Genomic DNA, 55,062 nt, shown 5'->3' with positions numbered 1-55,062 from the left:
GACACCAACCGCTCCGCCTGCGCCCGCAACGCCTCCGACGAACGCGCCGACACCACCACCGGCACCACCGGCAACGAACCCGACCGCTCCTCCACCACGGGCTCTGCCGCCGGGGCCTGTTCGACGACCACGTGGGCGTTCGTGCCGCTGACGCCGAAGGAGGAGACGGCGGCGCGGCGCGGGCGGCCGGTCTTCGGCCAGGGGCGTTCCTCGGTGACCAGCTCGATGGAACCGGCCGTCCAGTCGACGGCCGGTGTGGGCTCGTCGACGTGGAGGGTGCGCGGGACGACGCCGTGGCGCATCGCCATGACCATCTTGATGACGCCCGCGACCCCCGCGGCGGCCTGCGTGTGACCGATGTTCGACTTCAACGAGCCAAGCAGCAGCGGCTGGTCGCCGGGCCGGGACTGGCCGTAGGTGGCGAGCAGCGCCTGCGCCTCGATCGGGTCGCCGAGCATCGTGCCGGTGCCGTGCGCGTCGACGACGTCGACCTCGGCGGGGGAGAGCCCGGCGGCGGCGAGGGCCGCGCGGATGACGCGCTGCTGGGACGGGCCGCTCGGCGCGGTCAGGCCGTTGGAGGCGCCGTCGGAGTTCACCGCGCTGCCCCGGATCACCGCGAGGACCGGAAGGCCCCGCCGCCGGGCCTCGGAGAGCCGCGCGAGGGCCAGGACGCCGACGCCCTCGGAGAAGCCGGTGCCGTCCGCCGCGGCCGCGAACGCCTTGCAGCGGCCGTCCGGCGAGAGGCCGCGCTGCCGCGAGAACTCCACGAAGGGGTCGGGGACCGGCAGGACCATCGCCCCGCCGGCGAGGGCGAGCGAGCACTCGCCGCCGCGCAGCGCCGTCACGGCCTGGTGGATCGACACCAGCGACGACGAGCAGGCCGTCTCCACGGTGACCGTCGGCCCTTCGAGGCCGAGGAGGTAGGAGATCCGGCCGGAGGCGACGCTGGTCAGCATCCCGGTCATCATGTAGCCCTCGGTGCCCGCCGCCGAGGCGTCGACCTCGGACGCGTAGCCCGTGTACATCACGCCGACGAACACGCCGGTGTCGCTGCCGCGCAGCGAGCGCGGGTCGATGCGGGCCCGCTCGACGGCCTCCCACGCGGTCTCCAGGAGCAGCCGCTGCTGCGGGTCCATCGCGAGGGCCTCGCGCGGGGAGATCCCGAAGAACGCCGCGTCGAAGCCCTTCACGTCGCTGAGGAAGCCGCCCTCGCGCGCGGAGACCTTGCCGGCCGCGTCGGGGTCCGGGTCGTACAGGTCGTCCACGTCCCAGCCGCGGTCGGTGGGGAAGCCGGATATCGCGTCGACGCCGTCGGCGGCCACCCGCCACAGCTCGTCGGGCGTCGTCACGCCGCCGGGGTAGCGGCAGCCCATGCCGACGACGGCGATGGGCTCGGAGCGGCCCGACTCCAGCTCCTCGACCCGGGCCCGGGCCTTGTGCAGGTCGGCGGTGACCCACTTGAGGTAGTCGAGGAGCTTCTCGTCCTTGTTCATCTGCTGACCGCTCATTTGGCTACCGCCCGAATCGAGTTCTCAAGGCCGGACGCGGGATCGTGGTCGGCGAGCACCGAGGTGCCGAGCCGTCCCGCCAGGTACAGCGCGAGGTGCAAGCGGAGGCGGTCCTCGCGCAGGGACCGCCCGAGGAGTTGCTCCGCCTTCTTCACCCGGTAGACCACGGTGTTCTTCGCGATGTGCAGGTGTTTGGCGGTGATGGCGACGCCGCGCTCGTTGTCCAGCAGACAGCGCACGGTCTCCCGCAGCGCGGCCATGGACCTGTTGTCGGCGGCCAGCGGACCGAGTTCGCGGCGTACGAAGTCGGCGGTGGCCTCGGCGTCGTTGCCGAGCAGGATCACCGGCTCCAGGTCGCCGTAGTCGCAGAGCCCGGACGGGCCCGGCTCGATGATGCCGCCGACCCGCTCCGCGGTGACGGCCTGCTCGTGGGAGCGCTGGAAGCCGGCCACGCCGTCGCCCGGGAGCCCGGAGGCGACGCGGATGTGCGGGGGCAGGTCCACGGGCGCCCCGGAGCGCCGCAGTTCGGCCGGGCGGTCGGTGGCGCGGCCGCCCCACGCCCACAGGCGCCCCGGTCCCGCGGGGAGCATCAGCATCGAGGAGCAGCCGACCTGGTCGAGCAGGCGCAGCGCGGTGGCCTCCAGCTCGCGGCTGCTGTCCGGGGTGATCTCGTCCTGCCACAGCACGAGCGCCACGTGGTGCAGCGTCAGGTCGTACCCCAGCTGGCGCAGCGCCCGCATGGTGTCGACCGGCTTGCCCTTCAGGATCGAGGACACCAGCTCAAGGCGCTCGCCCACGGACCCGGCGAACCAGCGGTCGCGTTCGGCGGCGAACTTCTCGGCGACCACGGCGGACAGCGTCTCCATGCCCTCGAAGAGGTCGGCGGAAATGGACCGCATCATCGCCGCCTGGTCCTCGGCGGGGATCACGGCGTCGCGGAACTCGAACAGCTCACGGGTGAAACTCGCGTGGGCGGCCCGGACGTAGCGGAGGACGTGGTCGACGGTCGTGTTGTCCGAGATGCGGTCCCGGATGGTGTGGGTGAGTTCCGCGGAAAGGACACCGGTGATGGACCTTATGCCGCTGAGCCGCAGGACCACCCAGAGCGCTATCGCTTCGACGAGTCTGGTTTCGCTGCGGGACTTCTGATCGAAACGGGCGAACGGCTCTCCGGAGAGTTCGGCAAGCAGCAGGCGGCTGTTCTCGATCGCCCAGCCGGTCGCACCCGAACCGACGCGGGCGACTACCTCCTCGACCAGCTGCGGATTCGTCGCCGGTAAATGGAGGACGGAGTCGTCAGCGGGGCGCAGCAGATGCAGCAGGGAACTGGTGGACGTGATCTGGGGACGCGCAGGAATAGTGACCTGCGGAGTCGGGCAGCCTGACAACGAGTAGCCTCCCTAACGGAAAGCGGACGCGACTGGGTGCGGGCAGCCTATACGCGCATTCGGGCACGGCGGGTAACCGCCTGGTAACCGCCTCTGACCGGCGGAATTACCGCGCGGTGGGCGGCAGTTCGGGGGGTGCGGGATATCTTGCGCTGCGCGGTCCACCGATTGGCAGCGACGAGGAGTGCTCGTGACCAAGCCCGCCCCGCAAGACCTTCGCATCGGCGCAGTGACCGGCACGGTGCCGTGGGTGCTGTCCGGACGCAGTGCGGCGGGCCTGCGCGCCCAGGCCACCCGTCTCCTGGCCCGGTTCGACTCGGGCGCCGCCGGGGCCGCCCACGTCATCGAGGTGGGCCGGTCGCTCGTGGCGGCCGGGGCCGCGGGCGAGCACCGGGCCGTGGTCATCGGGCGCGGCCGCGCCGAACTGCTCGACGGGGTGCGCGCGCTCGCCGAGGAGCGGCCCGCACCGCACGTGATCACCGGCCAGGCGCCCCGGCAGGCCGGAGGGGGCGCCCGGCCGGTGTTCGTGTTCCCCGGTCAGGGCACCCAGTGGGCCGGCATGGCGGTGGCGCTGCTCGACGCGTCGCCCGCGTTCGCCGACGCGATCCGGGACTGCGAGAAGGCGCTGTCGCCGTATCTGAACTGGTCGTTGGAGGACGTGCTGCGCGGCGTGCCCGGCACCCCGCCGCTCGACCAGGTGGACGTCGTGCAGCCCGTGCTGTTCTCGATGATGGTGTCGCTCGCCCGGCTGTGGCGCCGCTTCGGCGTCGAGCCGGGCGCGGCGGTCGGCCACTCGCAGGGCGAGATCGCGGCCGCGCACGTCGCGGGCGCCCTGTCCCTCGACGACGCCGCGCGGATCGTCGCGCTGCGCAGCCAGGCCCTGACGAAGATCCGCGGCCGGGGCGAGATGCTGACCGTGCTCGCCCCCGGCGACCAGGTGCGCGCGATGCTCGCCGACTGGGAGGGCGCCCTCTCGGTGGCCGCGGTGAACGGCCCGGCCACCCTCACGGTCTCCGGCGACGTGACCGCGATGGCCGACTTCGGCGCCGCGCTTCGGGCGGCCCGGATGATGCGCTGGCGGGTGCCGGGCGTGGACTTCGCCGCGCACTCGCCGCATGTGGAGGACCTGCGGGAGACCCTCCTCGGCCTGGCGGCGGACGTCCGGCCCGTGGCGAGCGAGGTGCCGTTCTACTCGACGGTGACCGGGCGGCGCGTGGACACCGAAGGCCTCGACGCGGAGTACTGGTACCGGAACCTGCGGCAGACGGTCAGGTTCGACGACGCCGTCCGCTCGCTGGTCGCCGACGACCACGCGGTCTTCGTCGAGTGCAGCGCCCAGCCGGTGCTGACGGTCGGCATGCAGGACATCGTGGAGGAACTCGGCCGCTCGGCGGTGCTCATGGCGACGCTGCGCAACGAGGACGGCGGCGCCGCCCGGTTCCTCGCCGCGCTCGCGGAGGCGTATGTGAACGGCGTCGCCGTGGACTGGACGGCGGCCTTCGCGTGACGGACCCCCCACGGGCCTGAAGGCCCTGACCGGCGCTCCGGTCAGGGCCTTCCCGCACGCGGTCTTCGCGTCCCTCAGTCGACGGCGATGCCGAGATTGCGGAGCTTCGGCTCGATGACCGCGCGGCAGTACGGCTGGTAGCGGTTCTTGTTGTAGAAATCCTGCTGATCGGAGTCGGCTTCGACGAATTGCTGATAGGGCCGGAGATCGGTCACGATGCTCTGGCCCAGTTCCTGCCGCACCCGGTTCATGACCTGTTCGGAACGTACGCGCTGGTCTTCGTCGGCGTAGAAGATCGTCGAATGGTAGACCGTGCCGTGGTCCGCTCCGCTCTGGTTCGGCGTGGTCGGGTCATGGCTCTGGAAGAAGAGGGTGAGTATGTCCTCGAAGGAGACCTTTTCCGGCTGGAACGTCAATCGCACCGCCTCGACGAACTTCTGCGGATTGAGTCCGTGGCGCTCGTAGGCCTCGTAGTCGGGCGGCGGTCCGTGATCTCCGGCGAAACCCGCCACACTTGACGTCACGCCGGGGGTTCGACGCATCACCGCGTCGAAGGACCAAAAGCAGCCGGGACCCAGTACCGCGGTCTCGGCATTTTCTGCTGCGGGTATTTCATCGGCCATCGGAGTCCTCCCCAGACTCTGGTCCGAATTTTCGCTGAATTGTAGCAGGAATAACATTTTCAGTGGGTGCGCAAAGGCCTTGCGGGGCGGGCGGCTTCGGGGGTTTCGCGGCCCGTGCGGGGCGGTCGTCCGCGGCCGCGTCCAGGCGCCGGGAACCCGGCGGGCCCCCGGCACGACTCCTGGGCCGCCGGTGCGAGAGGCCCGGCCTCGAAGTGGGTTCAGGAGAACAGCGATGCGTACTCGTACGGGGTGGGGTGCGGCGGCCGTGGTGTGCGGTCTCCTTGTGTCGGGCTGCGGCGGTGGCGGCGACGGCGCGGACGGCTCCGCGCGGGACGGCGCGGCCGCGGGGTTCCCGGTGCGGGTCACCGACTGCGAAGGGAACGCGACCAGCTTCTCCGCCGCCCCCGAGAAGATCGTGACCAGCAACGCGGCCGCCCTGGAGCTGCTGCTCAGGCTCGGCGCCGGGGACCGGGTGGCGGGCACCGGCTTCCCGCCCGGCAAGGGCACGCTGCCGGGGGCGCTCGGGAAGCAGGCGGACGACGTGCGGGTGCTCAGCCGGTCCGTGATCCCCAAGGAGAAGCTGCTCGGCTCCGGCGCCGAGCTGTACATCGACAGCTTCGCCTCCATGGGCGGCATGGGCGGCGGCATGGGCGACACCCCGACCCCCGAGGAGTACGAGGCGGTCGGCATGAAGCACATCTACCTGAAGTCCACCGCCTGCGCGCAGGACCGCAAGGGCCCCGTGACCGACCTGTCCGCCGTCGAACGGGACATCACCTCGCTCGGCGCCGTCACCGGCAACCGGAGCACCGCGGCGGAACTCGTCGACGGCATGCGGACGAAGCTGGCCGCCGTCCGCAAGGCGGTGGACGGCGTCCCCGAGCGGAAGCGGCCCACCTACTTCTTCTTCGACTACGACGCGGGGACCAAGCAGCCCACCGCCGTCTGCAACCGCCAGATCGCCCACGCGGTGATCACCCTCGCGGGCGCCCGGAACGTCTTCGCGTCCTGCGACGGCGCGTTCAAGCAGGTCGGCTGGGAGGACGTGGTCTCCAAGAACCCGGACTGGATCCAGCTCGGCGTCCGCAACCGGGGCAGCGCCGCGGCCAACCAGAAGGCCTTCGACGAGGCCCGGAAGTGGCTGGAGACCAACCCGGCCACCAAGGGCCTGCGCGCGGTGAAGAAGGGGCGGTTCCTGCGCATCGGGTCCGAGGCCACGACCATCGCCGGCGTCTCCAACGCCGACACCGTGGTGCGCATCGCCAAGACCCTCCACCCCGGCAAGGTCCGCTAGCCGTGGCGTGGCCGCGCACCGGGGCGAAGCGGGCGGGCCGCGCCGACGGCGACGCGCGGGTGCTGCCCGCCGGGCCCGTCGCCGCGGGCCTCGCCCTGCTGCTCCTCGCGGCGCTCACGGCGGCCGTGTCCTGGGGCTCGACGTCGCTGCCGCCCGGCGAGGTGTGGGGCGTCGTCGCGCGCAGGCTGACCGGCGCCGCGCCCCGGCCCGGGACCAGCGACCTCATCGTGTGGCAGCTGCGGGTGCCGCGCGCCCTGCTCGCCGCCCTCGTCGGTGCCGGGCTCGGCCTGGTCGGCACGGCCGTGCAGGCGCTCGTCCGCAACCCGCTGGCCGACCCGTATCTGCTGGGGGTCTCCAACGGCGCCTCCCTCGGGGCCGTCGCCGCGATCGTCCTAGGGGCGGGCGCGGGCAGCGCGCTCGGGCTCTCCGGCGCCGCGTTCGCCGGTGCCCTGGTGACCTTCGCCCTGGTGTGGGCCGTGGCCCGGCGCGGCGGCGGCTTCGCGCCGCTGCGGCTCGTGCTCGCCGGGGTCGCGATCGGCCAGTTCCTCTCCGGCTTCACCAGCTACCTGGTGCTCCAGGCCGGGGACGAACAGCAGACGCACAGCGTGCTCTTCTGGCTCATGGGCAGCCTCAGCGGAGCCACGTGGCAGCTGATCGCCGTGCCCGCGGTGACCGTTCCCGCCGCCCTGGTACTGCTCCAGGCGCGGGCCAGGAGCCTCAACGCACTCCTGATGGGCGACGAGACGGCCGCCGGGCTCGGCGTCGGCGTGGGACGCCTGCGCCGGGAGCTGTTCGTCGTGACGAGCGTCCTGACCGGCTCCCTGGTGGCGGTGTCCGGGGCGATCGCCTTCGTCGCCCTGATGGTGCCGCACACCTGTCGCCTCCTCGTGGGCGACGACCACCGCAGGCTGCTGCCGCTGTCCGCGCTCGGCGGGGCCGTCCTCATGGTCGTCGTCGACATCGTGTGCCGGACCGCCATGGACGCGCAGGAGCTGCCCGTCGGCGTCGTCACCTCGCTGATCGGCGCCCCGGCACTGCTGTTCCTGCTCGACCGGCGCCTCAAGGACGGGAGTTGACCGTGTGCCGTGGCGAAACCGCAGCAGACGTACGGGAGACGGACGCGAGGGGAGCGACCGGTGCGCGTTGACATCGAGGACCTGTCCGTCGCCTACGCCGGGCGCACCGTCGTCGCGGGCGCGCACCTCGTCGCCGCCGAGGGGCAGATCACCGGGCTCGTCGGCCCGAACGGCAGCGGCAAGTCGACGCTCCTGCGCACCGTCTACCGCCATCTGCGGCCCGTGGCGGGCCGGGTGCTCCTGTCCGGCACCGATCTGCGCGAGCTGACCCCCGCCCGATCGGCCCGGCACGTCGCCGCCCTCCCGCAGGAGCGGGGCGCGGACGTCGAGCTGACCGTGCGCGAGGTCGTCGCCATGGGACGCACCCCCTACAAGCGGGCCTTCGCCGGGGACGACGCCGCCGACCGGGACACCGTCGCGCACGCCCTCGCCGAGGTCGGCATGGCCGAAGCGGCCGGGCGCCGCTTCGCGGCCCTGTCCGGCGGCGAGCGCCAACGCGTCCTGCTGGCCCGCGCCTTCGCCCAGGCCCCCGACGTCCTCGTACTGGACGAGCCGACCAACCACCTCGACGTGCGCCACCAGGTGGAACTGCTCGCGCTGCTGCGCGGCAAGGGGCGCACCACGCTGGTGTCCCTGCACGACCTCAACGCGGCCGCGTCGGTCTGCGACCGCCTGCACGTGCTGCACGGCGGGCGCGTCGTCGCCTCCGGGCCGCCGCGCGAGGTGCTCACGCCCGCGCTGCTCGCCGAGGTGTTCGGCGTCCGCGCGGCCGTCGTCGACCATCCGCTGACCGGCGACCCGCTGATCGCCTTCGACCACCGGGAGCCGGCGGCGGAGCCGGGCTGAGGCGCCGCGCGCCGTCGCCGCCCCCGCCGTCCGCCGCCCCCGCGCGCCGCGGGGGCAGTGCGCGGACATCCCGTGAAGGCCCTGTGGCGTGCCGCGCGCACGCAGTAGGTTCGGTTGTCGCGTGGCCGACAGCGACGGGCGGCGGAGTCCGGACCACGGCTGAGGGGAGCAGGGGTGCGCCGGGGCACGACGGTCGGCGGGCGCTACCGACTGGTGCGCGGCCCCTTCCACGGGGGCATGGGCGAGGTGTGGATCGCCCGCGACCAGCGGCTGCCCCGCCAGGTCATCCTCAAGCGGCTGCGGCGGCGTGACCGGCGCGGCACCCGGTCCGACCGCCGGGAGTTCGACCGCATCGAAGCCGAGGCGCGCGCCCTCGCGCGCTTCAGCCACCCCCATGTCGTCACTCTGCACGACGTGCTCACGCTGCCCGAAGGCGGCTTCTCCCTGCCGCGCCGCAGGACCGCGTCCTGGCTGGTCATGGAGTACGTGTCCGGGGGCAGCCTCGCGGACCGGCCGCCGCTCGCGCCGCCGCGGGCCGCACGCGTCGGCGCCCAGGTCGCGGCCGCGCTCGCCGCGCTGCACGCCGAGGGCATCGTGCACGGCGACGTGAAGCCCGGCAACGTCGTCACCACGCCCGAAGGCCTCGCCAAACTCGCGGACTTCGGCGCCGCCTACCGGGTCGGCGGGCAGGAGACCATCACCCCGCCCGGCACGCTCAGCTACACCCCCGACTACGCCGCCCCCGAAGTCGTCCGGGGCCGCCCCGAACCGGCCTCGGACGTCTTCTCCCTCGCCGCCCTGCTGCACACCCTGGTCACCGGCCGCCCGCCGCGCCCGCACACCGGCGGCGACGTCGACCCGTTCGTCGCCGAGCGGCAGGCCGAACGCGGCGAGGTCGCCCTCGACCCCGGCCTCGGCCCGCTCGGTGACCTCCTTCCCGCGATGCTCGACCCCGCGCCGAAGAACCGGCCCGCCGCCGCCGAGGCGGGCCGGCTCCTCGCCCGGATCGCGGGCCCCCAGGAGCCGCTGCCGCGCGGGGACATGGGGGGCGACGGCGAGGGCGAAGGGGTCGGCCAGGACAGCGAGAGCTCCGGCCGGATCGTCCTGCCCGGCAGGTCACGGCAGTTCGTGATCGTGGCGGCCGTCGCCGTGGTGACGCTCGCCGCCGCCGTGTGGCTGCCGCCGCTGTGGCCGGACGGCGGTGACGGCGGCGACGGTGGCGACGGGCGGAGGACGGCCCCGGTCCTCGGCGACCACCGCACCCTCGACCCGTGCGCGCTCGCGGACCCGGCCGCCCTGAAGCGCTTCGGCGAGCCCGAACTCGACCGGCACTACGGCAACTTCGACCGCTGCGACATCCTCGTGGACACCGGCGGCGACGACCCCGTGGACGTCCAGTTCCACTTCGACACGGGCGGCGGCTCCGGGCTCCCGCAGCCCCACCGCACCGAGGGCCGCGTGGCCGTCGTCAAGGAGTCGGGCGACAGCGACGAGTGCGTCCGTACGATGCTCCCGGCCACCGACCGCGACGCGCACGTCACCATCGTCGTGGAGGACGGCGGGTCCGCCGCGCCGGACGCCCGCGGCGGCGCGGCGCGGCTGTGCGCCATGGCCGACGCCGCCACCCGCGTGGCCGTGCGGCGGCTCAACGACGGGCCGCTCGCCCGCCGCCCCGAGGCCGCGCCCGGCTCCCTCGTCCACGAGGACGCCTGCGCGCTCCTGGACGCCCGGGCCCTCGAAGCCATCCCCGGCGTCGACGCCCGCGACCCCGACGTCGGCTTCGGCAACTGGGACTGCGAGTGGGCGAGCACCACCAGCGACCTCTGGCTGGAACTCCGCTTCGACCAGGGCCCGTCGCCGGACGCGGGCGACGGGACGCTCACCCGTGTCGGCGGGCGGCGCGCCGTCGTCGAGCCGGGCGCGGAGGGGCCGCGGACGTGCCGCGTCCGCGTGGTGCACCGTGCCCATGGCGGCGGCGGTGACGGCGACGGCGGGCGGGCCGTCGAGACCCTCAATGTCACCGTCGGCGGCGACCCCTCCCAGGATCGGCTGCGCCGTCTTGCGCTGCGCTTGGCCGCGGCGGCGGTCGCCGAGGTTCGCTGAACGCTTCTTCTGCGGGCCGTCTGTGGCTGGTCGCGCAGTTCCCCGCGCCCCTTAGGGGCGCTCCCGGGACGGGTCCCGTATCCGGCGGAGCACACTGGCGGGCACCGCGGTCAAGGAGGAGGCGCTCATGAACGGTCCTGCGAGCCTTGCGCGCGGCGTCGCGCCCGCGCCGCCGGGCACCCTGCACGCGCGCACCGTCACCGGTGACCTCCAGGCCCCGCCGCGGCCCGGCCTGACCGTGCGGTTCGGGCGCGGCGACGAGCCCGACGTCGACCTCGGCGTCGGCGAGCACGACCTGATGGTGAGCCGCCGCCACGGCGAACTGACGTACCGCGACCGCAGCTGGTGGCTGCGCAACACCGGGCAGCAGCTGCTGCGCCTGCCGCGCGGCCGGATGATGCACACCAGCACCGAGCCGGTGCCGCTCGCGCCGGGCTACACCCCGCTGTTCGTGCGCGGCTCCGGCTACCGCGAGCACCTGGTCGAGCTGTACGTCACGGGCCACGACGACCTGGGCCCGGTCTGCCGCCGCCGCGACGGCACCGTGCCGCCCAAGCGGTGGCCGCTGTCCGACGAGGAGCGGCTGCTGCTCGTCGTCCTCGGCCAGGAGTACCTGCTGTACGAGGAGGGCCCGCGCCCGCTCACGTACCCCAGGGCGGCCAAGCAGCTCGCCTATCTGCGCCCCGACGAGCACTGGGGGGAGCGCAGGATCGAGTACCGGATCGAGGCCGTGCGGCGCAGGCTGCACGACAGCGGCTTTCCGTACCCGCTCCTGCACGACACGTCGGTGGGACGCCCGTCCGACAACAGTCTGCTGCACAACCTGCTCAAGGGTCTGGTGGAGTCCACGACGCTGGTGCCGCCCGACCTCGGCCTCATGGACGACGAGCAGGACCGGTAGCGTGCAGCGACTCCAGGAGGAACACGGCGGCGTCGCGCAGGGCCAGGGGCGCGGTGCCCGGCGCCCGCAGATGGCGCGCGATCCGCCCGAGGACCTCGGTGGTGCGCGCGGAGCCGATGCCGCGGGCGCGCGGCGCGAGGTCCGCGACGAGCCGCTCCGCGTCCCGCCAGGCCCCGGCCCGGACCAGGGCCGCGAGCAGCTGGGCGGTGAACAGGTGCCGGTAGGAGGGGCCGGGCGCGGTGGCGGCGCGGTGCAGCGCGGGCAGGGCCCGGTCGGTGTGGCCGAGCCGGGCGAGGACCCAGCCGCGGTGGCCGAGCAGCTCCCACTCGTCGAGCCACCACGTCCACGGCGGGTCGTGCCGCGAGACGCCGTCGAGGAACAGGCTCCGGGCCCCGGCGAGGAGCGCGCGCGGCTCGCTGCGGGCGCCGAGCAGCGCGGTCGCGTGCGCCTCGCGGATCAGGACGAGGCTCGCCACGCGCGGCGGCAGCGGCCGCGGCCCCCGCGCGCGGGCGGCGGCGGCGAGCGCGGCGCGGGGGCGCCCGGTGTGGGCCAGGAGCATGCTGTCGTTCAGGAGCGTGAGCCGGGCCGTCCAGCGGTCGCCGCACCGCTCCGCGAGGGCGAGCGCGCGGGCGTTGAGCCGGTGCGCCCGCCGGTAGTGGCCCGCGTCGAACAGGATCCACCCGGCGACCTCGTACAGCTCGGCGAGGGCGGCGACGCGGTCGCTGTCCGCGCGCCCCGCCGTGTCGGGCAGGCCCCTCAGGGCCGCGCGCACCAGCGGCACGGCGGCGCGGGCGCCGTGCGCCGCGTCCACGGCGACGAGCCGCCGCACGGCGTCCACGGCGTACGCGGTGACGTCGCCCTCCTCGTGCTCCACCACGCCCCCCCGGCCCGAAACGATCTCTACGTCCGCTGCAACGGCGCCCGCGCGGACTCTGTTCCCGGCAGGGCGGGGGCCGGGGCCGCCGCGCCGGACCACTCCATCCGTGCCCAGGGCAGCGCGAGTTCGTCCGGGGACGTGACGGTGCGCGGCGCGAGGGACGCCAGCGGGGCCGCCTGCGCGTGCCGGGCGAAGACCGTGTCCACGTAGCGGTGGCCGGTGTCGGCGGCGATGAACACGGTGGTGCGGCCGGGGTCCTGGGCGTGCTCCCAGCGCGCCGCCGCGTACGCGGCGCCGGTGGACAGGCCCGCGAAGAGCGCGTGCCGCCGCAGCAGGTCCACGCTCCCGGCGAGCGCGGTGTCGAAGGACAGCCAGTGCACGGTGTCGTACGCCGCGTGGGAGACGTTGGCGAACGGGATGGAGCTGCCGATCCCGGCGATGATGATCTCCGGGTCGGCGACGTGCTCGCTGCCGAAGGTGACGCTGCCGAAGGGCTGCACGCCCACGAGCCGCACGTCCGGGCGGCGGGCCCGGCAGTAGCGGGCCAGGGCACCGGTCGAGGCGCCGGAGCCGACGCCGCCGACGAGGTTCAGGCCGCCGTCGGCGCCGGTCTCCTCGCAGACGCGGTCCGCGATCGCCTCGTAGCCGAGGTAGTGGATGTCGTCGTGGTACTGCCGCATCCAGAAGTACTCGGGGTGTGCGCGCAGGATCTCCTGGACGCGGGCGACGCGCCGCTTCTGGTCCAGCTTGAGGTCGTCGCTCGGCGGCATCTGCTCCACGCGGGCGCCGAGCACGGCCAGTTGGGTGCGCAGGGTGCGGTCGACGGTGGTGGAGCCGACGATGTGGCAGCCCATGCCGTAGCGGTGGCAGGCGAGGGCGAGCGCGTAGGCGTAGATGCCGCTCGAACTGTCGAGCAGCGTGTCGCCGCGGCGCACCGCGCCGGTGTCCAGGAGGTGGCGCACGGCCGCGAGGGCCGACACCACCTTCATGGTCTCAAAGCGCAGGCAGATGAACCCGTCGGCTACACGTATCAGGTCGGGGCGGCCGATCGCTTCCGCGATGTGCTCGTCCATGCGGGGGCTCCTCGCTCGTGGTCGCACGCGTGGTGGCGGTGGTGTGGAAGGTGTGGGTGGTGGGGATGCCCGCGGCCGCCAGGGCCCGGCGGCAGCCGCGCACCCGGCCGCGCAGGTCCTGCGCCGCGGGGTCGAAGAGCAGGCCCGCCACGCTGCCGCTGTGGGCGATCTGCACGCCGACCGCGCCGACGCGGCCCGCGACTGCGGTGAGCTCGGTGAACTCCGCGTGCGGCAGGACGCGTTGGCGAAGCCGCGCGCTCTCGGTGGCGACGTGGCCGAGCAGCACGGGATCGGCGGCGGCGACGGCGCGGCGCAACAGGTCCCGAAGGTGCTCGTAGCCGGGCACGTCGGCGGCGTCCGCGTCGGCGGGGGCGGGCAGCGCGAGGGTGTCCACCGGCCTGCCGCCGCCGAGCGCGCAGCCGACGACGACCGCGGGCGGCAGCGCCGCGCCGAGGTCCTCCAGGACGCGGCCCTCGCGCTGGGCGAACAGCAGGGCGCGGCCGTCCAGCATCAGCGGGTCCGACGCGCGCTCGGCGCGCACCGCGAGCCGCGCGACCGCCTCCGGCGCGAGGCGCACCCCGAACGCGTCGGCGACCGCGCGCACGGCCGCGATCACGTCACTGCTGGACGAGCCCATGCCGAGACCGACGGGGATGTCCCCGTGGAGCCGCAATTCACCGCCGCACAGGGGTACTTGGCTGTGCGTCGCGCACTCGGCGAGGGCGTACGTGGCGGCGCGCAGCGCCTTGGTCCGGTCGGCCGGGACCACCGTCACGTCCTCGGTGTCGTGGCGGCGGGTGAACTCCGCGCGGGTGCCGAGCCCGGCGAGCGGCAGCGTGACCAGGCCCGCGACGCGCCGCCCGCGCTCGTCGAGGAACACGCCCTGGAGGATCTCGCCGTGGTGGCAGGCGGCACGGCCGGTCCCGGCCCTCACGCCCCACCCTCGGCGCCCGGCGCGGCCCGGTACCGGTACAGGACCGTCGGCTCGGCGCTGAACTGCGAGAACGGGAACGGCTCCGCGGACAGCGCGGCCACCCCCGCGCCCAGGAAGGCCCGCGCGACCGCGCTGCCGGACTGCGCGTAGACGACCAGTGGGACGCCCCGCTCGCGGCAGCGCGCGAGGATCGTGTCGAAGCTGCCGTTGGACAGCGTCATGCCGGTGGCGACGACGGCGTCGGCGGCGTCGAGCACCTCGTGCATGTCGCGGCTCACGGGGTCGCCCCACTGCGTCGTGCGCAGGTTGAAGTCGCAGGGCAGCGGGTCGCCGCCGCGCTCGCGGATGGCCGCGACGAGCGGGTTGACGACGCCGATCAGGGCCACCTTGGCGCCCCGCTCGATGTCGAGCAGGCCCGCGATGGCCGTGTCCCGGGCCACCGCGCGCACCTCGGGCGGCCCCGCGGGCAGCGTCACCGGCTCGGCACCGGGCGCCTCCCGGTGCGGTGCGACGGCGCCCAGGTAGGCGTCGAGGGCGGCCGTGCGCAGCGGCGTCGGCGCGTCCTTGAGGAGCGCGGCGAGCGAACTGCCCGACGCGTCGCGGCAGACCGCCGGGTCGATCTCGCCCGCCTCGAAGGCGCAGCCGCCGAAGGCCCCGCCGACGCGGACGAGCACGTACTGGTTGAGGTAGGTGACGTCGCCCCCGGCCAGGCGCGTGCCGTGGTGGACCCAGAACACGCTGGTGGCCGTGAGCTCCGCCGGGTCGGGCCCCAGCTCGCCCGCGAGGACGGCGTCGAGCAGTTCGGTGACGTTCTCGGGGCGCTTCATGCCCGGCCTCCATGGGTGAACGCGAACAGGAAGGTGAGGACGCCGTCGCGCCAGTCGCGCACGGAGTCGATCCGCGGTGTGAAGCCCCGGTCCTGGGCGTCCTGGACGATGCGGCGCAGATCGGCGGTGTTCGACGCGATCACGTACGCCACGCCGTCCGGCGCGAGCAGCTCCCGCTCGGCGAGCTGGGTGAAGAACCGCGCGAGCAGGGGCGAGCCGACGCACGTGTTGCGCACGACGTCGGGGTCCTCGCTCACCGGCCGGCTGACGGCGGGCGGGTTGAAGGTGACGACGTCGAGCCGCGTGCCGGGCGGAAGCCCGTCGAAGAGGTCGCCCGCGGCGGGCAGGAACGCGGTGCCGTCCCGGGGTCCGACCAGGCGGGCGTAGTGCCGGGCCGCGGTGGCGACGCTGGTGGCGTGCACGTCCATCGCGTAGATCTCACGCGCCCCGCGCACCCCGGCGGCGACGGCCTCGACGCCGAGCCCCGCCCCCTTCCCCAAGTTCTCGGCTTCGCTCGAACAGGGGATACCCCACTCGCCGTAGCGCAGGCCGCGGGTCTCTATGCGGCCGTCGAGGATCCGCTCGTGGATCGTCCGGCTGGTCGCGCCGGGCAGGAAGACGCCCGGCGGCACGTCGAAGGTCCAGCCGTTCCACTCGTACGCGCGCGTGGTGTGCAGGTTCCCCTTCGGCTGGTTGAGGGCGACGATCCGTTCGGCGGGCAGGGGCGGCGGCAGCTGCCGCAGCAGATCGGGTCCGGTGGCCTGGGTGTCCATCAACTGTCCTTTTCCTTAGGGGTGTCGAAGTCCGCGCGGGGGCGGGGGAGGGGTCCGCGGTAGCTGACCGCGAGGTGGCCGAGGGCGTCCGGGCCCGTCTCGGCGTCGACCTCGAAGACCTCCGCGAGCAGCTCGGGCGTCAGGACGTCCTTCGGCGGCCCGGCGGCGACGAGGCGCCCGCCGTGCAGCAGGAGCAGCCGGTCGCAGTGGCGGGCGGCGAGCGACAGGTCGTGCAGCGCGACCAGGACGGTCTGGTCGGTGCCCGCGAGCAGGGCGAGCAGCTCCAACTGGTGCTTCACGTCGAGGTGGTTGGTCGGCTCGTCGAGCAGGATCGCGTACGGCTGCTGCGCGAGCGCCCGGGCGATGTGGGCGCGCTGCCGCTCGCCGCCGGACAGGGCCTTCCAGGCGCGCTCGCGCAGGTCGGTCAGGCCGAGCCGGGCCAGGGCGGCGTCGACGACGGCCCGGTCGCGCGCGTCGAACCCGCGCCACCGGTCGCCGAACGGCGTCCGGCCCAGGCTCACCACGTCCACGACCCGCAGCTCGCTCTCTGTGTCGGCGGCCTGCTCCACGAAGGCGACGCGCCGGGCCACGCGCCGGGCGCTCCAGGCGTGGATCGGCTCCCGGTCGTAGCGGACGACGCCCGACGTGGGCGCCCGCAGCCCGGCCAGACACCGCAACAGGGAGGACTTGCCGGATCCGTTGGGCCCGATCAGGCCGACGGTCTCGCCGGGCGCGACCTCCAGGGACACGCCGTCGACGACGTTCCTGCCCCCGACCGCCCAGCTCACGTTCTCCGCGGTGATCCTCACAGCTCCCCCCGCCCGCGCAGGACGAGCAGGAACAGGGGTACGCCGAGCAGCGCGGTGAACACGCCGACGGGCACCTCCTGCGGCGTGAACGCGACCCGCGCGAGCGCGTCCGTCCACACCAGGAACACGGCGCCCACCAGGGCCGAGAGCGGAAGCAGCACCCGGTGCCCGGGCCCGACGAGGAACCGTACGCCGTGCGGCACGATCAGGCCGACGAAGCCGATCGCGCCCACGGACGCGACGGCCACCGACGTCATCAGGGACGTCACGACGAGCAGCAGCCAGCGCGTCGTGCGCACGTCGACACCGAGCGACGACGCGGTGTCCGCGCCGAACGAGAAGCCGTCGAGGGCGGCCGAGTTGAGCCACAGGACGAGCAGCCCCACCGCCGTCACGGCGGCCGTCACGGCCACCGCGTCCCAGCGCGCGGGCGCCATCGAGCCGAGCAGCCACTGCGTGATCGCCCGGATCATCTCCGCGTCGCCCGACGCCATCAGGACGAGCGAGGTGAGGGCCGTGAACAGCTGCGACACCACCACACCCGTCAGGACGATCCGCACCGAGTCGAGGCCGGTGCGCCGCAGCAGCAGCATCAGGAGCGCGAACGACACCATGGCGCCCACGAACGCGCCGCCCGTCACGCCGAGCGAGGCCGACCCGACGCCGAGCACCACGACGGTGACCGCGCCGGTCGAGGCGCCCGACGAGATGCCGAGCAGATAGGGGTCGGCGAGCGCGTTGCGCGTGACCGCCTGGAGCGCGGCGCCGCACACCGCGAGCGCGGCGCCGACCAGGGCCGCCATCAGGACGCGCGGCACCCGCAGCTCCCAGATCAGCGAGTCCACGAGCGGCGCCGCGGGGTCGGTGCCGAAGCCCAGATGGAACCCGGCGCTGCGGGCGATGTCCCCGTACGAGACGTCCGTGGTGCCGATGCGCACGGACACGGCGGCGGACCCGAGGAGGGCGAGCGCGGCCAGGAGGAAGAGCCCGGCGTGCGCGGCAGGCCCGCGCGGGGCGGCGCGGGCGGCCGCGGGGGCGGCGGGGGCCGGGGCCGCCGCCCCGCGCGCCGACGGATGCAGCAGGTCCGGCACGCCGCCGCCCGGCGGCGCCGGTATGCCGGCCGGGCCCGCCGGAGCCGGGCTAGCGGACATACCCGAGGTCCTCCATCCCCGTGACGAGGCGCGGCAGGGCGCTGATCGTGCGGACCGAGGGGTCCATCTCCGTACCGGGGATCTCGATGAAGCGCTTCTCCCGCACGGCGGGCAGCTTCGCCATCACCGGGTTGGCGCGGACCGCCTTCAGTTTGTCCTCGGCGCTGTCGCCCGGCTTGCCGCGCTCCGACAGATCGCCGAGCACGATGAAGTCGGGCTTGCGCTTGGCGACTTCCTCCCAGCTGACCTGCGGCCAGTCCTCGTCGACGTCGTCGAAGGCGTTCTTCGCGCCGACGACGCGGCTCATCTCGCTGGGCATCGCCGATCTGCCCGCCACGTACGGGGTGTCGCCGTACACCGAGTACAGCCACACCACGCTGGGCTCGCCATCGACCCGCTTCTTGGTCTTCGCCGCCTCGGTGAGCGTGGCCCGCTGCTCCTTGACGAGCTCGCGGGCGCGCTTCTCGACGCCGAAGACCTTCCCGAGGTCGGCGTAGTCCTTGAAGAGCAGCTCGAAGGGCGTGCGGGCCCTGCCGTCCACGGTGTTCTGCTTCGGGCAGTCCACGGCGCTCACGAACGACGGGAGCCCGAGCCCCGCCAGCTCCTCGCGGGTGCCGACGCGGTCCTTGGTGAAGTAGTCGGCGAAGCCGCCGACGGCGAGGTCGGGGGTCGCGGCGCGCAGCTGCTCGCTCGTGAGGATCTTCGGGCTGAGCACCTTCACGCCGTCGTACGCGGCCCTGTACTCCGGCGCGATCTTCGTCTTGAGGTTGGACGTACCGGCCATGCGGTCCTGGAGCCCGAGCGCGAGCAGCACCTCGGTGGAGGACTGGTCGAGGGCGACGGCGCGCTTCGGCGGACCGTCGAAGCCCAGCTTCTTCCCGCAGCTCGTGACGGTCGTCTTCCGGGCGGCGGCCGCCTTGCCGTCCGACGATTCGCTGCCGCCGGAGGCGCAGCCGACGGCCGTGAGGGACAGGGCGAGGACGGCCGTGCCGAGGCGGGCGGGGTGACGCGGACGCATGGGACCTCCGGTGTGGGTGGGGACGCGACAAGGGTACTGTAATGGTAATCATTTTCAGTAAAGGCTCTCGGGGTGGCATCCGCCGGAGGGCGGCCGTCCGTGAGCGGGTCGCAACGTCCTTGCACAGCGGGGGACTTGGGTGCTTCCGCGAGACCGCATAACGATTTCGAACCGCGCGGTCCGCGCGGACGACAGCAGAGGAGTACGTCACGTGGCGACCACGCCAACGCAAGCAGCCGGGCACCCCGAGGGCGCGGAAGGGAGCGCGGCCCCCACGCGGAGCGTCCTGCGGGACCCCGCCTTCCTGCGGCTCTGGTCGGGCACCACCGCGTCCGGGCTCGCCACCTGGGCGCTGCCCTTCGTCCTCGGGCTCGCCGTCCTCGACCGCACCATAGGCGCGGCGACGCTCGGCCTGCTGCTCGCCGCCCGCACCGCGGGCTTCCTCGTCGCCGTCGCCGTCGGCGGCGTCCTCGCCGACCGGTACTCGCGGCGCGGCGTCGTGCTCTGGGCGGGCCTCGCCGCCGCGGCCGCGACGCCCCTGCTCGCGCTCGGCCTCGGCCGCTCGCTCCCCCTGATGCTCGGCGCGGCCGTGGTCGCGGGCGCCGGGCAGGGCGCGTGCCGCCCCGCCTTCCAGGCGCTGACCGCCGAGGTCGTCGACGAGGACAGGCGCCAGGCCGCCAACGCCGCGATGACCCTGTCCGTACGGGCCACCACGCTCGCGGGACCCTCGCTCACCGCGCTGCTCGCCGTGCTCCTCGACACCTGGACGCTGCTGCTCGGCATCGGGCTGCTGTGGCTGGTGGCGGCCCTCGTGCCGGGACCGGGCCGGACGGACGGGGCGGCCCCCGTCGCGGCCGGTGAACGCCCCTCCTTCCTCGCGGAGTTCGGCGAAGGGCTGCGGGAGGCGCGGCGCCACCCCTGGTTCCTCGCCGGACTCGGGGCCCTGACCACCGTCATCGCCACCGGCTACTCGGCGACCGGGGTGGCGCTTCCGCTGGTCAGCCGCGACAAGTACGACACGGGGGTGGTGCTCGCCGCCGCCATGACCGCGTACACGCTCGGGGCGCTCGGCGGCGCCCTGGTCGTCGCCCGCTGGCGGCCGCGTGCCCAGGGCTGGACCGCCCTCGCGGGCCTCGCCCTCTACGGCTTCGCGCCGCTCAGCCTGCTCCTGCCGGTGCACTGGGCCCTCGTCGTCGCGGCGTACGCGGTGGCCGGGGTCGGCATCGAACTCTTCAACGTGCCGTGGTTCACGGCCACGCAGCGCGAGGTCGCGCCCGACAAGCTGGCGCGGGTGTCGTCCCTGGACTTCATGCTGTCCTACGGCCTCGCACCCGCGGGCCTGGCCCTGATCGCCCCGGCCATCGACGCGTTCGGCCCCCGCCCCGTCCTCGCGGCCTGCGCGATCCTGTGCTTCGCGGCCCCGGCGGCAGCGGCCCTGGTGCCGACGAGCCGCACCTTCAGTCGCGCCGGGAGCCGGGAGGAAACCAGCCCGTCCGGCGTGTGAGGACAAGGCGCGGAGCGCCGACGAGGCGGGGGCCCGAGGGGCGGCAGCCCCCGGGGGGTCCGGCTACAGCGGGGCCTGCCAGGTGACCGTCGTGCCCGTGTCGGAGGCGGCGTCCGTCTCGCCGTCGTCGTGGACGACGAGCCGCACACCGGCACGCCCGTCCGGCAGGCCCCCCGCCTCCACCGTCACCTCCACCCGGGACACGCCGGGGCGCCGCGACGCCGCGGCCAGGGCCCGGCGCAGCACGGCGAGGAGGCGGCCCGCCGCGGGCTCCGTGACCTGCGTGTCCACCGCGCCGGAGAAGTGCACCGACGGCTGCACCCCGAGCACGGCGCCCGCCCCCGCCGTCTCCTTGAGGACCTTGCCCCGGAACGTCGTCGGCGCGTCGGCGGGCGGCTGCTGGAGCGCGAAGATCGCCGTCCGCACCTCCTGGATGGTGGACTCCAGCTCGTCCACGGCCTGGTCGAGCGCCGACTGCTCGGGCGTGGAACCGGCCCTGCGGCGCGTCGACTCCAGCATCATGCCGGTCGCGAAGAGCCGCTGGACGACGAGGTCGTGCAGGTCGCGGGCGATGCGGTCGCGGTCCTCGAACACGGCGAGCCGCTGCCGGGACTGCTGCGCGTCGGCGAGCACGAGGGCGAGCGCGGCCTGCGAGGCGAACTGGGTGGCGAGCAGCCGCTCCACCGCCGAGTACGGGGGGTCGCCGCGGCGGCGCGGCAGCGCGAGCGTGCCGATGAGACGGCCGCCCGCCTGCAACGGCAGCATCATGCTCGGCCCGAACCTGGACCGCACCCGGGTGGTCATCCGCGGGTCGGTCGCGGAGTCCTCGATGAACACCGGCTGCCCGCCGAGGAGTTGTTCGAGGACGGCGCTGCCGGGCTCGATGGTGGTCCCCATGAGGTCGTTCTGCGCGGCCGCGGCGGGGTGGCGCCGGTAGCCCGGTCCCGGCACCGGCCCGGCGGGGCCCGGCTCGTGTCCGGCGGGGCCCGGCTCGTCGGGGACCGCCCGGCTCACGTCTCCGCCCCCGTCCGTCGCCGCCGCGACGATCCGCATGCCGCCCTCCTCCGTGGGCTGGAGGACGACGCCCGCCGCCGCGTCCGCGAGGAGCCGGGCCTGCTGGGCCACCGTCATCAGGGCGTCGGACGCGGCCTCGCCGGTGAGGAGGGCCGTGGTGACCGCCGCCGCGCCCTCGATCCAGCGCTCGCGCTGACGGGCCGTCTCGTACAGGCGGGCGTTGCCGATCGCGATGCCCGCCTGGCTCGCGAGGACCCGCAGCAGCCCCCGGTCCTCGTCCGTGAAGGCGCCGCCCGGCCCGTGCGTGAGGCGGAGCCGGCCGAACTCCTCGTCCTGGACGTGGATGGGGATGCTCAGGGCGGCGTCCCCGGCGGCCGCCGCCGCGGGCTCCGGTTCCGGCTCCGGTTCCGGCTCCGCGCCCGCCGTGAAGCACTCCGGCCGCCCCACCGCAGCCGCCGAGACCCGCAGGGCGGCGTGCCGGGCCCCGGTCAGCGCGGCGGCGCTGTCCACGATGTGCTGGAGCGTGGGGCGGAGCGAGAGCTCCGTGCCGACGCCGAGGACCGCGTCCAGGAGCAGCGGCAGGGGCAGCGGCGCTCCGCTGACGACGTCGTCGGTCATGTCGGCGGCGTACTCCCGTACGAGGTGTGCGGGCCCCGTCAGCCTGTCAGGGGGGCGAGGACCAGCGGCTGGATCTTGCCCTCAAGCATGGCACCGAGGCCGAGCACCGCGCACACGTCGGGTCGTTCCGCGATGTGCACGGGCATGCCCGTGGCGTTCCGCAGCATCTGGTCGAGGCCGGGGAGCAGGGCGCTGCCGCCGACCATCATGATGCCCCGGTCGGCGAGGTCGGCCACGAGGTCCGGCGGGCAGTCGCGCAGCACCTTGCCGATGCCGTCGAGCACGGCGGTGAGCGGGGTGTGGATGGCGTCGCGGACGGCGGCCGTGTCGACCTGGACGGAGCGGGCCAGGCCCGTCGCCACGTCGCGGCCGTGGATCTCGGTGGACTCGGGGCCGTGCGGGGTCAGGCCGTTGCCGCTGAGGGCGAGTTGCAGGGGGCGTACCGACTGGGACGGCAGCATCAGCTCGTGCTGGTGGCGCAGGTGCTGCACGATCGCGTGGTCGATGGCCTCGCCGCCCACCGGGATCCGCTCGGCCGTCACGATGGAGCCGAGGGAGAGGACCGCGACCTGCGTGGTCGCCGCGCCGCACACCATGATCATGGTCGCTTCCGCGCGCTCCACCGGCAGGCCGCAGCCCACCGCCGCCGCGATGAGCGTGTCCACCAACTCCACGCGCCGCGCGCCCAGGCCCACCAGGGTCTCGACGGTGGCGCGCTGCGCCAGCGGGTCCGCGTCGTGCGGGGTGCAGGCGGCCGCGCGAAGCCGGGGCTTGCGGCGCAGGGTGCGGCGCAGCTTCTCGCCGAGCAGGCTGCGCAGCATGCGCTGGGCCATCTGGATGTCGACGACCGTGCCGCCGGACACGGGGCGTACGACGCGGATGTAGGCGGGGGTGCGGCCCGTCATCTGCTCCGCGAACTGGCCGACCGCGATGAGCGCGCCCGTCCGCGTGTTCACGGCGGCCACGCTCGGCTCGTCCACGACGAGCCCGGCCCCCTTCACGAACACGCGCGTGCGGGCCGCCCCCAGGTCGACGCCGATATGACAGCGGCGCAGCTGTTCCAGACTGACGGTCACGGCGGTTCCTCCCGAGAGCACGCGTGGGCCCACCGGGCGGAGGGCCTTGCTCGCATCCTGCGGGGGCCGGGGAACGGGCGCGCGCTGGGCTCCGCCGCGCGGGGTGCGGCCGCACGGGTGGTTCCGGCCCGCACGAGGCGCCTCGTAGAACATTTCGCCGTACGAAAATCCGTTCCCGCCCCTGGAGGGGCGCTGGTTACCATCCCGTGTGACACGAGCATCGACAGAAGACGCGACTGACGACGAGAAGCCCGGCATACCCGATCGGGGCCCCGGCGCGGACCCCGATCCGGGTCCAGGCCCGGTCGCGCCCAAGCGCCGCATCCTCGCCGATCTGACCCCGCTGCGGACCTCCGCCGACTACCGGCGCCTGTGGTTCGGCAACACCGTCTCCTGGGTCGGTCAGGCGATGACCGCCCTCGCGGTGTCCCTCCAGGTGTACGACATCACCGGCTCCAGCTTCTCGGTCGGCCTCGTCGGTCTGTGCTCGCTCGTCCCGCTCGTCGTCTTCGGCCTGTACGGCGGCGCCATCGCGGACACCGTGGACCGGCGCAAGCTCGGCCTGTACTCGGCCGCGGGCCTGTGCGCGCTTTCGGTGGTCCTCGCGGCGGCGGCGTTCGCGGACTTCCACCGCGTGTGGTTCCTGTACGGCGTGGTCGCGCTCCAGGCGACGTGCGGCGCCCTGAACTCGCCCGCCCGCACCGCGATGATCCCCCGGCTCCTGCCGCCCGAGCAGCTGCCCGCCGCCAACGCCCTCAACTCCCTGACCACCACCTCCGGCACGACCGTCGGCCCCATGCTGGGCGGCCTCATCGTCGGCCTGTGGGGCTACCAGGCGGCGTACGCCATCGACGCCGTCACCTTCACGGCCGCGCTGTACGCGATGTGGCGGCTGCCGTCGATGCTGCCCGAGGACGACGGCGGCGCGGCGGCGGACGGCGGCAAGCGGCGCCGGGCCTCCGTCGCCGACGGGCTGCGGTTCCTGGCCACCCGGCCCAATCTGCGCATGACGTTCTTCACCGACCTGTGCGCCATGGTGCTCGCGCACCCGCGCGCGCTGTTTCCCGCCATCGCCGTCGTCTGGTACGGCGGCGACGCGAAGACGGCGGGCCTGCTGGCGGCGGCGCCCGCGGTGGGCGCGCTGCTCGGCGGCGTGTTCTCCGGCTGGTTCGGTCGGGTCCACCACCACGGGGTCGCGATCGTGCTCTCGGTGGCGGGCTGGGGCACGGCCGTCGCCGTCTTCGGCCTCACCCGCGACCTCTGGCTCGGCGTCGTCTTCCTCGCCCTCGCGGGCGCCGCCGACACCATCTCCATGGTGTTCCGCAACACCATGCTCCAGGCGGCGACGCCCGACGCGATGCGCGGGCGCCTGCAAGGCGTGTTCATCGTGGTGGTGGCGGGCGGCCCCCGCCTCGGCGACTTCCTCGCGGGCACGGTCGGCGACCTGGCGTCGCCCCGGGTGGCGATCGTCGGCGGCGGCGCGGCGTGCGTGCTCGCGGTGGGCCTCCTGGTGCTGCGCTGGCGCTCCTTCCTGCGCTACGACGCCCGCGACCCGCAGGCCTGACCGCTCAGCGGCCGCGCACGGCGTCCACGACCTCGGCGAGCGAACTCACGGTGTGGCGGGCCCCGGCGGCGAGGAGGCGGTCCCGGACGCGGTCGTCGGTGGCCAGTCCGACGAACGGGACGCCCAGGGCCCGGGCGGCGGTGGCCTCCGCCACCGTGGACCCGATCATGACGCAGCGCTCGGCGGGGGTGTCGAGCCGCTCGAGCGCCCGGCGCAGCCCGTCCGGGTCGGGCAGCAGCCGGGTCAGGTCGGGCGTGCGGCAGAGGATCGCGTCGGTCGGGACGTCGAGCGCGTGCGTCGCCACGTACGTCGCGACGGCGCGCGGCGCGGTGTCGGTGACGAGGGCCAGGCCGCGGTGGGCGGCCCCGAGCGCGCGCACCAGGGCGGCGGCGTGCGGGACGGGCCGCGCGCCGTACACCGCCTGGCGCTCGATGCGGTCCAGCTGGTCGTGCAGGTCGCCCGCGAGCGAGCCCTCGCGGGCGAACGCGCGCAGGACGTCCACCGGGTGCACGAACTCGTCCCCGCCCCGTGACACCGGCCGCCCGCCCAGGGCCTCTTCGGGGTCCCGCTCCCGCACGACGAGCGAGAGCAGCCGCAGCGCGGCGTCCCGGGCCTTGCCGGGCGCGTAGAGCCGGGTGAGGGTGCCGTCGAAGCCGAGGACGACGGCGGCGGCGCGGTCGAGGATCGCCGCCAACGGCAACGGGCTCAGGGCGGCCGGGATTTGGCAGTACCAGGAGTCCGCACCGGGCACGGCATCGAAGCGCGGGTCGTCCAGGGCTTCGCGCAGACCGGAGGGGACGACCACGGTCGCGTGGCCGGTGCTCAACGGGAGGTCCGGCCCCGGGGCGCCGCCGACCGTGACGACCAGACCGAGTCCGCTGAACCGACGTACGACATCGGGAAGTTCGCCCAGGATCTCCGTCAACAGCGCGGGCAGCGGGACGTCGGGGCCGAGGGCCACGTCCCAGCCGCTCGCACGGGGAAGCAGCTCGAACCCCTCGGGCGCCACACCGCCCCGGGCCAGCAGGCCCGTCACCGTCCGGCTCAGCTTCGTCAAGGCGTCCGCCTGCCAGCCGGGGCGGGCCGCGAAGGCGAAGGAGAGGGTCGTCCGGCCGGACGCGCGCTCCAGCAAGGTGCGGCGCATGCCGTGGAGCTGTGCGCGGAACGCCCGGGCCGCGGGGCCGGGGACGTCCTTCAGGGGGTCGTCCGACCACAGGGCGAGCGCGGCCGCGGCGCGTTCGGCGGCGCGCTCGCCGTCCCCCGCCGCATGCGCGCGCTCCGCCTCGGCGTGCAGGTCCCGGAAGCGGAAGACGTCGACGGCCGCGGTCCCGTCCACCGGGTCCACCGGCAGGAAGTAGCCGTCCTCGTCCTGCATCACGCCGAGGGCCTCGGACAGGCGGGCGGCGTACGAGTCGACGAGGCGCCACGCGTCGGGCGGCGGCGCGTCGTCCTCGTCCCAGAGGGCGGCCACCAGGTCTTCCGTGCTGACGGGCTCCCCCTCCTCCCGTACGAGGGCGAGGAGCAGGGCCTGTTCGGGGCCCGGTCCTGTGGGCAGGGAGCGCTCGTCCTGGAACACCCGGACGCGCCCGAAGAAGCAGTAGCGGCGGCCGGTGAACGCCAGGTCGCGAAGGCGGGTGAAGCCCTCCTCCTGCGTGTCCGAGTGGTGGGACAGGAGGTCGGTGATGGACGTCTCCAGGACCAGGCGCAGCCGCTCCGGCAGTCCCGTGAGGCGGAGGTGGAGTTCCCCGCGGGGCTCCCGGCCCAGGCACAGGGTGCGGACGAGTTCCCCCAGGTCGCGGAAGTCGTCCGTACGGCTCGCGGTGCCGAGCGGCACGAAGTCCAGGACCTTCAGGACGGGGCCCTCCGGCGTGACGAACACGGTCCGCAAGGAGAGGGCCCCGTGGGGCAAGTAGTGGTCGTGCAGCAGGGCCAGGGCCTCGGCGATGCCGGGGAGCAGCGAGATCAGCTGCGGGGCGGGCAGGCCGTGCGGGGAGTCGCGCAGCAGGACGCGCAGGTCGTTTCCGTGGACGTACTCCTGCACCACGTAGGGCGAGCCCTCCGCCACGCCGTAGTCCGTGACCGCGGCCACGCCGGGGTGGCGGAGCCTGACGAGCCGCATCGCGTTCCCGAGGACGTTCAGGCGTCCCCAGGTCTGGCGCGAGTAGGTCCGGATCAGCACCTGTTCGCCCTCGTTGCGGGTGTCCTCGGCCAGCCACTCGTCCGCCGCCGCCATGCGGTGCAACAACCGGTAGCGGCCCGCGAAGAGGCCCGCGGGCCCGGCGAGGCGCCGCGCGCTGTCCGCGCTCACCTCGGCGAAGGGCTCCGCCGCCACCTGCTCGGCGCCGCCGCGGGGCCCGGGGGCCACGGCCCGCAGCGCGCCCGGCGCCGCGCCCGCCCGCTCGTCGATCAACGCGCCGACGCGGGCCAGGAGTTGCCGGGTCCGGCCCTTCGCGGAGCGCGGCAGGGTGGTGAGGAGCACCTCCCGTACGCCCTCCCGGAAGGCGTACGCCCCGGGCTCCCCGCCCGGCAGCTCGCTCAGCATGCCGCTGAGGACGACCTCCGCCAGGTGCTGGGGGCGCGGGCTTCGGGACACCGCGGCGTGGACGAGCCGCATCACCGGCAGGTGCGGTTCGCCCACCGCCAGATGGCCGGCGAGGCGGAACGCCTCCGGGGACGCCGACGAGCGGAAGCGCAGGACCAGTTCCTCGGCGGACAGCAGCGCCACGTCCTCCCGCGGCTCGTCGTCGGGCCGCGCGGGCGCGGGGCCCAGCCACGCGGCCGCGCCCGGCAGCTGACGCCCTCCGGCGTCGGCCACCAGCGTCGCCCAGTGGGCCAGCCACGCCGGGGCGACCTCGAGGACGGGCACCGGCACCGCTCCGGCGGGCGGGGCGGAGCCGTCGTACGGGGCGAAGTCGAGGGCCGCGGCGGGAGCCGCGGCGTGCGGTGCGCAGAGGAGCCCGGGCGTGACGGGGAACGCGGTCGTGGGCCAGAGGCGCTCGGGCAGGGGCTGGACCACCGCGAGCGGCAGCCGGTCCGCCCAGTGGCGCAGCGTCCGGAACCAGCGGCGGCCCGCCGGGCCCTCGCGCCACTGCGGGCCCATGCAGTCGCTGACCACCAGCGTCACCGAGCGGCCCGTCGCGGGCACCTCGGCCGCGCGCGCCGGGACCGTACCGTCCGGCGCGGCGCGGTGCAGCTCCACCGTGCGGAACAGGCCCGACTGCACGAGCGCGGTGTGCAGTTCGCGCACCAGCGGCAGCCAGACGGGCATCGTGGGCCCGTCGTCGTACACCAGGCACAGGCGCAGCCAGCGCTCGTCGGCCGGGCGGAGCACCGGCAGCCAGGCGCGCGGGCCCGCCCCGAGCGCGGCGATGCGGTGCGCCGTGGCGGCCTCGTCCAGGACCCGCCGGTCGGGCGCGGGCACGCGGCGGCCGAGGGGGCGCAGGGCGCGCTGGAGGGCGAGGGGCCGGGTCACCATGGGCGGGACGGGAACGCGGAGCGTGGTGCCGCCGCCCGCCACGCCGGGGGCGCCCGACGGCGTGGCCGCCCCGGAACCGGGCGCCGGGTCCGCCGTGCGCGGCGTTCCCTGCGGGCCGGGGCGCGGGCGCGGCACCGGCCCCGCGGGCAGGTGCAGCGGGACCCGGGCGTCCGGGGGCGGTTCAAGCGGGTCGGGCCGCGGTCCGGCGGGCGGGGCGGGGGAGCGGCGGCCGTCGCCGGCCGGGGGCGTCGGCCGGGGCGGCGCGGCGGAGCCGTCACCGTCCTCCGGACCGCCAGGGGGCGGCGCCATGTGCCGGGCGAGCCACAGGAGTTCGGCCAGCTCGTCGGCCGAGGGGCCGGTGCCGCGCGCCGCCGCGAGCACGGCGGCGAGCCGGTCGACGGGGGACCGGTCGTCAGAGGATCGGCCGTCGGGGGACCGGCCTTCGGGGGGCCGCGCGGACCCGTCGGACCGGCCCGCGGCGGGCCCGGAGGCGTCAGAAGGCGGCATCGGACCCGTGGTCGGCCGCCGCGCGCCCGGCGTCCTCGCTCAGATACGGCATCAGCAGCCGCGCCAGCTCGTCCCGCGACGGGGTGTCGAGGCCCGCCGCGCCCGTGAGGTAGATCGCGTTGAGGAGCTGGTCGGTGGCCAGTTCGCCGCCGCTGCCGCGCTCCACGAAGCGGGTGATGAGCTCGCGGGCGTAGGCGTCGGGCGCGCCGAGGTGGGCGCGGACGATCTCCTCCAGGTGCTCGCCGTGCGGCTGCCGCAGGCGCAGCGTGACGCAGCGGCGCAGGAACGCGGGCGGGAACTCGCGCTCGCCGTTGCTGGTGAGCACCACGAACGGGAAGGCCCGGCAGCGCACCCGCCCGTGCCGGACCGGGACGGGCGGCCCGGAGTCGGCGGTGAGCAGGGCCGCCTCCGGGGTGTGCCGGGCCACGCGGACCAGCTCCGGGATCTCGTACTGGCCCTCCTCCAGGACGTTGAGGAGGTCGTTCGGCAGGTCCAGGTCGCTCTTGTCGACCTCGTCGACGAGCAGCGCGCGGGGGCGCGCGTAGGGCAGCAGGGCGGTGCCGAGCGGGCCGAGGCGCAGATGGTCCTCGACGCCCGCGCGGTCCTGGGGCGCCCCGTCCTCCTGGGCGCGCCCGGCCGCGTACAGGCGCGACAGCGGGTCGTACTGGTAGAGCCCGTCGTGCAAGGTGCTGCGGCTCGTGATGTTCCAGCGCAGCACCGGGCCGAGCCCCAGCTCGCGGGCCACGGCGTAGGCGAGGCTCGACTTGCCGCTGCCGGGCGGCCCGGTCACCAGCAGCGGACGGCGCAGGTACAGGGCGGCGTTGACGAGCTGGACGCACTCGTCCGTCGCCCGGTACGTACGGGCGCGGTGCGCGCGGTCCGGCGACGTCGCCCGGGCGCCCGCCTGCGGGACCGGCAGGACCGGGCCGCCGTCGAAGGCGCGCCACGGGGGCGGCGGCGGCAGCTTCGTGATGCCGTCGTGCGGCTCGCTGCCGCCGGTGTAGACGGGCCACAGGGACATGCGGACTCCGGGATCTCCGTAGGGGGGCGGGCGGGTCAGGCGACGGGGGAGCGCAGCGGGGCGGGCGCGGCGTCGGGGAAGCAGCGCGGATCGTCCCACAGCAGCTGTATGTCCCGCGCCCAGTGCCGGTCGGGTTCGTCGGCCGCGTCGGCGGCCTCCCGGAACTCCAGCACGTGACGCGGCAGTTCGGCGGGCGGGAGCCGGGACAGATGGGCGGCGAGCTGGTCGAGGAAGGCCGCGCCCGTGCAGTCGCCGCCGTCGTGCTCGCAGCCCGCGCGCGGCCACAGGAGCACCGGCGCGGGCGCGTTCAGGGACACCTCGAAGTGCGGCCCGAGCCGCGGCGACCGCGGCGGCGCGGCGAAGCCCGCCAGGTCGGCCTCGTCGTGGCGCAGCCGGAACCGCAGCTTGTTCGGCGCCTCCCCGGCCGCGCACTCCACCCGGTGCACGGCCGTGGTGGCCTTGCCGTCGAGCCGCTCCCACTTGCGGGCCAGCTGGTGGCGCAGACCGCCCGCGCGCCGGGCCCTGTCGGTGACCACCAGCGGGTACGAGCAGCCGAGCGGCGTCGGGTCGTCGGCGCTGCGCGCCCAGTGCGCCACGGGCTCGTTCAGCCACTCGCGGGGCAGCACGAACGCGATCAGCTCGGCCGCGTCGAGCGGGAGCCGGCCGAAGGCCTCCTCGATCAGCTCCTGCACGTACGCCCGCACCCGGCCGCGCGCCAGCGTCCGCGAGCCCACGGGGTGCCTGCGCCCGTCGCGGCACGCGGACACCTCGACCAGGACCTGGTCGTCCCCGGCCCCGCTGCGGGCCAGCTCCACGAGGATGGGGGACCAGGCGGGGCGGGGGCGCGCCGGGGCGGAGGCGGCGGACCCCACCGGCGCCGGGCCGGGGACGCGGGCCGCGTCCGCCGGGGTCGCCGCCGCCCGCACCGGCTCCGGCGTCTCCACCAGCTCCTGGAGGCGCTCCGTCAACCGCCGGGCCGCGCCCGGCACTTCCACCTCCGACAGCACGTACCACGCCGCCGACCACAGGGTGGCGAAGCCGCCGGGCGGCGCCGGCGGGCCCAGCGGTCCGACCGCGTCCAGATAGAGGCGCTCGGGCGCGCAGGCGAGGGCCGCGCCCGCCTTCTCCGCCCGGTCCACCAGGTCGCGCAGCCGCGCCGGGTCCGTCCCGTGCCGGGCCCGCGCCGGGATCAGCTCGGCGATGCGGGGCCAGTAGCGGGCCATGACCTGCGCGGGCAGCATCCGCCCGGTGCGCACGCCCGCCGCCCCGGCCGCCGCCGAGACCATGCCGACGACGAGGCCGCTGTCCGCGAGCGCCACGGCGGCCCCGCTGAAGCCGGGCGCGAGCGGCTGCCCGTGGGCGCTCCAGGCCTCCAGCTGGATCCACTCGTCGGCGATCAACTGGGCGGCGGTGGCACGGTACTCGGCGATGGTGCCCTCCTCGTACCCGCGCGGAAAGCCGTACGCCACCAGGCGCGGCCGGGGCTCCGCGTACGCGTCGTCGGGCGCGGCGAACCCCGCGGGCGCGATCGGCACCGGCCGGTCCAGCTCCAGGACGGCGAGGTCGCCCGGGTCGGTGTGCCCCTCCCAGCCGCCCCGCGCGGTGACCTCCGCGGCCACCGCGCCCAGGTCCCCGCGGTGCGGGAAGGCCACGGCGACCTGCGCCCCGACGCTGTCCCGTACGACGTGCGCGCAGGTCAGCACGTGCCGCTCGGACACCAGGAAGCCCGCGCCGGTCTCGCGGCCGCACTCCACCCGGGCGTGCCAGGACGCGCTGCTCATGAGGTGGCGGCGGACTCCGGGCGCGCGCCGTGGCCGGTCGCGGGGTCCGCAGGGCGCGGGTGGTCCTGCGGGCCGTCCTTCTCCGGTGACCAGGAGAGCCGCACCAGCAAGTGCCCCTCGGCGGAGCCCTTCACGAGCACCGCCCCGGCCTCGGCCGTCATCCGCACCCCGAACTCGATCTCCACCGTGTCCGGCTTGAGCGTGCCGTCGCGGAACACCTGGAGCGCCGACTCGGCGGCCGCACGCGCGCTGTCCAGGGTGGCCTCGAAGGTGCGGGCGGCCTGGGCGGGCCCGTCGCCGCGCGAGACGAGCCGGACGCCGTCCAGGTCGTCGGGGTCGAGCGCCACGACCACCCGCGCCCCGCTGTTCGTCGCGTACTCGACCAGACCGCCGTCCATGCCGCCCCCGTCGTCACGCGGGCCCGTCACGGCCCGCTCGCTGTGTCCTGGACCCCACATTCTGACCGACGTCCCCGCTGGCGGAAAGCCGCCCTGGCAGCTTCCCGCCAGGACCGCGCAACTCTCCCGCAACACAAGCGGACTGACACTTGCCGCAGCGTCCGCGGGCCACTCGCGCCCCGGGCGTCATCCGCATGTGGTGCCGACGAAGAGAGGCCGCCTTGACACCGAGACCCCGGCAAGCCCGTCGCCCCCGAGACGCCCGCCGCAGGCTCCTGCCCGCCGGACTCGCCCTGACCCTGCTGCCCGCCGGGCTGACCGCGACCGCCGCCACCGCGACGGCGGCCACGCCCGAGGCCCGCGCCCACCAACCCGCCGCGCACGCCCGGCAGTCCGCCACCACCGTCACCCTCGTCACCGGCGACGAGGTGACCGTCACCCGGCTCGGCGGCGGCAAGCAGACCGTCACCGTCGACCGCCCGCGCGGCGCGAGCGGCGCCGTGCGCACGCGCGTCGTCGACGGCCGCGTCACCGTCGTACCGGACGAGGCCCGCCCGTACCTGCGCGCGGGCGTCCTGGACGAGCGCCTCTTCGACGTGACGGAGCTGATCCGCCAAGGAGTCGGCGTACGGAAAGAAGCGCGCGGCAAGGGCGGCGCGGACGGCACGATCCCGCTCATCGTCACGTACAAGGACACCCCCACGGCCCGCCAGGCGCCCCGCGGCACCCGCGCGGTCCGCTCGCTGCCCAGCATCCGGGGCGCCGCCGTCGAGGCGGCCCCGGGCACGGCCTTCTGGCGGAGCGTCACCGGCGGCGCCGCGAAGGCCCCGCGCGGCCTCGGCGGCGGCCTCGCGAAGGTGTGGCTCGACGGCCGGGTCGAGGCGGACATGGCAGCCAGCAACGCCCAGATCGGCACGCCCGAGGCCTGGCAGGCCGGGCTCACCGGCAAGGGCGTGAAGGTCGCCGTCCTCGACACCGGCGTCGACGCCACGCACCCCGACCTCAAGGGCCGCGTGGGCGCCACCAAGAGCTTCATCCCCGGCGAGGAGGTCGCCGACCGCGACGGCCACGGCACCCACGTCACCTCCACGGTCGGCGGCAGCGGCGCCGCATCCGACGGCAAGGAGAAGGGCGTCGCGCCCGGCGCGGAGCTCGCCGTCGGCAAGGTGCTCAGCGACGAGGGCTTCGGCAGCGAGTCGCAGATCGTCGCCGGGATGGAGTGGGCCGCCAAGGACGTGGACGCCAAGATCGTGTCCATGAGCCTCGGTTCGAGCGAGCCGAGCGACGGCACCGACCCCATGGCCGCCGCCGTCAACGCCCTCACCGAGGAGACCGGCGCCCTCTTCGTGGTCGCCGCGGGCAACACCGGCGCGCCCTCCTCCATCGGCTCGCCCGCCGCGGCCGACTCCGCGCTCACCGTCGGCGCCGTCGACTCCGCCGACGAGGCCGCGTACTTCACCAGCCAGGGCCCCCGCCACGGCGACCGCGCCCTCAAGCCGGACCTCTCCGCGCCCGGCGTGGACATCCTCGCCGCCCGCTCCCGACTGGCCCCGGGCCAGGGCGACTACACCGCCATGAGCGGTACGTCGATGGCGACCCCGCACGTCACCGGCGTCGCCGCGCTGCTCGCCGAGCGCCACCCCGACTGGACCGGGCAGCGGCTCAAGGACGCCCTGATGTCCACCTCGCACCAGCTCGACGCGTCCGCGTACACGCTCGGCGCGGGCCGCGTGGACGTGCCGTCCGCGATCGGCGCGAAGGTGACCGCGACTGGAGCCGCCGACCTCGGCTTCTACGCGTGGCCGTACGACGGCAACAAGCCGGTGCGCAGGACGGTGACGTACGCCAACTCATCCGATGAGCCGGTGGAGTTGAGCCTGGCCGCGGAGGGCGCCGCCGAGGGCGTCGTCACGCTCGCCGAGAGCAGGCTCACCGTGCCCGCGCACGGCACCGCATCCACCACCGTCACCGGCGACGGCGCGCAGGCGCCCGTCGGCAACACCAGCGGCCGGATCGTCGCGACCGCCGACGGCAAGCGCGTCGCGCACACCGCGTTCGGCCTGGTCAAGGAGGAGGAGCGGTACACGCTCACGCTGCGGGTCAAGGACCGCGACGGCGCCCCGACCGGCGCCGACGTCGTCGTGCACCCGCTGGCCGAGGGGGAGGAACCCTACGCCGTCGCGGTCGGCGGCTCCGGCGAGCTGAAGCTGCGGCTCAAGCCCGGCGCGTACTCCCTGTCCTCCTTCCTCGACGTGCGCGGCGGCCGCGGTGCGGACGCGCTCGGCCTCGGCTTCCTCGCCGCGCCCGAGGTCGCCCTCGACCGGGACCGGTCCGTCACCCTCGACGCGCGCGAACTGCGCGAGATCACCGCGAAGGTCCCGCGCCGCAGCGAGACCCGGCAGCTGGTCATGGAGGTCAGCCGCACCGCCAACGGCTCCTCCTACCAAGGCGCCGTGCAGGTGCCCGTCAAGTACGACAGCGTCTTCGCCGCACCGACCCCGAAGGTCCGCCGGGGCACCTTCGAGTACCGCACCGTCTGGCGCCTCGGCAAGCCCGTCCTCGACGTCGAGGGCATCGGCGCGGCCGTCGCCCAGCCCGGCGGCACGGTCACCGAGGGCCGGACCCGGCTGCGGCTCGTGGACGCCGGGGACGGCACCCCGGGCGCGTACGCGGGCAAGGACGTGCGCGGCAGGGCCGCCGTCGTGCGCCGCACCGGCGCGGCGGGCCAGCCCGCGCCCGCCGAACTCGCGCGGGCCGCGCAGGAGGCGGGCGCGAAGGCCCTGTTCGTCACCGACGGCGTGCCCGGCCGCCTCAACGCCTGGTTCGGCACGGACGACAACGCCGACCGGCCCCTGACGATCGCCACGGTCGGCGCCGCCGACGGGGCGCGGCTGCTCGCCGCGGCGCGCAAGGGCCGCACGGCGGAGGTCACCGGCACGCCCTACTCGCCCTACGTCTACGACCTGGAGGACGGCTTCACCGGCGGCGTCCCCGACCGGCCGCTGACCTACGCGCCGGGCAAGCGCGAACTGGCCGTCGTCGACGCCAAGTTCCACGCGCCCGCGCGGAAGGCCACGCCCGGCGGGGAGTTCCGCTACTCCCTCACCGACACCTTCCCCGTCGGCATCGGCTTCCTGGAGAAGATCGCGTACCCCACCGAGCGCACCGACTACGTCGCCTCCGGCAAGGGCCGCCTGTGGCACGAGACCGCGCACGCCGGGCCCACCGCCCTGGAGCAGCGCGGCGGGCTCGTCGGCTACCGGGGCGGCGAGCGCACCGGGCTCGACTGGTTCAAGCCCGTCTGGCACCCGTGGCTCGGCACCGGCCTCGGCTGGGGCCAGGAGCGGACCGGCGACGACCTGGCCTTCAACGTGCCCGGCTGGGGCGACTCCGGGCCCGACCACACCGGCTTCGGCGACGTGTGGAACGACGACTCCATGACGCAGGTCAGCGCCGTCTACGCCGACGGCGAGCTCGTCGACCGGCGGCAGAGCTCCGGCGTGTACGTCTGGGACGCCGCACCCGAGGAGCGCACGTACAAGGTCGTGACCGACACCACGCTCTCCGCCGAGCGCTGGCGGCTCGCCACCAAGGGCCACTCCGAGTGGACCGTCCGCTCGGCCCGCACCCCCGCCGACCGCAAGACCGTCCTGCCCGTGCTCAACCTCGGCTTCGACATCGACACCGACCTGTACGGGGACGTGCGGGGCGGGCGGAGCGTGCCGGTGGGCATCTCGGCCTCGTACGTACGGGGCGCCGCCGACACCGGGGCGATCCGCTCTGCGCGCCTTGAGGTGTCCTACGACGACGGCGCGTCGTGGGCCTCGGTGCCGCTGCGGCGCGACGGCTCCGCGTGGAGCGGGAGGCTGCGGGTGCCGCGGGGGGCCTCGGCTGTCTCCTTGCGGGCCGCCGCCGCGGATGACCGGGGCGGGTCGGTCACCCAGGAAGTCCTCCGCGGGGTGGGCATCCGCTAGCCCCCTCCCGGCCGGTGCGCCCCCCCGCTCACCGGCCGGGCTCACCCCACCGCGCTAACGCGCTTGTCCTCAAACGCCGGACGGGCTGGATGTGGCCGTCCGTTTCCCGCCCCTCGACCTCGGCCCCGGCCCGAACCATCGCGCTGGCGCGCTCGTCCTCAAACGCCGGACGGGCTGGATTGGCTCGGCCGGGCGCCGTCGCCCGCCGTCCGCCCGAGGTGTTCCCCTCGCCCACCCGCCCCCTCCTTTGGGGGCGGGTGGGGGAAGGCTCGTCGCGGTAGCAGGGAAGGCTAGTTGGGGGCGGTCGCGGGCAGGGCTCGCTTGAGGATTTTGCCCATGTCGTTGCGGGGCAGGGCGTCGAGGACGCGTAGGGCCCGGGGGCGCTTGTGGGGGGCGAGGCGCGCCGCGACATGGGAGGCGAGCTCGTCGAGGGACGGCACCCGAGAGGGGTCCGCGGGGACGATCCACGCGACGACCCGCTCACCCAGGTCGGGATCGGGCTCGCCCGTGACCGCGGCCTCCCGCACCCCGTCGTGCTCGAGGAGCGCGTTCTCGATTTCCCCCGCCCCGATCTTGTACCCCCCGCTCTTGATGAGGTCGGTCGCCTTGCGGCCGACGATGCGGACGTACCCGTCGGGCTCCCGCACGGCCATGTCCCCGGTCCTGAACCACCCGCCGTCGGCGAACGCGGCCGCCGTGGCGTCAGGCCTGTTGAGGTACTCGGTGAAGAGGTTCGGCCCGCGCACCTGGATCTCGCCGACGGCGTCGGGCCCCGCGGGGACCTCCTGGTCCGCCTCGTCGACGAGGCGGAGTTCGACGCCGGGCAGCGGCACGCCCACGGTGCCCGCGCGGGCCTGTCCGTCGGCGCGGACGCTGGTGTTCATGAGCGTCTCGGTCATCCCGTACCGCTCGATGACGCGCCGCCCCGTGGCGGACGCGATGCGCTCGTGGTCGTGCACGGGCAGCGCCGCCGAGCCCGACACCAGCAGGCGCGCGCCCGCGAGGGCCTTGACCAGCTCGGGCTCGTCGGGCAGCGCCTCGGCGACGCGGTGGTACATCGTGGGCACGCCGAAGAGCATCGTGGCCCCGGAGGCCAGCTCCCGCGCCACCCCGGCCGTGCTGAACCGGCCCAGGTGCCGAATCGATCCGCCGCGGCGCAGCGGTCCGAGGACGCCGAGGATCAGGCCGTGCACGTGGAACAGCGGGAGCCCGTGCACCAGGACGTCGTCGCCGGTCCACTGCCAGGCGTCGGCGAGCGCGTCGAGCGTGGCGGCGAGCGCGCTCCGGGGCAGCACCACGCCCTTGGGCGGGCCCGTCGTACCGGAGGTGTAGACGACGAGGGCCGGGACGGCGGGGGAGACGGCGGGCGGCGCGGCGGGCGCGGGGCCCCGCGGCGCCGTGGCCACGTCGATCCGCTCAAGACCCGCGAGCGCCGCGGGAAGCTGGTCGTCCGGGCCCGCGAGCACCAGGGACGGCGCGCTGTCCCCGACGATGTGCCCCAGTTCCTTCTCGCCCGACTTGGGGTTGAGCGGCACCGCGGGCACCCCGGCGAGCAGCGCGGCCACCACGCCGACCGCGGTCTCCAGGGTGGGCGTCGCCCAGACGGCCACGCGGGCCGCGCCCGCCTCGGTGAGACGGGCGGCCAACGCGCCCGCCGTGGCGGCGAGTTCGGCGTAGGTCAGGGCCCGGTCGCCGAACCGCAGGGCCGGGGCGTCGCCCGGTGCCGTCAGAGCGGGGATGAGGGGTTCGGGTTCCACGAGTCGTCCTCCGTATGTACTCAGCGTGTGCACGGCGGCTTGATGAGGGCGTGCCGCCGCCTGCGTCACGATCACTTCCCCCGGCAAACCTATCCACCTCCCCGCCGCCCCAAGCCCCCGGCCGAGGGCCGGGGGAAATGCGCTTTCCCGGTGGGGGAGGGGCGGGTTAGCCTGCGGCTTCCGTCGTCCGGCTCCATGGTGCCCGCCCCGGGCCCCCGTACCCGAGGAGAGCGCCCGTGGCCCTCGCCGTCGCCCTCGCCACCTTCCGCCCCCAGGACCACATCGGCGCCGTCGACCGCGACCTGCCGGACCTGGTGCGCGCCGTCACCGCGGCGGGCGCCACCGCGCGGGCCGCGCACTGGGACGACCCGGACGTCGACTGGAGCGCGTACGACCTCGTCCTCATACGCTCGACCTGGGACTACATCGAGCACGTCGCCGAGTTCACGGCCTGGGCCGAGCGCGTCGCGGCGGTGACGCGGCTCGCCAACCCGGCGGGCGTCGTGCGCTGGAACGCCGACAAGCGGTACCTGGGCGAGCTGACGGCGGCCGGGGTGCCGACCGTGCCGACGGCGTACGCGGCTCCCGGGGACCCCGGCGAACCGGAGTTCCCGGCGGGCGAGTTCGTCATCAAGCCCACCGTCGGCGCCGGCTCCCACCTCGCCGGCCGCTACCGCCCCGACCAGCACGCGGCCGCCCGCGCCCACGTCGCCCGGCTGCACGCCGAGGGCCGCACCGCGATGGTGCAGCCCTATCTGCACCGGATCGACACCACCGGCGAGCGCGCCCTGATCTTCTTCGGCGGCCACTACCGGCACGCCATCCGCAAGGGCGCCGTCCTCGCCCCGGGCACCGCGTACGACGCCGACAAGGTCTCGCACCCCGACGTCCGCGCCTGGCAGCCGACCGACGCCGAACTCGCCCTCGCCGAGCGTGCCCTGGCCGCCGTGCCCGGCGCCCCCGAGCTGCTCTACGCCCGCGTGGACCTGGTCGACGGCGACGACGGGGCGCCGCGCGTGATGGAGCTGGAGCTGATCGAGCCGAACCTGTTCCTCGGCGTCCACCCGGAGTCCCTTTCGGTGGTCGCGGAGCTGATCGTGAAGGCGGCCGGCTAGCTCACCCGCGGGCCCTCTTCCGGACCGTCGGCGTACGACACCCGCTGCAACAGGCCCCAGGTGAACTCCGCCACGCACGCGCGCCGCCGCCCGCTCTCCCCGTCCGCGCCGCTGAACGCGAGCCGCCACCGCGTGGGCGCCGTGCCCTCCATCGGCCGCGCGGGAGCGAAGGCGCGGGCGGCCTCGTCGACCGTGCAGGACCAGGGCGCGAGGTCGGCGAGCGTGCGCAGCTCCGGGGCCGCGGCCCCGGGCGCCCGCACCAGCCACTCGTTCCAGACGGCGTTCCGCGGCCCGAGCAGCACCTCGAAGCGCAGGTCGGGCCAGAGCGGCACCGGCCACAGCAGGGCCTCGCACTCCAGGTCGCCGATGGCGCGGCGGGCGGTGGACTCGGGCTCGCCCAGCACCGCGCGGTAGCGGGAGACGGCCGCGCGCGACCTGGGGGAGCGCACCATCGCCTGCCAGCGCCGGTTGGCCTCGCGCATCTCGCCGATGGAGACGCCGAGGGCGTGCCGGGCGTCCTCGACGAGGTCCGGGTTGTGGTCGGCCATGCGGCGCAGCAGGACCAGCTGGAAGTCGAGCGGGGTGAAGGGCGCGGAGGGGCTTGAGGGCATGGGATCCATCGTGGCCCATCACCCGGCCGGGGGTGGACGGCCCCTCCGCGCCCCGGCTTCAGGGCGCGGTCTGCTCCAGGAGCCGCTCGTGCTCCTGCTCGGTGACCTGCTCGCCGGAGGATGGCAGGAGCTGCGGAATGCCGTCGATGATGGGGTACCGGCGGCGCAGCCGCGGGTTGTACAGGGCCTGGTCCGCCTCCGCCGGGTCGGACCGCTCGGGCAGCACGAGCACCAGCGGCCCCTTGTCCAGTGGACAGGCGAGGATCTTCAGGAGGGGGTCGTCGGGGTTCATCCGGAGGTCAGCTCCTTGGGAGGGGTGGAGGTCTGGGCGGCGGGCGCCGCGTCGTGCTTGGGCATGACGAGCAGGACCGCCACGGCCAGGGCCGTGCCCGCGACGCGCAGTGCGAGGCGCACCGGGTCGTGCGGCAGCGCCTCGCCGAACGCGAGCGTGCCGAGCACCGCGGTGAACAGGGACGTCACCGTCGTGCACACCGGCACGATCAGCGAGGCCCGGCACCGCTGGAGCGCCGCCTGCGACATGATCAGGCCGAACGCGCCGGTGAACAACAGCAGGTAGGGGTAGGGCGAGCGCAGCAGGTCGAGCAGCGCGCCGCCGATGTCGTGCGTGGTCAGCGAGCTGGACACGCCCTTGATGGCCAGCGAGCTGACGCCGTACAGGAGGCCGACGGCGACGCCGTACTCCACGCCCGTCGTCGGCTGCCGGTGCCGCTGTCCCGCCCGGCGCTCGCCGTTCGCGTACAGCCACACGCCGAGGGCGAGCGACGGCAGGCTGACCAGCAGGACCAGCGCCACCGGGGCGTCCTCGCCCACCGTGTCGGCGCCCTCGTCGAGCGAGAGCACCACCATGAGCAGCGCGAGGAGGATCGCGCCGACGGCGATCCGCTCGCGCCCCGAGGTGCGCTCGCCGAGCAGCCGCGACGACAGCAGGAGCAGCAGGACGAGACCGGAGACGAAGATGCCCTGGGCGGCGGCGATCGGAAGGGTGCGGTAGACGGCGAGCTGCGCGCCGAAGCCCGCCGCGAGCGCGAGCGAGCCGCCGAGCCACAGCGGACTGGAGACGACATGCCGGAGCAGCCGCAGCGGCGCCCGCACGCTCACCGACGGCATCGCGGACAGGGCCCGCTTCTCCAGGACGAAACCGGTGCTGTAGAGGACGTTCGCGAGCAGAGCCGCCACCACACCCACCCACATGGGCCTCAGGCCTTTCGGGCGTGCAGCAGCAGGATCGAGGCCGCGCCCGGCACGGCGCAGGCGAGCCGGTCCAGGGGCCGCAGCGGCCGCGGCACCCCGTGGAAGGGCGCGCCCGCGAGCCGGACCACGTCGAAGCCGGAGGCCGCGACGAACTCCCGCAGCGCCCGCGCGGTGTACAGGCGCAGATGCCCGACGACCTCGCGGCCCGGGCGGCCGTGGATGGCGCGCAGGCTCACCTCGGAGAACACCGGCTGCACCCCGGCGAGCAGCAGGCCGCGGTTGTACCAGGCGGCGAGGTTCGGCGTGGACAGCATCAGATGGCCGCCGGGGCGCAGCACGCGGCGCAGCTCGTCGAGGGCCGAGTCGGGGTCGACGAGGTGCTCGACGACCTCGCTGAAGAGCACGGCGTCGACCGTGCCGGAGGCGAACGGCAGGCCGCCGTCGGTGAGTTCGCCGCGTACGACGTACGGCAGGTGGCCGCTCGCGCGGCGCAGCGCGTCCTGGGACCAGTCGACGCCGATGACGCGGTGCCCGGCGAGCAGCGGCGCGGCGACCCGGGCGGCGTTGCCGTCGCCGCAGCCCACGTCGAGGACCACGCGGGCGCCGCGCGTGGCGGGGCCGAGCGCGGCCGCGAGCATCCGCGCCTGGCGCAGGCTGCGGGCGTCCCCGGAGGCGACGGGGACGGCCGGGTTCTCGTAGAAGTCCCTGAGGCCGCGCGGGCGTTCGGGCGCGGACCGCTCCGCCGCGCCGGTCGTGCCGGTCGTCGTCATGAGCCGGGTCCCTCCTCGGTGGCGTGGAGGTAGTGCTCGAAGAGGTCGCGCAGACGGGCGCCGTCGCCGTGCCCGAGGAGCGTCCGGGACCAGCGCAGGGCCAGGTGAAGGCGGCCCCCGGTGGACGCGGTGGTCACGGTCAGGCCGCGCGGCGTGCGGGCGGGCGCCGAGAACCACACCGCGGTCGCCGCCCCCGCGTCGCCGAAGTCGAGGGCGTACGGGATCCGGCCGATGTTGCTGAGCAGCGTCGTGGACGTCCAGGGCGCGGCGGCCCTGCGCAGCCCCCGGGTGACGGCGGCCCGCACCCCGACCGGCAGGACCGGCGCGGTGAGCAGCGTCGCGCCGTGGCCGAGCTGCGGCCGGGACAGCGCCTTGAGGGCCCGCGTGCGGTCCGAGGTGCGGCGGAGCAGCGTACGGACGTCCTCGGGGCGCGGCTCGGCGTCGAGGAGCGGGGTCAGCTCGTCGGCGCCGAAGGGCACCTCGACGAGCCGCGTGCCGTTGCCGATGGGCATCGACATGTCGCGGGGGCGGTCGTCGACGGGCATGGTGATGCGCAACGGCCGCGGCTTGGCCCCGTGTTCACGGTTCCAGTGGGCGATCATCAGCGCGGTCGTGACCATCAGCTGGTCGTTGACGGTGAACGGCGAGCCCTTGGGGCGGCGCGGCACCGGCAGCTCCGCGACCAGCATGCCGTTGCCGGGCGACGGCTCGGGCGCGCCGCGGGCGACGCGGGCGGGCGGGGCCCACGGCGAGGGCAGGTCGGGCGCGTCCGCCGCCGGGGCGGTGGCGGGCGCGCGCGTCGGGGGCGCGGCGGGCGCGTTGTCCCGGCCCCCGTACAGCTCGGCGGCCGTGGCGAGGACGCGCAGGCACGCGGGCCCGTCCAGGGCCGTGTGGTTGATGGTGAGGAACAGCACGCTGCCGCTCGACCCCGGGGCGGCGACGACCTCCAGGCGCACCGGCGGGGACGCGGTCAGCGGCGGCGCGTCGCACAGCGCCCGCTCCCGGGCGCGCTTGAGGCCGTCGGCCCGCGCGCCCGGGAAGGTGACGACCTCCACGTCCGGGCCATCGGTCAGCTCCCACTCGTAGCGGCGCCGGTACCAGGCGCCGCGCGCCTCCCGCACGAGGATGCGCGGATGGCGGCGCAGGGCCTCGGTGAACGCCGTCCGCAGCCGGTCCGGGTCCGGGTTGCCCGGCAGGTGCACCTCGATGTGGACGGTCTCCGGCTCCTCCTCCTGGAGGCAGTGCCGGGCGACCTCGTCGACGACGGGGAACGGCACGCGGCGCGGCGGACGGCCGGAGCCGTCCGCGCGCCGGGCCGGGTGTTCCAGCGCGGTCATGGCCGGTGGTCCTCTTCCTGTTGCTCCGTGCCGTCGTCGCCGGGCTCCCGCTGCCGCTGCGGGGGTGCCCCCGCGTCGCGGCCGGGGCCGAGCGGCAGCGTCGTCGCCGACGGGTCACCGCCCGGCGGCGTCCCGCGCTTCGCCAGCGGATCGGCGCCCGCGGGCCCGGCCGGTGGCGCCGCGGGGGCCGCGGCGGGGGGCACGCCCTGACCGGGCGCGGGCGGTCCCGCGGGCGCACCGGCCGGGGCCGCGACCCCGGCCTGCACCCCGGCGGCCGCCGCGGGGGCGGCCTCCCGCACCGACACCAGGGCCGCGAACAGGCCGATGAACGCCATGATCTGAGCCGCGTGCCCGAAGGCCCCCTCGTCCGCGGCGATCGTCTCCCCGGCACCGGTGGCGGCGGCGATCCCCGCCCCGGCGAGCGCGACGAACGCGAGCGGCGCGAGCAGCGCGTGCCGCCACCGGGCGAGCACCGCGAGCGCGGGCACGAGCAGCGCGAACCAGCCCGCGACGACCACGGCCACCAGGGTCAGGGCCACCACGCCGAGGACGACGCCGGGCGCGGGCGGCGCCACGTCGGGGCCGTCCGGGTTGGCGTCCTTGCGGCGCACGAACACGAGCACCACGAGCGCGAGCACGCCCACGCCGCCGCCGATGAGCCCGGCCTCGTACGCCGTCGACGGCTCGTAGCTGAGCTTGATGGTGCCGCCCTCGCCCGCCGGGATCAGCCAGCCCTGCTGCCAGCCGTCGAGCCGCACCTCGCGCAGCTCCTCGCCGTTCAGGGTGGCCTTCCAGCCGTCGTTGACGTTCTCGTACGTGGTCAGGTACGAGGCCGCGCCGTCGCCGACGGTGAGCTTGCGCCGGTCGCCCAGCCAGTCCTTGACGGTCAGTTCGCGCGCGTTGGTGTCGAGGTTGCCGGGCGTGCCGCGCGTCAGCGTGACGTCGGTGAGCGCGAGCGGGCCCGCGTCACCGGCCTCCACGCGGTGCTCGCCCGCGCCCAGGCTCACCTTGGTGTCGGCCTTCGGCCGCCGCTCGCCGCGCTCGCACAGCGTGACCTCGACGGGCCGCCGCTGCACGAGGTCGCGCACGGTGCCCTTGACGGAGGTCGGGTACAGCTTGCCGTCGATGGCGACCTCGGGCCCCCGGCCGCAGGCCAGTTCGAAGGTGCGCCCGGCGCGCGGCTGCTTGGTGCGGAACTGGTCGAGCGCCGGGATGTAGGCCTCGGTCACGCCCACGGGCAGCTGGAGCTTCTCGTCCGCGACCGGGTTGTGCAGGGTCAGCGCCGCGGTCTTGGTGACGGTGATGGTGAGGCGGTCGGTGGTGATCGGCGCGAAGCGCGCCATGCCGTTCTCGTCGACCCCGGCGACCGCCGCGCCGTCCGGCGAGCTGATCTCGATCTTCTCGGGCCGCGTCGACAGGCCGCCCGCGGGGGGCAGCACGATCTCGCCGACGGGGACCTTGCCGGGCCAGCGCAGATGGATCACCGGGCTGTCGCCCGCGATCCACGCGGTGGTCAGGTCGCCGTCCGTGAGGTTGCGCGCGGACAGGCCCGTGCCCATGTCGGACGTGGACTCGGCGCTGGCGCGGATCTGCTGCCGCTGGCCGGGCGCCACGTCGTAGAGCAGCTCGTCGAGCTCGGACCCGGGCACGGCGACGGCGCTCATCCGCACGTCGTACGTGTCCTGCCCCTGGGTGGTGAACCGGCGGTGCAGACCCGCCTCGGAGGTCACGGGGGAAAGGCCGCTGGGGTCGGCCGAGCGGTGCATGGAGTACGTCGTCGCGTCGGCGTCGGCGCCCTCCGTGCCCTTCACGTCGTCGGGCATCTTCAGGAGCTTGGTCACCTGCACGCCGGGGATGCTGATCTCCGCGAACCCGGCCCCGGTCAGACCGCGCGTCGCGACCTGCGAGTCCAGGATGGTGATCTTGATCCAGTCGGAGTCGCCGGGCTTGGCGGCGACGCGCTGCGTCGTGCCGTTGGCCTTGAGGAACGAGTCCTTCTTGCCCTGCTCGGTCTCGACCCGCACCCGCGTCGGCGCAGCCCGCACCCCGTCCTGGGGCAGCGGCGTCACCTTGAACGACTTCGGAACAGCGGTCTTCTTGCGGAACTCCGCCTTGATCCACTCGCCGTCGGGGCTGCCCGGGTTGCCTTCGGTCCAGGCCGTGCCGGGGTTGCCGTCGAAGGCGTTCACCGGGTCGTACTGCGGCAGGTGGAAGAGCCAGTTGCCGTACGAGGAGGCCGTCACGGCCTTCGCGCCGCGCAGCTCCGCCGTCGTCTGGTGCTCGATCCCCTTGGTCGGCAGGATCTGGTGCGGCTTCTTGCCCGGATCCTGGAGCGCGTCCGGCGCGTTCTTCTCGTCGCGGGTGTACGTGTACGAGGTGTTGGTGTTGGTCAGGCCGAAGCGCGTGTCCGCGCGCCGCAGTCCGTCACCGACCGCCTGCAGGCCGGGCGCGGAGCCGAGGCCGGGGTGGTTGTCCCCGGTCAGGACCACCGGGCGGTCGCGCAGCTGGGGATCGGCGGACAGCGGGAGCAGCGCCTCCGGGCCGCCGCTGACGACGGCCGTGTTGGAGACCGGCTTCAGACCGGCCTGGCCGGGGCGCGGGGTGCCCTTGCCCGGGGTGTAGATCTCCACCGCGCGCTGGCGCGGGTACAGGCCCTCGACCTGCACGGGCGTGTCGTCCGCGATGCGGCCGCCGGTCTGGGTCGGGCCGAAGCCGGTCACGCGCGTGTAGCCGGACTGCTCCAGGGTGCGCTTGACCGTCGCCGTCGGGACGTAGCCGATCTGGTCCGGGTCGAGGTCGTTGCGCACGACCACGTAGTACAGGCCCGCACGCGTCAAGTAGTTCTTGAGGCCCGGCACCTGACTGCCCGTCATCAGGGCCTGCTCGACGGCGTCCATGGCGCGCCGGTTGCCGGGCGTGCCGAAGGGCACGTAGTCGCGCTGGGCCCAGCGCGACTCGGCCTGCACGTCGAGGGGCTGGTCGATCGAGGAGCCCCAGGAGTAGATGCCGTGCGCGGTCGCGGGCACCACCAGGGCGCGCGAGTCCGGCGAGTACTTGTCCAGCCAGTCGGCCGTGGCCTGCCAGTGGTTCGGCAGCTTCTTGAACGAACCGGGCTGCAGGATCGAGCCGTTGAGGTACGGCCACAGCAGACCCGGGAGCACCAGGACGGCGGCGACGAGCGGCGCGTACCGCCGCGCGGGCAGGGCCCGGGCGCCGTGCGTCCGGCCCACCGCGCCCGCCAGGTGCGCGAGGCCGAGGGCGAGGGCGAGCGCGACGCCCGTCTGGAACTTGTAGATGTTGCGGAACGGCACCAGCCAGCCGTTCAGCCAGTCCTGCACCGTGCCGTGGAAGAGCGCCCCGGAGGCGCCGCCGTACCCGGCGAGCATGACCAGGACGGCCGCGAGGACCGTCAGGGTCAGCCAGCGCCGCTCCGGCAGGTCGCGGCGGGCGAGCCCGGCGAGCCCGAGCCCGGCGGCGAGCGCCGAGCACACGATGGTGACCACGGAGGCCGCGACGGTCCAGCCCGCGGGCAGCCAGGCCTCGCCGAAGTGCAGATAGGCCACCCAGTTGCCGGCGCCGCGCAGCGCCTCGGTGGCCGACATGGTGCCGGTCGTGGTGGCCGCGTTCTCCACGTACGGAAGGAAGTTCTCGCCGTAGATGCCGAGCAGGAGCAGCGGCACCACCCACCACGCGGTGGCCAGGACGACGCCCGGCACCCACCAGGTGATGAGCTTGCGCTTGCGCGGCCCGTTCGGGCGCGAGAGCAGGTACAGGGCGACGGGAAGCAGCGAGGCCAGCGTGGAGGCCGCGTTCACCCCGCCCATGAACGGAATGACGAGGGCCGAGCGGAACGCCGCGATCCGCGCGGTCACGCGGTCGTTGGTGAGCGGGAGCAGCACCCAGGGCAGGAAGGCGCCGGGCAGCGCCGCCGCCGACGTCGAGCCGATCACCACGGTGAACGTCGGCCACAGCGCGTACACCACCGCGCCGAGCAGCCGCGAGCCGCGGGTGCCGATGCCGAGCCGCTCGGCGAGCCGGAGGGCGCCCCAGAACGCGGCCGTCACGATCAGCGAGAACCACAGCCGTTCCGCGATCCACACCGGCAGCTGGAGCAGGTCGGTGAGCGCGTAGTACGGCAACATCGGGAAGGCGTACCCGATGTACTGGTCCTGGAGGCCCCCGAAGCCGCCCCGGTCGTGCCACAGCTGACCGAGGTCGGAGAGGAACTGCCATGGATCGACGGCGACACCGAGTTTGGTGTCGAACGTCATCCGCCCCGGCTTCACCGCGAGGAAGCACACGAGCGTGACGGCCCAGAATCCGGCGAGCCAGCGCCGGGGGCGCGGGCCGTGCTCGGGTTCGGACCGGCGCGCCGTCGGCCGCGTCGCGGCCGGGGGAGGGGCCTGGACCGTTGTGGTCATGGACACCGCCTGAGGATGAGGAGAAGGTTCCAGGTCGTGAACTCACGCACGCCCGGAACCTTCGCCACGGACTCGGCGAGGAACGGCCAGTAGCGCGAGCGCGCGGAGACGACGGTGACGTCTTCGCGGGCCCGCACCTGTCTGAGCGTGGGTCCTATGTGGTGCGCGTAGAGGTTGACGCCGAGCGTGTGCTTGGCGGGCGTGCCGGTGCGCCGCTCGTAGCGGGCGCGGGCGCGCTCGGCGCCCAGGTAGTGCCAGGGTGCCCACTCGTGGCCGCCCCAGGGGGACAGCCAGTTCGTGAACGCCACGTAGATGAGGCCGCCGGGCCGGGTGACCCGCACCAGCTCGCTGAGGAAGGTCTGCGGGTCGGCCACGTGCTCCAGGACGTTGGAGGAGAACGTGACGTCGGCCGAGCCGGTCGCCACGGGCAGCAGATAGCCGTCCGCGACCACCGCGCCCTCGGGCGGCTTGGCGCCGCGGGCGCCCAGCTCCCGGAGGTCGGGTTCGAAGAGGAACGCCTGCGCGCCGCGCCTGCGGAACTCCTCGGTGAAGTAGCCCGCGCCGCCGCCGACGTCCACGACCACCTTGCCGTTCACGGGCAGATGGCGTTCGACCTGGTCGGCGGCGTCCCGGGCGAGCAGCGCGTAGCACCGCTCCGGTTCCTGCCGCTCCCTCATGAAGGCCCGGAACAGGGTCACGGAGCGGCGCAGCGACGGATCCTTCACCCGGACCCCTCAGGACGTGGCGTGGGTGGCGGCTCGTGTGCGGCGACGGCCTCGGCGGCCACCGCGGCGAACTGCCGGACGGTGTTGGCCCAGCGGAACTGCGCGGCGCGCTCGGCGGCGGCCTTGCCGAACGCCCGGCGCCGCTCGGTGGAGAGCGCGAGCGTGCACCAGGCGGCCGCGAAGGAGCTCTCGCCGCCCGCGAGCAGGCCGGTCACCCCGTCCTCGACGGAGTCCCGTACACCGGGCACGTCGAAGCCGATCGCGGGCGTGCCGCGGGCCGCGGCCTCGGTGATGACCAGGCCCCAGCCCTCGACGGCGGAGGGGTGCAGGAGCAGCCAGGCCGCGCACAGCAGCCGGTGCTTCTCGGCCTCGGAGACGTGCCCCGTGAAGTGCACGTCCGGTCCCGCCATCCGTTCGAGACGGGCCCGCTCGGGCCCCTCGCCGACGATGACGAGCCGGCCACCGGTGACCGGGCGGACCCGCTCCCACAGGCGAAGCAGCAGATCGACGCGCTTGTACTCGACGAGGCGGCCCATGGCGAGGAAGAGCGGTTCGTCGGAGCGCTCGTGCAGCGGCCCCGGCTCCTCGACGCCGTTGTGCACGACCCGGATGCGGTCGCGGTCGACGCCCAGGTCGCGCAGGGCGGTGGCCGTCGAGGGGGAGACGGCGACCAGGAGGTTGCCGCGCTGCGCGCCCGAGAGCGCCCAGTGTTCGAGCCTGCGCCCGAGCCGGGCGGCCGGGGCGAGGGGGCCCTGGAAGCGCATCGCCCACAGCTCGGTGTGGACGTGGTTGACCAGGCAGAGCGTGGGGCCGCGGTGCCACAGGGGCGCCAGGTACGGCATGCCGTTGCAGACCTCGACCAGGAGGTCGCTGCCGCCGACCTGGCGGCGGTAGGCCGAGCGGGCGCGCAGGTAGTGCCCCAGGTCGCCGCCCGCCGACACCACGCGGTAGTCGCGGTACGCGGCGGGTCCGCCGCACAGCAGCGTGACCTGGTGACCCCCGCGGGTCAGCCCGTCGGCCAGGCGGTCGACGAGGAGTTCGGAGCCGCCTGCCGCGGGGTTGCCGAGGTCGCGGCGGGCGAGGAAGGCGATCCGGCGCGGCTGCGGGGGGAGCGCCGGAAGGAGCCGCGCGGGCCGCTGGGCGACGGGGCGCAGCGACGACGGCACGTGCTGGGGCATGGGGTGCTCCAACTCGTCTCAGGGTGCGGAACTGTGGGGGGATCGGACGGGGCGGTGCGGACGCTCTCTCGCAGCGGTGGTGGTGGCGGACGGGGTGGGCTCGGCGGGGTTCCGGGTGGTGCGGTGGGGGCGGAATCCCGCGGGTCGGTCGGGGATGCGGGGTGCTTCAGGTGCTTCAGGTGTGGTGCGGGGTGTGGTGCGGGCCGGTGCGTGGGTGGGGTGGATAGTTTTCGCCGCACCGAACGGTGCGGCTACTCACCGGCGTGACAATTTCGGGCCTTCTTAGAGCTGACGTCTCATCACATCGTGGTGGGTTGCAGGGCACTTTGTGAGGTATCGGAATGTGGACCTTCCGCATCCGGATTTCCACCGCGCCCGTTCGGGCCGTTTGCGCCCGAATTGCGCCCCCGGATGATCAGGGCGCCGCCGAGCAGCGTGAGCGCCCCGCCCAGGGCCACGCAGAGCAGCGGCAGCGTCTCGCCGACCAGCTTCAGCCGCGAGCTGTCGTCCTCGGCGAGCTTCACCTGGGCCCGCTGGGTCTTCTCGGTGAACGCGATGCGCCGACTGTCCAGGAGCACCGTGCGGTCCTTCTTGCCGCCGGGCGCCCGCAGCGTCTTGCGCGGTCCGATGGCCGCGTAGATGATCCGGCCGGTGCGCTTGTCGGCGACCAGCTCGATCCCGTGGTTGGCGTACCACTCCTCGGCCATGACCTGGCCGCGCTTCGGCAGGCCGACCAGGCGCCCGGGGACCTGCCGCGTGCCGGCCTTCGTGGCGGCCACCGTGCCGGTGAAGCGGTAGCCCTCGTGCCCCTGGATCTTCTTCTCGCCGCGGAACTTCAGCGGCACGGTGTCACCGAGGGTGCTGTCCCACCACAGGTAGTCGCGCTGCTCCACGTCGAACGGGAACTTCAGGTACGCCTCGCCCTCGAAGTACGGCTTCTCGCCGCAGCAGTGCACGGGCTTGTTGGTCTTGCGGTCGGTCACCCAGCGCTCCTGGGTCCACAGGAGCGCGTCGTGCGGGTCGGCGGCGGGCAGCGACTTGTCGGGGTCGACGGAGGTCACCACGTCCCAGATCGCGCGGCCCGACTTCTCGCTGTCGGCCACGTCGCCGCGGACCTGCCGGGTGATGGTGAGGTTCTGGTCCTCGACGGTCTTGATCTTCTTGGTATCGAAATAGCTGCCCTTCCCCTCGAAGACGGTGATCTGGTCGACGTCGATCGGCGTGCGTTTCGCCCGCGGCTCGACGTACCAGGCCAGCATCGGGGCCAGGACCAGCAGAAAGACGCCGAGACCGAGCAGGACCAGGGACAAGGGCGAGGCTGTACGGCGCGTCATCCGGCGCTCCTGCCGTGAGGTGAACAGGGGGACGGTCGAACACAGAGCTGTGGAGCACAGAGCTGTGGATCACGGTTCGGTCACACGCTCGTCGGCCGCTCAACTGTGAAGCATGACCGATGCGTTGCGCAGGTGCTTCGGTGCTGTTGCCGATGAGTTGCCCGAATCGCTGCGGCGCTGTCACCGCGGTGTTACCGACCCGTATGAGCCGCGAACGCTAGGCGGACCCTTGACGCAGTGTCAATGGTTGTCGACACTGGGCACCTGCCGGACGGGGCCGGCAACGGGCCGGTTATCGACTCTCCGCGACCGGACAGCTCGGGATCAGGGTGGGGTACGACCTCCAGCAGAGAGGCTGACCCTCGTATGCACAGAACGCTCGCCGCGGCTTTGACCGCCGCCGTCGCCGCGGCCCTCGCCGTGGGTGCCGGGTTCGGCATCGTCGCGCTCCTGAACGCCACACCGGACCAGCCCAACCGGCCGCTCGTCCACTACGAGTCACCCGACCGCGACCAGCGGGACCAGTGATCCGGCCATGCCCGCCGTCCCCGACCTCTCCGAGAGCGAGCGCCCGACCATGACTCGCTCGGCCTGGCGCGACGTGCCGCCCCTCCAGGTCAGACGCTTCGCCGCGCTGGCCCTCGAAGAGGTGCCGGTGCTCGCCCAGGACATCCTGCGGGAGATCCGCGCCGAGTACCCGGGCCTGCCCGTCGTCCTCGACGACTCCGGCGAGCCCATGGCGCTCGTCGGCATCCGCCGCGCCCTCGAAGGCTTCGTCCAGCAGCTCGCCGCCGCCGACCGGCCGCGCTACCACCCCGAGGTCTTCCAGGAATTCGGCCGCGGCGAGGGCCTCGAAGGCCGCAGCCTCGACTCGCTCCAGGCGATCTACCGGCTCGGGGTCAAGCTGGCCTGGCGCCGGCTCGCCGAGATCGGCCAGCAGACCGAGATCCCGCCCCCGGCCATGTACGAACTCGCCGAATCCGGCTTCGAGTACCTGGACGGCCTGGTCGACCAGTCGGTGCGCGGCTACGCCGAGGCCGCGGCCCGCCAGGCCGGGGAGCGGCTGCGGCTGCAACGCAAGCTGATGGAGTCCCTGCTCTCCGAGCGCCGCCCGGAGCCGCAGGCGAACTCCGTGCTCGGCGCCGACGGCGGCCTGGACGAGCGGGCCGCCCGGGTCGGCTGGGCGCTGCCCGAGCGCGTCGCCGTCGGCGTGCTCCTCCGCCCGGCGCGCGAGGCGGTCGCCCCGGCCGTCGGCGAGGGCGTGCTGCTCGACATGGAGGCCGAGCAGCCCCGCATGGTCGTGCCCGACCCGGACGCCGCGGGCCGCCCCGAACTGCTGCGCCGCGCCATGACCGGCTGGTCGGGCGCCATCGGCCCGCCCGTCGCGCTCGCCGACGCCGCGAAGTCGCTGCGCTGGGCGCAGGCCGCGATCGGCCTGATGCAGCGCGGACTGCTGCCCGCGGGCGAGGTGCTGCACTGCACCGAGCACACCGAGGCCCTGGTCCTGCTCCAGCCCGAGGAGCTCATCGAGGACCTCACCCGGCGCTGCCTCGCCCCCCTCGAACACTGCGGTCCCGCCCACGGCCGCCGCCTCGCCCAGACCCTGCTGGCCTGGCTTGAGACCCGGGGCGGCGCCCCCGAAGTCGCCACCCGCCTTGGTGTGCACCCGCAAACCGTGCGCTATCGCCTGCGGCAGATAAGGGAGCTGTGGGGCGACGAGATCGACGACCCGGACCGCCGCTTCGAGCTGGAGCTGGTGTTGCGGGCACGGCGGCTGCGGGGCGAACTCGGGCGGCCCTGACCCCCTGGGCGCACACCGTTCCCGGATGATTCAGTTCCGCACACAACCTTCACAGCTTCGGCTTCCTCCGACACCGCGCGGGACCTAGCCTCCATGCCTCATGGGCCCCATGGATTACTGCCACGCGTGTCACCGGCACCTCAACGGCGCCTTCGCCTGCCCCGGCTGCGGAACCCCGGCCGAGGAGTGCCGCGCGTACGAGCCGTACGAGCCCCATGAGGCGGACGGCGCGAGCGAGGAGTACGAGCAGGGCGAGGAGCGGCCCCAGGAGCAGGGGCGCCGGAGCGGCCGCGCCCGCCGGGCGGCCCAGCACCGCCGCAGGCGCCGCCGACTGCTGCTCGCCACCGCGGGCCTCGCCCTTGCCGCGGGCGGCCTGAGCTTCGCCGAACTCGGCACGGAGTCGCGGTCCGAACGCCCGGAGAAGGCGTCGTCGGCCGAGGACGAGCAGCGGCCCGACACCGCCGAACACCCCGACGGCGCGGCGGACGCGGCCGGAGCGGACACCTCCGCCGAGCCGGTGTCGTCCTCGGCGTCCCCGTCGAAGGACACGACGACGGTCGCCCCGGAGGAGAAGGAGCGGGAGAGGACGGCGGAGGCGGAGCGGAACGACAGTGCCCCGGACGAGTCGTCCTCGTCGGCGCGGAACCCGGCCGCGCCCGCCCCCCGCCCCGAGCCCACCTCCCACACGCCCACCAAGGCCCCGGCCCCCAAGCCCACGACGTCCAAGCCCTCGACGAACAAGCCGCGCCCGACCCCGACCCCCACCCCGACGGAAACATGCGACCGCTTCCTGTGGTGGTGCACGTAGGTGACGGGGGAGCGCCCCGAAGGGGCGCGGGGCTGTATTGATATGCGGCTCCGCCGCGTGGGCGCGACCAGCCACGACGCACCCGCAGCGGAAAGGGGACGGGGGAGGCGAGGGCGCTAGCCCTCGCCCAGCATCCGGCGCAGCAACCCGCGAAGGGACTCGCGCTCGTCCCGGGAGAGCTGGGCCAACGGCTCGCGCGCGAAGTCGAGCGACTCGCGCAGGCTCCGGGCCGTCCGCACCCCCTCCTCCGTCGGCGCCGCCAGCTTTACGCGCCGGTCGGCCGGGTCGGGCCGCCGCTCGACGAGGCCCCGGGCCTCCAGGCGGTCGACGATTCCGGTCACGTTCGACGGCTCGCACTTCAGCTTCTGGGCGATGCGCCGCATGGGCATCGGCTCCAGGGAGAGCAGCCCGAGGACGCGCGCCTGCGCCCCGGTCAGGGCGTGCTTGCCCGCCGCCACCTCGTACTCCTCGTGGTAGCGCGCCACGACGGTGCCGATCAGCTCGACGACCTCGAGCGTCAGCGGGTCGGTCCGGGGGGCGGGGGAGTTCTTGGTGACCATGTCTCTCAGCGTACCCATTTACTTGACAATCTAAAATATCGAAGCGCATGCTTATTTCAGAACCTGAAGCATTAGGCCTCGAAGCCCTCGCTCCCCGAGGGCGCTCGGGGCCCGACGTCCGAGGAAGTCTGAGGAGGACACCCCCCATGTCCGTCACCCCCGAGCAGCTCCCCGCCACCGGCCGCGCCTGGCACCTCGTGCGGCGCCCGCACGGCTGGCCGGTCCCGGAGGACTTCGCGCTGCGGGAGGTCCCCGTCGAGGCCCCGGCGGAAGGCCGCGTCCTGGTCCGGAACCTGCACTTCTCCGTCGACCCGTACATGCGCGGCCGGATGAACGACGTGAAGTCGTACATCCCGCCGTTCCAGCTCGACCAGCCCATGGACGGCGGCGCGGTCGGCGTGGTCGTGGCCTCGAACGCGGACGGCCTCGCGGTGGGCGACCACGTGCTGCACTTCGCGGGCTGGCGGGAGTACGCCTCGGTGCCCGCGAAGCACGCGACCAAGGTGGACCCGGACGCGGCCCCGCTCTCGGCGTACCTGGGCGTGCTCGGCATGACGGGCCTGACGGCGTACGCGGGCCTCCTGGAGGTGGCCTCCTTCAAGGAGGGCGACACCGTCTTCGTCTCCGGCGCGGCGGGCGCGGTCGGCAGCCAGGTCGGCCAGATCGCCCGGCTCAAGGGCGCCTCGCGCGTCGTGGGCTCGGCGGGCTCGGACGACAAGGTCAAGCTCCTGGTCGAGGAGTACGGCTTCGATGCGGCCTTCAACTACAAGGACGAGAAGCCCGTCGTCGACCAGCTCAAGGAGGTGGCCCCCGACGGCGTCGACGTCTACTTCGACAACGTGGGCGGCGAGCACCTGGAGGCCGCCATCAGCCGCATGAACGTGGGCGGCCGCGCCACCATCTGCGGCATGATCGCGGGCTACAACGACACCGAGCCGACCCCGGGCCCGCGCAACATGGCCATGATCATCGGCAAGCGCCTGCGGCTCCAGGGCATGCTCGTGGGCGATCACGAGAGCCTCCAGCCGCAGTTCGTGCGCGAGGTCGGGGCCTGGGTCCGCGCCGGCGAGCTGAAGTACACCGAGACGTTCGCGCACGGCATCGACAGCGGCGTGGACGCCTTCCTCGGCATGCTGCGCGGCGAGAACACCGGCAAGATGATCGTCTCTCTCGACGCCTGAGAACTTCCGCTACTCGGTAAGGTAATTCCAGATCGCCGGGCCGGCGGGCGCGCGGAACGGCACACACCAGGAGGATCCGACACTCATGTCCATCCAGAACATCGACGTCAAGTACACCGCCGTGGCCACCGCGGAGAACGGCCGCGACGGGCGCGTCGCCTCCGACGACGGCAAGCTCGACGTCGTCGTGAACCCGCCGAAGGAGCTGGGCGGCAGCGGCGCGGGCACCAACCCCGAGCAGCTCTTCGCCGCCGGTTACAGCGCCTGCTTCCAGGGCGCCCTCGGCGTCGTCGCCCGCCGCGAGAAGGCCGACATCTCCGGCTCCACGGTCACCGCCAAGGTCGGCATAGGCCAGAACGAGTCCGGCGGCTTCGGCCTGGAGGTCGAGCTCGTCACCTCCATCCCGAACGTCGACGCGGCCACCGCTCAGTCCCTGATCGAGCAGGCCCACCAGGTGTGCCCGTACTCGAACGCGACGCGCGGCAACATCAAGGTCGACATCAAGCTGGCGTGACCTGGCGGGGCGCCTTGAGCAGCGTTGGCTCGCGCTGACGCGCTTGCTTACCCCACCCACCCCCCCCCCCCCCCCCCCCGGGGGGGGGGGGGGGGGGG

At 74.8% G+C, this 55,062-nt stretch carries 43 protein-coding genes; 15 read left to right on the top strand and 28 right to left on the bottom strand.

Annotated features, from left to right (window positions below):
• On the bottom strand, nucleotides 1–1,493 hold a 1,493-nt coding region (locus IG74_RS0133495; RefSeq protein ID WP_030684873.1), incomplete at its 3' end, for a type I polyketide synthase.
• A gap of 11 nt (nucleotides 1,494–1,504) precedes the next feature.
• Nucleotides 1,505–2,896: a PucR family transcriptional regulator gene (locus IG74_RS46455; protein ID WP_158857866.1), complete on the bottom strand. Its 1,392-nt coding sequence runs from the start codon at nucleotides 2,894–2,896 to the stop codon at nucleotides 1,505–1,507.
• Nucleotides 2,897–3,086: 190 nt separating this feature from the next.
• Here IG74_RS46455 and IG74_RS0133485 point away from each other — a divergent pair, with 190 nt between their 5' ends.
• Complete coding sequence (locus IG74_RS0133485) at nucleotides 3,087–4,403, top strand: acyltransferase domain-containing protein (protein ID WP_030684868.1); 1,317 nt, start codon at nucleotides 3,087–3,089, stop codon at nucleotides 4,401–4,403.
• A 74-nt stretch (nucleotides 4,404–4,477) separates the two neighbouring features.
• Here the strand turns inward: IG74_RS0133485 and msrA are convergent, their stop codons facing one another.
• Nucleotides 4,478–5,026 carry a peptide-methionine (S)-S-oxide reductase MsrA gene (gene msrA / locus IG74_RS0133480; RefSeq protein ID WP_030684866.1) on the bottom strand — a complete coding sequence of 183 codons (549 nt, stop codon included), beginning with the start codon at nucleotides 5,024–5,026 and terminating at the stop codon, nucleotides 4,478–4,480.
• Between the two features lie 232 nt (nucleotides 5,027–5,258).
• Between msrA and IG74_RS0133475 the strand changes: the two genes are divergently transcribed.
• From IG74_RS0133475 to IG74_RS0133455, 5 genes are all read left to right on the top strand, one after another.
• The gene (locus IG74_RS0133475) at nucleotides 5,259–6,320 is read left to right on the top strand and encodes an ABC transporter substrate-binding protein (protein ID WP_030684864.1); all 1,062 of its coding nucleotides are present in this window, start codon (nucleotides 5,259–5,261) and stop codon (nucleotides 6,318–6,320) included.
• Nucleotides 6,321–6,322: 2 nt separating this feature from the next.
• Nucleotides 6,323–7,396 (top strand): FecCD family ABC transporter permease, encoded by a 1,074-nt coding sequence (locus IG74_RS0133470; RefSeq protein ID WP_030684862.1) that lies wholly within the window; start codon nucleotides 6,323–6,325, stop codon nucleotides 7,394–7,396.
• A gap of 60 nt (nucleotides 7,397–7,456) precedes the next feature.
• Nucleotides 7,457–8,242 carry an ABC transporter ATP-binding protein gene (locus IG74_RS0133465; RefSeq protein WP_030684861.1) on the top strand — a complete coding sequence of 262 codons (786 nt, stop codon included), beginning with the start codon at nucleotides 7,457–7,459 and terminating at the stop codon, nucleotides 8,240–8,242.
• 174 nt (nucleotides 8,243–8,416) lie between these two features.
• The gene (locus tag IG74_RS0133460; protein ID WP_030684858.1) at nucleotides 8,417–10,345 is read left to right on the top strand and encodes a serine/threonine-protein kinase; all 1,929 of its coding nucleotides are present in this window, start codon (nucleotides 8,417–8,419) and stop codon (nucleotides 10,343–10,345) included.
• Between the two features lie 127 nt (nucleotides 10,346–10,472).
• Nucleotides 10,473–11,246 carry an FHA domain-containing protein gene (locus tag IG74_RS0133455; protein ID WP_030684857.1) on the top strand — a complete coding sequence of 258 codons (774 nt, stop codon included), beginning with the start codon at nucleotides 10,473–10,475 and terminating at the stop codon, nucleotides 11,244–11,246.
• Here the strand turns inward: IG74_RS0133455 and IG74_RS0133450 are convergent.
• From IG74_RS0133450 to IG74_RS0133415, 8 genes are read right to left on the bottom strand one after another with little or no spacing between them, the layout of a single operon-like run.
• Nucleotides 11,221–12,120, bottom strand: a complete 900-nt coding sequence (locus tag IG74_RS0133450) for a DNA-binding protein (protein ID WP_234334531.1) — start codon at nucleotides 12,118–12,120, stop codon at nucleotides 11,221–11,223. The genes IG74_RS0133455 and IG74_RS0133450 overlap by 26 nt on opposite strands.
• Nucleotides 12,121–12,146: 26 nt before the next feature.
• Nucleotides 12,147–13,196 carry a pyridoxal-phosphate dependent enzyme gene (locus IG74_RS0133445; protein ID WP_030684852.1) on the bottom strand — a complete coding sequence of 350 codons (1,050 nt, stop codon included), beginning with the start codon at nucleotides 13,194–13,196 and terminating at the stop codon, nucleotides 12,147–12,149.
• Nucleotides 13,117–14,130, bottom strand: a complete 1,014-nt coding sequence (locus IG74_RS0133440) for a GHMP kinase (RefSeq protein ID WP_030684850.1) — start codon at nucleotides 14,128–14,130, stop codon at nucleotides 13,117–13,119. The genes IG74_RS0133445 and IG74_RS0133440 overlap by 80 nt, the downstream gene beginning before the upstream one ends.
• Nucleotides 14,127–14,957 (bottom strand): Rossmann-like domain-containing protein, encoded by an 831-nt coding sequence (locus tag IG74_RS0133435; RefSeq protein WP_030684848.1) that lies wholly within the window; start codon nucleotides 14,955–14,957, stop codon nucleotides 14,127–14,129. Before IG74_RS0133435 ends, IG74_RS0133440 begins: the two co-directional genes overlap by 4 nt.
• Nucleotides 14,954–15,730 carry a methyltransferase gene (locus tag IG74_RS0133430; protein ID WP_030684846.1) on the bottom strand — a complete coding sequence of 259 codons (777 nt, stop codon included), beginning with the start codon at nucleotides 15,728–15,730 and terminating at the stop codon, nucleotides 14,954–14,956. The genes IG74_RS0133435 and IG74_RS0133430 overlap by 4 nt, the downstream gene beginning before the upstream one ends.
• Nucleotides 15,730–16,539, bottom strand: a complete 810-nt coding sequence (locus tag IG74_RS0133425; protein WP_051855895.1) for an ABC transporter ATP-binding protein — start codon at nucleotides 16,537–16,539, stop codon at nucleotides 15,730–15,732. Before IG74_RS0133425 ends, IG74_RS0133430 begins: the two co-directional genes overlap by 1 nt.
• Nucleotides 16,536–17,690, bottom strand: coding sequence for a FecCD family ABC transporter permease (locus IG74_RS0133420; RefSeq protein WP_078869238.1), 1,155 nt, complete (start codon nucleotides 17,688–17,690; stop codon nucleotides 16,536–16,538). Before IG74_RS0133420 ends, IG74_RS0133425 begins: the two co-directional genes overlap by 4 nt.
• Entirely contained in the window at nucleotides 17,680–18,708 is a 1,029-nt protein-coding gene (locus IG74_RS0133415) for an ABC transporter substrate-binding protein (RefSeq protein ID WP_030684839.1), read from the bottom strand. The genes IG74_RS0133420 and IG74_RS0133415 overlap by 11 nt, the downstream gene beginning before the upstream one ends.
• Before the next feature lie 286 nt (nucleotides 18,709–18,994).
• Here IG74_RS0133415 and IG74_RS0133410 point away from each other — a divergent pair, with 286 nt between their 5' ends.
• Nucleotides 18,995–20,212 carry an MFS transporter gene (locus IG74_RS0133410; protein WP_037826473.1) on the top strand — a complete coding sequence of 406 codons (1,218 nt, stop codon included), beginning with the start codon at nucleotides 18,995–18,997 and terminating at the stop codon, nucleotides 20,210–20,212.
• A 63-nt stretch (nucleotides 20,213–20,275) separates the two neighbouring features.
• Here IG74_RS0133410 and IG74_RS0133405 read toward each other — a convergent pair whose 3' ends face one another.
• Together IG74_RS0133405 and IG74_RS0133400 are read right to left on the bottom strand one after the other, a co-directional pair.
• Nucleotides 20,276–21,844, bottom strand: coding sequence for a GAF domain-containing protein (locus IG74_RS0133405; RefSeq protein WP_030684835.1), 1,569 nt, complete (start codon nucleotides 21,842–21,844; stop codon nucleotides 20,276–20,278).
• 38 nt (nucleotides 21,845–21,882) lie between these two features.
• Nucleotides 21,883–22,920 (bottom strand): rod shape-determining protein, encoded by a 1,038-nt coding sequence (locus tag IG74_RS0133400; RefSeq protein ID WP_030684833.1) that lies wholly within the window; start codon nucleotides 22,918–22,920, stop codon nucleotides 21,883–21,885.
• A 256-nt stretch (nucleotides 22,921–23,176) separates the two neighbouring features.
• Between IG74_RS0133400 and IG74_RS0133395 the strand changes: the two genes are divergently transcribed.
• Nucleotides 23,177–24,484, top strand: a complete 1,308-nt coding sequence (locus tag IG74_RS0133395; protein ID WP_051855903.1) for an MFS transporter — start codon at nucleotides 23,177–23,179, stop codon at nucleotides 24,482–24,484.
• Between the two features lie 4 nt (nucleotides 24,485–24,488).
• On the opposite strand, the gene IG74_RS48210 is transcribed toward IG74_RS0133395, so the two are convergent.
• Genes IG74_RS48210 through IG74_RS0133375 form a run of 4 tightly spaced genes read right to left on the bottom strand, consistent with a single transcriptional unit; the run spans nucleotide 24,489 to nucleotide 31,696 of the window.
• Nucleotides 24,489–28,466, bottom strand: coding sequence for an SAV_2336 N-terminal domain-related protein (locus tag IG74_RS48210; RefSeq protein WP_051855892.1), 3,978 nt, complete (start codon nucleotides 28,464–28,466; stop codon nucleotides 24,489–24,491).
• Nucleotides 28,453–29,487: an AAA family ATPase gene (locus tag IG74_RS0133385; protein WP_030684826.1), complete on the bottom strand. Its 1,035-nt coding sequence runs from the start codon at nucleotides 29,485–29,487 to the stop codon at nucleotides 28,453–28,455. The genes IG74_RS48210 and IG74_RS0133385 overlap by 14 nt, the downstream gene beginning before the upstream one ends.
• A 35-nt stretch (nucleotides 29,488–29,522) precedes the next feature.
• Nucleotides 29,523–31,268, bottom strand: a complete 1,746-nt coding sequence (locus IG74_RS0133380) for a trypsin-like peptidase domain-containing protein (RefSeq protein WP_030684824.1) — start codon at nucleotides 31,266–31,268, stop codon at nucleotides 29,523–29,525.
• Nucleotides 31,265–31,696: a CU044_2847 family protein gene (locus IG74_RS0133375; RefSeq protein WP_267885622.1), complete on the bottom strand. Its 432-nt coding sequence runs from the start codon at nucleotides 31,694–31,696 to the stop codon at nucleotides 31,265–31,267. The genes IG74_RS0133380 and IG74_RS0133375 overlap by 4 nt, the downstream gene beginning before the upstream one ends.
• A 191-nt stretch (nucleotides 31,697–31,887) precedes the next feature.
• Here IG74_RS0133375 and IG74_RS0133370 point away from each other — a divergent pair, with 191 nt between their 5' ends.
• Complete coding sequence (locus IG74_RS0133370; protein ID WP_051855889.1) at nucleotides 31,888–35,640, top strand: S8 family serine peptidase; 3,753 nt, start codon at nucleotides 31,888–31,890, stop codon at nucleotides 35,638–35,640.
• A gap of 290 nt (nucleotides 35,641–35,930) precedes the next feature.
• On the opposite strand, the gene IG74_RS0133365 is transcribed toward IG74_RS0133370, so the two are convergent.
• The gene (locus IG74_RS0133365; RefSeq protein WP_030684816.1) at nucleotides 35,931–37,397 is read right to left on the bottom strand and encodes an acyl-CoA synthetase; all 1,467 of its coding nucleotides are present in this window, start codon (nucleotides 37,395–37,397) and stop codon (nucleotides 35,931–35,933) included.
• A gap of 236 nt (nucleotides 37,398–37,633) precedes the next feature.
• Here IG74_RS0133365 and IG74_RS0133360 point away from each other — a divergent pair, with 236 nt between their 5' ends.
• Complete coding sequence (locus IG74_RS0133360; protein WP_030684814.1) at nucleotides 37,634–38,512, top strand: hypothetical protein; 879 nt, start codon at nucleotides 37,634–37,636, stop codon at nucleotides 38,510–38,512.
• On the opposite strand, the gene IG74_RS0133355 is transcribed toward IG74_RS0133360, so the two are convergent.
• The 9 genes from IG74_RS0133355 to IG74_RS0133315 all read right to left on the bottom strand — a co-directional run bounded on the left by IG74_RS0133355 (nucleotide 38,509) and on the right by IG74_RS0133315 (nucleotide 50,100).
• The gene (locus IG74_RS0133355) at nucleotides 38,509–39,123 is read right to left on the bottom strand and encodes a hypothetical protein (RefSeq protein ID WP_037826467.1); all 615 of its coding nucleotides are present in this window, start codon (nucleotides 39,121–39,123) and stop codon (nucleotides 38,509–38,511) included. The two genes, IG74_RS0133360 and IG74_RS0133355, sit on opposite strands and share 4 nt — an antisense overlap.
• A 58-nt stretch (nucleotides 39,124–39,181) precedes the next feature.
• Complete coding sequence (locus IG74_RS0133350) at nucleotides 39,182–39,415, bottom strand: Trm112 family protein (RefSeq protein ID WP_030684809.1); 234 nt, start codon at nucleotides 39,413–39,415, stop codon at nucleotides 39,182–39,184.
• A complete protein-coding gene (locus tag IG74_RS0133345; RefSeq protein WP_037826470.1) occupies nucleotides 39,412–40,323 on the bottom strand; it encodes a hypothetical protein in 912 nt (303 codons plus the stop codon). Before IG74_RS0133345 ends, IG74_RS0133350 begins: the two co-directional genes overlap by 4 nt.
• A 17-nt stretch (nucleotides 40,324–40,340) precedes the next feature.
• Nucleotides 40,341–41,105, bottom strand: a complete 765-nt coding sequence (locus IG74_RS0133340) for a class I SAM-dependent methyltransferase (RefSeq protein ID WP_030684804.1) — start codon at nucleotides 41,103–41,105, stop codon at nucleotides 40,341–40,343.
• Nucleotides 41,102–42,442 (bottom strand): condensation protein, encoded by a 1,341-nt coding sequence (locus tag IG74_RS51330; protein ID WP_030684802.1) that lies wholly within the window; start codon nucleotides 42,440–42,442, stop codon nucleotides 41,102–41,104. Before IG74_RS51330 ends, IG74_RS0133340 begins: the two co-directional genes overlap by 4 nt.
• On the bottom strand, nucleotides 42,439–46,863 hold the full coding sequence (locus IG74_RS0133330) for an alpha-(1->3)-arabinofuranosyltransferase (protein ID WP_107059089.1): 4,425 nt from the start codon (nucleotides 46,861–46,863) through the stop codon (nucleotides 42,439–42,441). The genes IG74_RS51330 and IG74_RS0133330 overlap by 4 nt, the downstream gene beginning before the upstream one ends.
• Complete coding sequence (locus tag IG74_RS0133325) at nucleotides 46,860–47,540, bottom strand: class I SAM-dependent methyltransferase (protein WP_420709981.1); 681 nt, start codon at nucleotides 47,538–47,540, stop codon at nucleotides 46,860–46,862. The genes IG74_RS0133330 and IG74_RS0133325 overlap by 4 nt, the downstream gene beginning before the upstream one ends.
• 44 nt (nucleotides 47,541–47,584) lie before the next feature.
• Nucleotides 47,585–48,766: a glycosyltransferase family 4 protein gene (locus tag IG74_RS0133320; RefSeq protein WP_030684795.1), complete on the bottom strand. Its 1,182-nt coding sequence runs from the start codon at nucleotides 48,764–48,766 to the stop codon at nucleotides 47,585–47,587.
• Nucleotides 48,767–49,065: 299 nt separating this feature from the next.
• Nucleotides 49,066–50,100, bottom strand: coding sequence for a DUF3068 domain-containing protein (locus tag IG74_RS0133315; protein WP_030684793.1), 1,035 nt, complete (start codon nucleotides 50,098–50,100; stop codon nucleotides 49,066–49,068).
• Nucleotides 50,101–50,466: 366 nt separating this feature from the next.
• Here IG74_RS0133315 and IG74_RS52880 point away from each other — a divergent pair, with 366 nt between their 5' ends.
• The 3 genes from IG74_RS52880 to IG74_RS0133300 all read left to right on the top strand — a co-directional run bounded on the left by IG74_RS52880 (nucleotide 50,467) and on the right by IG74_RS0133300 (nucleotide 52,709).
• Complete coding sequence (locus IG74_RS52880) at nucleotides 50,467–50,628, top strand: hypothetical protein (protein WP_199818925.1); 162 nt, start codon at nucleotides 50,467–50,469, stop codon at nucleotides 50,626–50,628.
• A 7-nt stretch (nucleotides 50,629–50,635) separates the two neighbouring features.
• The gene (locus IG74_RS0133305) at nucleotides 50,636–51,901 is read left to right on the top strand and encodes a helix-turn-helix domain-containing protein (protein WP_051855886.1); all 1,266 of its coding nucleotides are present in this window, start codon (nucleotides 50,636–50,638) and stop codon (nucleotides 51,899–51,901) included.
• A gap of 100 nt (nucleotides 51,902–52,001) precedes the next feature.
• Complete coding sequence (locus IG74_RS0133300; RefSeq protein ID WP_051855883.1) at nucleotides 52,002–52,709, top strand: SCO2400 family protein; 708 nt, start codon at nucleotides 52,002–52,004, stop codon at nucleotides 52,707–52,709.
• A 116-nt stretch (nucleotides 52,710–52,825) separates the two neighbouring features.
• Here the strand turns inward: IG74_RS0133300 and IG74_RS0133295 are convergent, their stop codons facing one another.
• Nucleotides 52,826–53,269 (bottom strand): MarR family winged helix-turn-helix transcriptional regulator, encoded by a 444-nt coding sequence (locus IG74_RS0133295; RefSeq protein WP_030684786.1) that lies wholly within the window; start codon nucleotides 53,267–53,269, stop codon nucleotides 52,826–52,828.
• A 146-nt stretch (nucleotides 53,270–53,415) separates the two neighbouring features.
• Here IG74_RS0133295 and IG74_RS0133290 point away from each other — a divergent pair, with 146 nt between their 5' ends.
• Both IG74_RS0133290 and IG74_RS0133285 read left to right on the top strand, forming a co-directional pair.
• The gene (locus IG74_RS0133290; protein WP_030684784.1) at nucleotides 53,416–54,450 is read left to right on the top strand and encodes an NADP-dependent oxidoreductase; all 1,035 of its coding nucleotides are present in this window, start codon (nucleotides 53,416–53,418) and stop codon (nucleotides 54,448–54,450) included.
• 85 nt (nucleotides 54,451–54,535) lie between these two features.
• The gene (locus IG74_RS0133285) at nucleotides 54,536–54,964 is read left to right on the top strand and encodes an organic hydroperoxide resistance protein (RefSeq protein WP_030684781.1); all 429 of its coding nucleotides are present in this window, start codon (nucleotides 54,536–54,538) and stop codon (nucleotides 54,962–54,964) included.
• Nucleotides 54,965–55,062 lie beyond the last annotated feature (98 nt).

This window comes from Streptomyces sp. NRRL B-1347 (genome assembly GCF_000720325.1).
GTDB lineage: Bacteria > Actinomycetota > Actinomycetes > Streptomycetales > Streptomycetaceae > Streptomyces.
This window is presented reverse-complemented; position numbering and strand designations above follow the sequence as displayed.

What these genes read in the sequence shown, in the direction of transcription:
- msrA (WP_030684866.1), bottom strand. Translation starts at nt 5,026, where the DNA reads ATGGCCGATGAAATACCCGCAGCAGAAAATGCCGAGACCGCGGTACTG.
- IG74_RS0133475 (WP_030684864.1), top strand. Translation starts at nt 5,259, where the DNA reads ATGCGTACTCGTACGGGGTGGGGTGCGGCGGCCGTGGTGTGCGGTCTC.
- IG74_RS0133455 (WP_030684857.1), top strand. Translation starts at nt 10,473, where the DNA reads ATGAACGGTCCTGCGAGCCTTGCGCGCGGCGTCGCGCCCGCGCCGCCG.
- IG74_RS0133445 (WP_030684852.1), bottom strand. Translation starts at nt 13,196, where the DNA reads ATGGACGAGCACATCGCGGAAGCGATCGGCCGCCCCGACCTGATACGT.
- IG74_RS0133435 (WP_030684848.1), bottom strand. Translation starts at nt 14,957, where the DNA reads ATGAAGCGCCCCGAGAACGTCACCGAACTGCTCGACGCCGTCCTCGCG.
- IG74_RS0133430 (WP_030684846.1), bottom strand. Translation starts at nt 15,730, where the DNA reads ATGGACACCCAGGCCACCGGACCCGATCTGCTGCGGCAGCTGCCGCCG.
- IG74_RS0133420 (WP_078869238.1), bottom strand. Translation starts at nt 17,690, where the DNA reads ATGTCCGCTAGCCCGGCTCCGGCGGGCCCGGCCGGCATACCGGCGCCG.
- IG74_RS0133415 (WP_030684839.1), bottom strand. Translation starts at nt 18,708, where the DNA reads ATGCGTCCGCGTCACCCCGCCCGCCTCGGCACGGCCGTCCTCGCCCTG.
- IG74_RS0133405 (WP_030684835.1), bottom strand. Translation starts at nt 21,844, where the DNA reads ATGACCGACGACGTCGTCAGCGGAGCGCCGCTGCCCCTGCCGCTGCTC.
- IG74_RS48210 (WP_051855892.1), bottom strand. Translation starts at nt 28,466, where the DNA reads ATGCCGCCTTCTGACGCCTCCGGGCCCGCCGCGGGCCGGTCCGACGGG.
- IG74_RS0133385 (WP_030684826.1), bottom strand. Translation starts at nt 29,487, where the DNA reads ATGTCCCTGTGGCCCGTCTACACCGGCGGCAGCGAGCCGCACGACGGC.
- IG74_RS0133380 (WP_030684824.1), bottom strand. Translation starts at nt 31,268, where the DNA reads ATGAGCAGCGCGTCCTGGCACGCCCGGGTGGAGTGCGGCCGCGAGACC.
- IG74_RS0133355 (WP_037826467.1), bottom strand. Translation starts at nt 39,123, where the DNA reads ATGCCCTCAAGCCCCTCCGCGCCCTTCACCCCGCTCGACTTCCAGCTG.
- IG74_RS0133350 (WP_030684809.1), bottom strand. Translation starts at nt 39,415, where the DNA reads ATGAACCCCGACGACCCCCTCCTGAAGATCCTCGCCTGTCCACTGGAC.
- IG74_RS0133340 (WP_030684804.1), bottom strand. Translation starts at nt 41,105, where the DNA reads ATGACGACGACCGGCACGACCGGCGCGGCGGAGCGGTCCGCGCCCGAA.
- IG74_RS51330 (WP_030684802.1), bottom strand. Translation starts at nt 42,442, where the DNA reads ATGACCGCGCTGGAACACCCGGCCCGGCGCGCGGACGGCTCCGGCCGT.
- IG74_RS0133330 (WP_107059089.1), bottom strand. Translation starts at nt 46,863, where the DNA reads ATGACCACAACGGTCCAGGCCCCTCCCCCGGCCGCGACGCGGCCGACG.
- IG74_RS0133325 (WP_420709981.1), bottom strand. Translation starts at nt 47,540, where the DNA reads ATGAGGGAGCGGCAGGAACCGGAGCGGTGCTACGCGCTGCTCGCCCGG.
- IG74_RS0133320 (WP_030684795.1), bottom strand. Translation starts at nt 48,766, where the DNA reads ATGCCCCAGCACGTGCCGTCGTCGCTGCGCCCCGTCGCCCAGCGGCCC.
- IG74_RS0133315 (WP_030684793.1), bottom strand. Translation starts at nt 50,100, where the DNA reads ATGACGCGCCGTACAGCCTCGCCCTTGTCCCTGGTCCTGCTCGGTCTC.
- IG74_RS52880 (WP_199818925.1), top strand. Translation starts at nt 50,467, where the DNA reads ATGCACAGAACGCTCGCCGCGGCTTTGACCGCCGCCGTCGCCGCGGCC.
- IG74_RS0133305 (WP_051855886.1), top strand. Translation starts at nt 50,636, where the DNA reads ATGCCCGCCGTCCCCGACCTCTCCGAGAGCGAGCGCCCGACCATGACT.
- IG74_RS0133300 (WP_051855883.1), top strand. Translation starts at nt 52,002, where the DNA reads ATGGGCCCCATGGATTACTGCCACGCGTGTCACCGGCACCTCAACGGC.
- IG74_RS0133295 (WP_030684786.1), bottom strand. Translation starts at nt 53,269, where the DNA reads ATGGTCACCAAGAACTCCCCCGCCCCCCGGACCGACCCGCTGACGCTC.
- IG74_RS0133290 (WP_030684784.1), top strand. Translation starts at nt 53,416, where the DNA reads ATGTCCGTCACCCCCGAGCAGCTCCCCGCCACCGGCCGCGCCTGGCAC.
- IG74_RS0133285 (WP_030684781.1), top strand. Translation starts at nt 54,536, where the DNA reads ATGTCCATCCAGAACATCGACGTCAAGTACACCGCCGTGGCCACCGCG.